Source organism: Marinobacterium arenosum (assembly GCF_019795155.1).
In the GTDB taxonomy this organism is placed as follows: domain Bacteria; phylum Pseudomonadota; class Gammaproteobacteria; order Pseudomonadales; family Balneatricaceae; genus Marinobacterium_C; species Marinobacterium_C arenosum.
Window position 1 is genome coordinate 1 of record NZ_JAILYN010000028.1, and the last position, 55720, is coordinate 55720.

General features: G+C 62.2%; 55 protein-coding genes and 1 pseudogene. 35 read left to right on the forward strand and 21 right to left on the reverse strand.

Features of this window, described 5'->3' with window-relative positions:
- The first annotated feature begins 806 nt into the window (after positions 1–806).
- Both K6T12_RS13275 and K6T12_RS13280 read left to right on the forward strand, forming a co-directional pair.
- Positions 807–1274 carry a hypothetical protein gene (locus K6T12_RS13275; RefSeq protein ID WP_222223284.1) on the forward strand — a complete coding sequence of 156 codons (468 nt, stop codon included), beginning with the start codon at positions 807–809 and terminating at the stop codon, positions 1272–1274.
- Positions 1275–1394: 120 nt separating this feature from the next.
- Positions 1395–1850, forward strand: a complete 456-nt coding sequence (locus tag K6T12_RS13280) for a c-type cytochrome (RefSeq protein WP_222223286.1) — start codon at positions 1395–1397, stop codon at positions 1848–1850.
- Positions 1851–1902: 52 nt separating this feature from the next.
- On the opposite strand, the gene K6T12_RS13285 is transcribed toward K6T12_RS13280, so the two are convergent.
- The gene (locus tag K6T12_RS13285; RefSeq protein WP_222223288.1) at positions 1903–2103 is read right to left on the reverse strand and encodes a hypothetical protein; all 201 of its coding nucleotides are present in this window, start codon (positions 2101–2103) and stop codon (positions 1903–1905) included.
- A gap of 236 nt (positions 2104–2339) precedes the next feature.
- Here K6T12_RS13285 and K6T12_RS13290 point away from each other — a divergent pair, with 236 nt between their 5' ends.
- The 5 genes from K6T12_RS13290 to K6T12_RS13310 all read left to right on the forward strand — a co-directional run bounded on the left by K6T12_RS13290 (position 2340) and on the right by K6T12_RS13310 (position 5305).
- Positions 2340–2966 (forward strand): c-type cytochrome, encoded by a 627-nt coding sequence (locus tag K6T12_RS13290; RefSeq protein ID WP_222223290.1) that lies wholly within the window; start codon positions 2340–2342, stop codon positions 2964–2966.
- Positions 2967–2975: 9 nt separating this feature from the next.
- Positions 2976–3866: a c-type cytochrome gene (locus K6T12_RS13295; RefSeq protein ID WP_222223292.1), complete on the forward strand. Its 891-nt coding sequence runs from the start codon at positions 2976–2978 to the stop codon at positions 3864–3866.
- 189 nt (positions 3867–4055) lie between these two features.
- Positions 4056–4403: a hypothetical protein gene (locus tag K6T12_RS13300; RefSeq protein ID WP_222223295.1), complete on the forward strand. Its 348-nt coding sequence runs from the start codon at positions 4056–4058 to the stop codon at positions 4401–4403.
- 177 nt (positions 4404–4580) lie between these two features.
- Positions 4581–5000 carry a c-type cytochrome gene (locus K6T12_RS13305; protein ID WP_222223297.1) on the forward strand — a complete coding sequence of 140 codons (420 nt, stop codon included), beginning with the start codon at positions 4581–4583 and terminating at the stop codon, positions 4998–5000.
- A gap of 68 nt (positions 5001–5068) precedes the next feature.
- Entirely contained in the window at positions 5069–5305 is a 237-nt protein-coding gene (locus tag K6T12_RS13310) for an SHOCT domain-containing protein (RefSeq protein WP_222223299.1), read from the forward strand.
- A gap of 45 nt (positions 5306–5350) precedes the next feature.
- Here the strand turns inward: K6T12_RS13310 and K6T12_RS13315 are convergent, their stop codons facing one another.
- The 9 genes from K6T12_RS13315 to K6T12_RS13355 all read right to left on the reverse strand — a co-directional run bounded on the left by K6T12_RS13315 (position 5351) and on the right by K6T12_RS13355 (position 17000).
- Positions 5351–8470, reverse strand: a complete 3120-nt coding sequence (locus tag K6T12_RS13315) for an efflux RND transporter permease subunit (protein ID WP_222223301.1) — start codon at positions 8468–8470, stop codon at positions 5351–5353.
- On the reverse strand, positions 8467–10425 hold the full coding sequence (locus K6T12_RS13320) for an efflux RND transporter periplasmic adaptor subunit (protein WP_222223303.1): 1959 nt from the start codon (positions 10423–10425) through the stop codon (positions 8467–8469). The genes K6T12_RS13315 and K6T12_RS13320 overlap by 4 nt, the downstream gene beginning before the upstream one ends.
- Entirely contained in the window at positions 10422–11723 is a 1302-nt protein-coding gene (locus tag K6T12_RS13325) for a TolC family protein (RefSeq protein ID WP_222223305.1), read from the reverse strand. The genes K6T12_RS13320 and K6T12_RS13325 overlap by 4 nt, the downstream gene beginning before the upstream one ends.
- 78 nt (positions 11724–11801) lie before the next feature.
- A complete protein-coding gene (locus tag K6T12_RS13330; protein ID WP_222223307.1) occupies positions 11802–12203 on the reverse strand; it encodes a hypothetical protein in 402 nt (133 codons plus the stop codon).
- A 449-nt stretch (positions 12204–12652) separates the two neighbouring features.
- Positions 12653–13069, reverse strand: coding sequence for a hypothetical protein (locus tag K6T12_RS13335; RefSeq protein WP_222223308.1), 417 nt, complete (start codon positions 13067–13069; stop codon positions 12653–12655).
- A gap of 319 nt (positions 13070–13388) precedes the next feature.
- A complete protein-coding gene (locus K6T12_RS13340) occupies positions 13389–14096 on the reverse strand; it encodes a copper resistance protein B (RefSeq protein ID WP_222223310.1) in 708 nt (235 codons plus the stop codon).
- Positions 14097–14109: 13 nt separating this feature from the next.
- Positions 14110–15933: a copper resistance system multicopper oxidase gene (locus K6T12_RS13345; RefSeq protein WP_222223312.1), complete on the reverse strand. Its 1824-nt coding sequence runs from the start codon at positions 15931–15933 to the stop codon at positions 14110–14112.
- A 19-nt stretch (positions 15934–15952) separates the two neighbouring features.
- Positions 15953–16501: a cupredoxin domain-containing protein gene (locus tag K6T12_RS13350; RefSeq protein ID WP_222223314.1), complete on the reverse strand. Its 549-nt coding sequence runs from the start codon at positions 16499–16501 to the stop codon at positions 15953–15955.
- A 118-nt stretch (positions 16502–16619) separates the two neighbouring features.
- A complete protein-coding gene (locus K6T12_RS13355; protein WP_222223316.1) occupies positions 16620–17000 on the reverse strand; it encodes a hypothetical protein in 381 nt (126 codons plus the stop codon).
- 255 nt (positions 17001–17255) lie between these two features.
- Here K6T12_RS13355 and K6T12_RS13360 point away from each other — a divergent pair, with 255 nt between their 5' ends.
- The 15 genes from K6T12_RS13360 (at position 17256) to K6T12_RS13430 (ending at position 30133) form a co-directional block, all read left to right on the forward strand.
- Positions 17256–17594 carry a hypothetical protein gene (locus K6T12_RS13360; RefSeq protein WP_222223318.1) on the forward strand — a complete coding sequence of 113 codons (339 nt, stop codon included), beginning with the start codon at positions 17256–17258 and terminating at the stop codon, positions 17592–17594.
- Between the two features lie 91 nt (positions 17595–17685).
- Positions 17686–18087, forward strand: coding sequence for a Cu(I)-responsive transcriptional regulator (cueR, locus tag K6T12_RS13365; protein WP_222223320.1), 402 nt, complete (start codon positions 17686–17688; stop codon positions 18085–18087).
- A 276-nt stretch (positions 18088–18363) separates the two neighbouring features.
- Positions 18364–20652 carry a heavy metal translocating P-type ATPase gene (locus K6T12_RS13370; protein ID WP_222223322.1) on the forward strand — a complete coding sequence of 763 codons (2289 nt, stop codon included), beginning with the start codon at positions 18364–18366 and terminating at the stop codon, positions 20650–20652.
- A 13-nt stretch (positions 20653–20665) separates the two neighbouring features.
- The gene (locus tag K6T12_RS13375; protein ID WP_222223324.1) at positions 20666–21028 is read left to right on the forward strand and encodes a cupredoxin domain-containing protein; all 363 of its coding nucleotides are present in this window, start codon (positions 20666–20668) and stop codon (positions 21026–21028) included.
- A gap of 121 nt (positions 21029–21149) precedes the next feature.
- Positions 21150–21623 carry a hypothetical protein gene (locus tag K6T12_RS13380; protein ID WP_222223326.1) on the forward strand — a complete coding sequence of 158 codons (474 nt, stop codon included), beginning with the start codon at positions 21150–21152 and terminating at the stop codon, positions 21621–21623.
- 1 nt (position 21624) lies between these two features.
- Positions 21625–21933 carry a hypothetical protein gene (locus K6T12_RS13385; RefSeq protein WP_222223328.1) on the forward strand — a complete coding sequence of 103 codons (309 nt, stop codon included), beginning with the start codon at positions 21625–21627 and terminating at the stop codon, positions 21931–21933.
- Positions 21934–22119: 186 nt separating this feature from the next.
- Positions 22120–22872: an amino acid ABC transporter substrate-binding protein gene (locus K6T12_RS13390; RefSeq protein ID WP_222223330.1), complete on the forward strand. Its 753-nt coding sequence runs from the start codon at positions 22120–22122 to the stop codon at positions 22870–22872.
- 18 nt (positions 22873–22890) lie between these two features.
- The gene (locus tag K6T12_RS13395) at positions 22891–23562 is read left to right on the forward strand and encodes an amino acid ABC transporter permease (protein WP_222223332.1); all 672 of its coding nucleotides are present in this window, start codon (positions 22891–22893) and stop codon (positions 23560–23562) included.
- On the forward strand, positions 23559–24296 hold the full coding sequence (locus K6T12_RS13400; protein WP_222223334.1) for an amino acid ABC transporter ATP-binding protein: 738 nt from the start codon (positions 23559–23561) through the stop codon (positions 24294–24296). The genes K6T12_RS13395 and K6T12_RS13400 overlap by 4 nt, the downstream gene beginning before the upstream one ends.
- Positions 24297–25018: 722 nt before the next feature.
- A complete protein-coding gene (dnaX, locus tag K6T12_RS13405) occupies positions 25019–27067 on the forward strand; it encodes a DNA polymerase III subunit gamma/tau (RefSeq protein ID WP_222223335.1) in 2049 nt (682 codons plus the stop codon).
- Between the two features lie 221 nt (positions 27068–27288).
- Positions 27289–27615 carry a YbaB/EbfC family nucleoid-associated protein gene (locus tag K6T12_RS13410; RefSeq protein ID WP_222223337.1) on the forward strand — a complete coding sequence of 109 codons (327 nt, stop codon included), beginning with the start codon at positions 27289–27291 and terminating at the stop codon, positions 27613–27615.
- Between the two features lie 4 nt (positions 27616–27619).
- Positions 27620–28219 (forward strand): recombination mediator RecR, encoded by a 600-nt coding sequence (gene recR / locus K6T12_RS13415; RefSeq protein WP_222223339.1) that lies wholly within the window; start codon positions 27620–27622, stop codon positions 28217–28219.
- 8 nt (positions 28220–28227) lie between these two features.
- Positions 28228–29406, forward strand: coding sequence for a ribonuclease D (gene rnd / locus K6T12_RS13420; protein WP_222223341.1), 1179 nt, complete (start codon positions 28228–28230; stop codon positions 29404–29406).
- 1 nt (position 29407) lies between these two features.
- Positions 29408–29695 (forward strand): YcgL domain-containing protein, encoded by a 288-nt coding sequence (locus K6T12_RS13425; RefSeq protein ID WP_222223343.1) that lies wholly within the window; start codon positions 29408–29410, stop codon positions 29693–29695.
- Positions 29696–30133, forward strand: a complete 438-nt coding sequence (locus K6T12_RS13430; RefSeq protein WP_222223345.1) for a YcgN family cysteine cluster protein — start codon at positions 29696–29698, stop codon at positions 30131–30133.
- Between the two features lie 333 nt (positions 30134–30466).
- Here the strand turns inward: K6T12_RS13430 and K6T12_RS13435 are convergent, their stop codons facing one another.
- Both K6T12_RS13435 and K6T12_RS13440 read right to left on the reverse strand, forming a co-directional pair.
- A complete protein-coding gene (locus K6T12_RS13435; RefSeq protein WP_255611724.1) occupies positions 30467–30883 on the reverse strand; it encodes a bacteriohemerythrin in 417 nt (138 codons plus the stop codon).
- Positions 30884–31035: 152 nt separating this feature from the next.
- Positions 31036–31533, reverse strand: a complete 498-nt coding sequence (locus K6T12_RS13440) for an aminoacyl-tRNA deacylase (protein ID WP_222223347.1) — start codon at positions 31531–31533, stop codon at positions 31036–31038.
- Positions 31534–31764: 231 nt separating this feature from the next.
- Between K6T12_RS13440 and K6T12_RS13445 the strand changes: the two genes are divergently transcribed.
- Positions 31765–33186: an aspartate kinase gene (locus K6T12_RS13445; RefSeq protein WP_222223349.1), complete on the forward strand. Its 1422-nt coding sequence runs from the start codon at positions 31765–31767 to the stop codon at positions 33184–33186.
- A gap of 354 nt (positions 33187–33540) precedes the next feature.
- A complete protein-coding gene (locus tag K6T12_RS13450; protein WP_222223351.1) occupies positions 33541–34044 on the forward strand; it encodes a MarR family winged helix-turn-helix transcriptional regulator in 504 nt (167 codons plus the stop codon).
- 177 nt (positions 34045–34221) lie between these two features.
- Here the strand turns inward: K6T12_RS13450 and K6T12_RS13455 are convergent, their stop codons facing one another.
- The 4 genes from K6T12_RS13455 to K6T12_RS13470 form a co-directional block, all read right to left on the reverse strand.
- Positions 34222–35388 carry a quaternary amine ABC transporter ATP-binding protein gene (locus tag K6T12_RS13455; protein WP_222223353.1) on the reverse strand — a complete coding sequence of 389 codons (1167 nt, stop codon included), beginning with the start codon at positions 35386–35388 and terminating at the stop codon, positions 34222–34224.
- Entirely contained in the window at positions 35388–36248 is an 861-nt protein-coding gene (locus K6T12_RS13460) for an ABC transporter permease (protein ID WP_222223355.1), read from the reverse strand. The genes K6T12_RS13455 and K6T12_RS13460 overlap by 1 nt, the downstream gene beginning before the upstream one ends.
- 42 nt (positions 36249–36290) lie before the next feature.
- Positions 36291–37268, reverse strand: coding sequence for an ABC transporter substrate-binding protein (locus K6T12_RS13465; RefSeq protein WP_222223357.1), 978 nt, complete (start codon positions 37266–37268; stop codon positions 36291–36293).
- A gap of 370 nt (positions 37269–37638) precedes the next feature.
- Positions 37639–37944: a hypothetical protein gene (locus tag K6T12_RS13470; RefSeq protein ID WP_222223359.1), complete on the reverse strand. Its 306-nt coding sequence runs from the start codon at positions 37942–37944 to the stop codon at positions 37639–37641.
- A gap of 421 nt (positions 37945–38365) precedes the next feature.
- On the opposite strand from K6T12_RS13470, the gene K6T12_RS13475 reads away from it, so the two are divergent.
- Together K6T12_RS13475 and K6T12_RS13480 are read left to right on the forward strand one after the other, a co-directional pair.
- Positions 38366–39295 carry an AEC family transporter gene (locus K6T12_RS13475; protein WP_222223361.1) on the forward strand — a complete coding sequence of 310 codons (930 nt, stop codon included), beginning with the start codon at positions 38366–38368 and terminating at the stop codon, positions 39293–39295.
- A 152-nt stretch (positions 39296–39447) separates the two neighbouring features.
- Positions 39448–41571 (forward strand): tRNA(Met) cytidine acetyltransferase TmcA, encoded by a 2124-nt coding sequence (locus K6T12_RS13480; RefSeq protein ID WP_222223363.1) that lies wholly within the window; start codon positions 39448–39450, stop codon positions 41569–41571.
- Positions 41572–42641: 1070 nt separating this feature from the next.
- On the opposite strand, the gene K6T12_RS13485 is transcribed toward K6T12_RS13480, so the two are convergent.
- The 3 genes from K6T12_RS13485 to K6T12_RS13495 all read right to left on the reverse strand — a co-directional run bounded on the left by K6T12_RS13485 (position 42642) and on the right by K6T12_RS13495 (position 45223).
- Complete coding sequence (locus tag K6T12_RS13485) at positions 42642–43187, reverse strand: retropepsin-like aspartic protease family protein (RefSeq protein ID WP_222223365.1); 546 nt, start codon at positions 43185–43187, stop codon at positions 42642–42644.
- A gap of 98 nt (positions 43188–43285) precedes the next feature.
- Positions 43286–43852: an elongation factor P-like protein EfpL gene (gene efpL / locus K6T12_RS13490; protein ID WP_222223367.1), complete on the reverse strand. Its 567-nt coding sequence runs from the start codon at positions 43850–43852 to the stop codon at positions 43286–43288.
- Between the two features lie 153 nt (positions 43853–44005).
- Positions 44006–45223 carry an EAL domain-containing protein gene (locus K6T12_RS13495; protein WP_222223369.1) on the reverse strand — a complete coding sequence of 406 codons (1218 nt, stop codon included), beginning with the start codon at positions 45221–45223 and terminating at the stop codon, positions 44006–44008.
- Between the two features lie 203 nt (positions 45224–45426).
- On the opposite strand from K6T12_RS13495, the gene pqqA reads away from it, so the two are divergent.
- From pqqA to K6T12_RS13535, 8 genes and pseudogenes are all read left to right on the forward strand, one after another.
- Entirely contained in the window at positions 45427–45498 is a 72-nt protein-coding gene (pqqA, locus tag K6T12_RS13500; protein ID WP_222223414.1) for a pyrroloquinoline quinone precursor peptide PqqA, read from the forward strand.
- A 113-nt stretch (positions 45499–45611) separates the two neighbouring features.
- Positions 45612–46532, forward strand: coding sequence for a pyrroloquinoline quinone biosynthesis protein PqqB (gene pqqB / locus K6T12_RS13505; protein WP_222223371.1), 921 nt, complete (start codon positions 45612–45614; stop codon positions 46530–46532).
- Between the two features lie 25 nt (positions 46533–46557).
- Positions 46558–47313 (forward strand): pyrroloquinoline-quinone synthase PqqC, encoded by a 756-nt coding sequence (gene pqqC, locus K6T12_RS13510; RefSeq protein WP_222223373.1) that lies wholly within the window; start codon positions 46558–46560, stop codon positions 47311–47313.
- A complete protein-coding gene (gene pqqD / locus K6T12_RS13515; protein WP_222223375.1) occupies positions 47310–47579 on the forward strand; it encodes a pyrroloquinoline quinone biosynthesis peptide chaperone PqqD in 270 nt (89 codons plus the stop codon). The genes pqqC and pqqD overlap by 4 nt, the downstream gene beginning before the upstream one ends.
- A 102-nt stretch (positions 47580–47681) precedes the next feature.
- Entirely contained in the window at positions 47682–48842 is a 1161-nt protein-coding gene (gene pqqE, locus K6T12_RS13520; protein WP_222223377.1) for a pyrroloquinoline quinone biosynthesis protein PqqE, read from the forward strand.
- Between the two features lies 1 nt (position 48843).
- The gene (locus K6T12_RS13525) at positions 48844–50142 is read left to right on the forward strand and encodes a hypothetical protein (RefSeq protein ID WP_222223379.1); all 1299 of its coding nucleotides are present in this window, start codon (positions 48844–48846) and stop codon (positions 50140–50142) included.
- A gap of 15 nt (positions 50143–50157) precedes the next feature.
- Positions 50158–50754, forward strand: a pseudogene (locus tag K6T12_RS13530) (S9 family peptidase); the annotation flags it as partial.
- A gap of 140 nt (positions 50755–50894) precedes the next feature.
- Positions 50895–51269 (forward strand): hypothetical protein, encoded by a 375-nt coding sequence (locus K6T12_RS13535; RefSeq protein ID WP_222223383.1) that lies wholly within the window; start codon positions 50895–50897, stop codon positions 51267–51269.
- A gap of 887 nt (positions 51270–52156) precedes the next feature.
- Here K6T12_RS13535 and K6T12_RS13540 read toward each other — a convergent pair.
- Positions 52157–53335, reverse strand: coding sequence for an HD-GYP domain-containing protein (locus tag K6T12_RS13540; protein WP_222223384.1), 1179 nt, complete (start codon positions 53333–53335; stop codon positions 52157–52159).
- A gap of 238 nt (positions 53336–53573) precedes the next feature.
- On the opposite strand from K6T12_RS13540, the gene K6T12_RS13545 reads away from it, so the two are divergent.
- A complete protein-coding gene (locus K6T12_RS13545; protein ID WP_222223386.1) occupies positions 53574–54395 on the forward strand; it encodes a polyphosphate kinase 2 family protein in 822 nt (273 codons plus the stop codon).
- A 487-nt stretch (positions 54396–54882) separates the two neighbouring features.
- Here the strand turns inward: K6T12_RS13545 and K6T12_RS13550 are convergent, their stop codons facing one another.
- Entirely contained in the window at positions 54883–55563 is a 681-nt protein-coding gene (locus tag K6T12_RS13550; RefSeq protein ID WP_222223388.1) for a type 1 glutamine amidotransferase domain-containing protein, read from the reverse strand.
- Between the last annotated feature and the right edge of the window lie 157 nt (positions 55564–55720).

Below are 55720 nucleotides of genomic sequence, written 5' to 3' on the forward strand. Positions count from 1 at the left end.
CGGTTTTGATGGATTTTGCGGCTTCGCGAGCGAAGGCCTCCAGTTGCTTCTTGTCCATACTGCCTATCCTTAGCCATTGCTGGCTCCATGATAGGCAGTTACACAGTTTTATCTACAGTCTCTGGACAATGCCCATCAGGAGCTGGAAGGCTGCCCTGAACCGCTTTATGATCGAGTTTGAAGACCGCTTGGCGGACTATATTTAACCTTGGCAGTTACCAGAATTATTTACAGGGTCCTGGTGGGGTGCTTCCCATCTTATGCATATTGTTGTTTTTCTTGGCTTTTATGCTGATTCGCTCTGTTGTTTGCTTAAGTGCGACACAAGGTGCGACACATAGCCCGATCTTCTGCTTACCTAGAACTCTCTCGGCACTCCGTCTTTTACTTCCGTATCCGTGTGCCCAAGGCGTTACGCTCGCTGATTCCGCGTACCGGCATTAGGCTTCCTTCAGACCAAATGTCGGCCTAAGCAGTCATTCGAAGCGCTATCCTGCTAGAGTAAGTTCACGCTCTATTCACGTTAACTCAGGAGGGGATAAGGGGGGGATCTGACTGCAATTCATGAACTCTGCCAAAGGCCGCCCCTGCGCCTGTAATCGTTGCCTTGATCTCTGATCGCTCCGAAAGCCAGAGGCCCAAGGAACTTGTTCACAGGTTCCCTAGATGTGGGGGGACTGTGAGCATGACCAATCCGATATTGGAGTAAAGCTTTTTGGTGGTAATTGTTCTTATCCATATCTACTTTTTAGGAGCCTCCGAAAACGGTTGAGATCGAGAGCGCGCCCTGCTACGAGGAATTCGCTATGGAATTCATTACCAAAGGTGAATCGATTAATTGCATTCGAGTTATAAAGGATAAAGATCCAAGTAAGGAAACCCGTATCACTGTGGCCTCATTCAACGCTCGAGTTGATCGGGTCCCTCCTCATGTTGCAGCGGAACTATACACTGAGGAGATAAAGGAGCTTGTGTTATGGCTGGAGGATCGAGTGCACCTACAGTCTAGATTGGAGAGGCAGCCAATAGAAAATACTATCCTAGAGTCATTTCCGCTCTTAGTCCAACAGGCAACCCAGTCGCTTAAATCAATGGATCAGTTGGACTCTAAACTCCTTTATGAAATCAACGAAAGGTTGAAAGAACTATGTGAGGAGCTAACGAAAAAAAAGGGTTTTACTGCTGCTATCGAAGCCGGGTCGAAGCAGATGAAAAATAGTGAGATACAGAAAGAAAGGTTGGATAAGATCAAGAAAAATATAGAAGATAAGTGATGTCCGTCATCGGGTGATTATTTTGCCTGTGTTGATACTGGTGATTGCATGAATAACAATCGTTGTTATCGCTCCATAAGGATGGGTTATCGGGTTTGACGCTGGCTTAGGAGATGGCGGATGAGAAAAACGCTGTTCGCGCTGTCGCTGCTACTGTTGGTGGCCTGCAGTGCCGGGAATGATATTGAGTCGGCCTCGCTGGAGGCCAAACCGGGCACCGGGCGCTGGTATACCGTCGAGCAACGGGATGCCGGTTTGGCACTGTTTCGTCGTCACTGTGCGCAGTGTCATGGTGAAAATGCCGAAGGTACCGCCGACTGGAAGACGCCCGATGCCGATGGCAGTTACCCGCCGCCACCGCTGAATGGCTCCGCCCACGCCTGGCATCACCCACTGGCGATGTTACATAAGGTTATCGCCGAGGGTGGCGCACCCTATGGCGGCCGGATGCTCGCTTGGCAGGGGGAACTGACCGAAGCGGAGATGCTGAAGGTGATCGCCGGTTTCCAGAGCTTCTGGCCGGACGCTATCTATCAGCGATGGTTAGAGATTGAAAAGCGCAGCCGGGCTCCCTAATATCGGATTACCTTCTATCAGGTCGAACCCTATGAGACAGCGGATCAGGCTATTACTGGCGTTGGCGATGATGCTGCTTGGCAGCCTGCAGCCGTTGCAGGCGCACAGTCTTGCGGCAAGCGCCCAGCAGGCGGCGTTGCAGCATATGCTGCTGCATGCCGAGCACAGCGCCCACGGCCATGATCTTGATGGCACCGGGCCCGCCGGTCACGATGCCGCCGTTGTCGACCAGTTGCATCAGCAGTTGTGCCATGCCGGCTACAGCTTGTTCACCCCTGATCTGTATTGCGCCAGCAGTCGACGCCTGCCTGCGCAGCCTCTGATCGTGTATGCCTTGCAGCCGCGCGCGCCTGCGCAGCCGGTTGAGGTGCCGCCCCCGAAAGTCTGACTCCACCCCGTTGTTCTACGTAACTGCGCAGTTTATGCGTAATTTCTGAGTGATTACAGGCGGAAAGCGCCTGTGCGATAGAGATCGAATGGAGTTGGATGATGGAATTTAAAAATCTTCTGGGTGCTGTACTGGCATGTTCGCTGACCGTTACCTCCGTAGCTGCCGTAGCCCATGGTGGGGCGTCCGGTGTGGTAAAAGAGCGGATGGAAACGATGAAGGAGATGAAAACGTCGATGAAGTCGCTGTCCGCGATGTTCAGTGGCAAGGCTGCTTATGACCCGGACGAAGTGCGTGAGGCTGCCCTGGTATTGCAGCGCAATTCGGGGGACGCGTTAACCCGGCTGTTTCCCGAGGGCAGCCTGCACAAGCCGACCGAGGCCAAAGAGATAATCTGGCAGGAGTGGCGGCGTTTCGGACAGATGGCGGACGATCTTCAGCTGTTCAGCCAGGCCTTGGGCAAGGCCGCGGATCGACATGGTCAGGCTGGCTCACAAGGTGGTATGGGAAGCGGGCATATGATGGGCTCCGATTCAATGATGGGGGCCGGACATATGATGGGCTCCGACTCGATGATGGGAAGCGGGCATATGATGGGCGGCGGCATGATGGCCGGTACCCGGCCGTCCGAGGAGCATCTGGCGCAGATGCCGGCCGAGATGCTGTTCAAGATGGTCACCGACAGCTGTTCCAGCTGTCATACCCGTTACCGCCAGGAAGACGAGTGAGGGACCGCCATGAAGCGCTTGATTTTAGGCGTCGCCGGCGCGGCGGCGGCCGGTGCGCTGGTGTGGGGAGGGCTTGCGTTCTCCTCGATTGCCGAGCCGGTCTCGATTGCGGCCGACCAGGGGAATGTCGCACGTGGCGCCTATCTGGCCAGGGCGGGCGGCTGTATCGCCTGCCATACCGACATCGCCGGCGGCGGTAAGCCGCTGGCCGGCGGCGCGCCGCTGGATACGCCCTTTGGTACCTTTTATGCGCCCAACCTGACCCAAGACCCGCAACAGGGTATCGGCAACTGGACGCTGGAGGATTTCGCCCGCGCGCTGCGGCAGGGCGTTTCACCGGAAGGGGAGCCGTACTACCCGGCGTTTCCGTACAGCTTCTATACCCGTCTCAGCGACCAGGATATCGCCGACCTCTGGGCGGCCTTTCGGACGGTGCCCGCTGTTGCGCAACCGTCCAGGGAGCAGCAGCTGGAGTTTCCGTTCAATATCCGCAGCGGTCTGAGGCTCTGGCAGCAGCTGTACCTCGAACGGCAGCGCTTCCAGCCGTCCGCCGACGCTGATCAGCGCTTCAACCGGGGCGCTTATCTGGTGGAGGGAGCGGCGCATTGCGCTGCCTGCCATACGCCGCGCAACCTGCTGGGCGGGCTCGATCCTGATGCCGCCTTCCAGGGCGCATCGGGGCTGCCGGACGGCGGCTCCGCGCCGGCGATCACCGCTGCCGCGCTGCAAGCCAACGGCTGGACGGTCGAGGATCTGGCGTATGCCCTGAAATCCGGCATCACCCCCGATGGCGATGTGCTGGGCGGCACCATGGGGGAGGTGATTCGTGATGGCACCTCCTTCCTGAGCCAGGCCGACCGGGAAGCGATCGCCCACTACCTGCTGAATAACCGCAGCTGACCCGATTGAGGTGCCCAACCGGATACCCGAGGGTATCCGGTTTTTCAATGGCGACGCTGGTTGGCGGCATCGCCGCTGACCTGGGTCAAATGACGGAAAGCCTCACAGAACCCGGCTTTACAGCCAGTCGCCGGGCCTCAATAATAACAGGGCGTCCCAGCGCCGGATTGGCGATTAACTGCGGACCTTATGTCGATCTGCCGGATTAGCCTGCCCATGAAACATCTCTGTGCGCTGTTGGCGTTGCTGCTGACCCTGACCTCGCTTCAGGCGGCCGGTTTCGTATCGGGCGGCTCCGCCGGCTGTGCTCCTGAGCAGCATCTTATGTCCGGGCCGATGACGGATATGTCGTCGAATGTCGCTTGCGCGGACTTGCTGGATGATTGCGAGCGCAGCTGTTTCTCCAAGCAGCGCCCGCCGCTGAGCTATGCCGGTACACTTTTCTTGGCGCCTGACCGCGCTTTTATCGCCTCCAGGCTGTGCCCGCCGGTGCTGGCGGGGTTTGCCGCAGGCCCCGATCACCCTCCGAAGATTTAACGGCGCTTCCAGTCCGTACCTCTTGCCAGCCGGCGACCTCCGTTGTCACCCGGTGGCTGAAACGCGACTTGCCGCTACGCCGCGCTGGGCGCCGGCAATCTCTCGCGTCATCTAGCCCCCGATAGCCGGTATCCGCCGGCTGGCCGCACAACCATTCAACGATGTTGGGAGACCGTTATGAATTTACGGCGATCCATGCAGGCCAGCCTGGCGCTGGCGGCAATCACGATATTCAGCGTACAGCCGGTAGCGGCGGATCATTTCCAGGGGCATGTCTCTGTGCAGGTGGGCGCTCTGTCGGCGCAGGCGCAGCAAGGGCAGCGGGTATTCAACGACAACTGCGCCGGTTGCCACGGCGTCAATGGGGCGGGCACCCGCAAGGGACCGCCGTTGATCCATGCCATCTACAACCCGGGCCATCACGGCAATCGCTCATTCTATAACGCGGTCCGCAACGGGGTGCGTCAGCACCACTGGCCCTATGGCGATATGCCGGCGCAGCCGCAGGTTGGCTTCGCCGATATGGCGGCGCTGATCAAGTTCGTGCGCGAGCTGCAGCAACAAAACGGCATTGCCATCCGCAAGCATCAGATGTGACCCGCAGCCAGATGGCTGCCGTTCACGGACGCCGCTGTTCGGCAACGGGGTTAAAGGAGGGGAGAACCATGTTTCACGGTAACTACGAAGGTTGGATGTTCGGCCACGGCCTGTGGATGCTGTTCTGGCTGGTGGTGCTGCTGGTGATCGTCTGGCTGGTGGCGCGGGCCATTTTCCAGCGCAGCAGCGGCCTGAACGAGAAGCACCGATCGGCTTTGGAGATCCTGGACGAGCGCTTGGCTCGCGGCGATATCGACGAGGCCGAGTACCGCCGGCGTAAGTCGATGCTGGAGGATAACAAGTAGCAGCGAAGATGGGCCGGGGCGACAGACCGTCGCCCCGGCGGTTGCTCAGCTGAGCTGGCGTTTGCGCCAGAGATAGTACACCGCCGGAATCAGCAGCAGGGTCAGGATCACCGCGCTGACCATCCCGCCGATCATCGGGGCGGCGATACGCTGCATCACTTCCGATCCGGTACCCTGGCCGTACATGATCGGCAACAGGCCGGCGATAATGGCGGCGACGGTCATCATCACCGGCCGCACCCGCATGCCGGCCCCTTCGATCACCGCGGCGCGCAGATCATCCAGCTTGATCGGCTGCTCATGCTGCAGCTTGCGCTGCACCAGTTCGCCGTAGGCCTGGTTCAGGTAGACCAGCATGATCACCCCGATCTCGACCGCCACACCGGCCAGGGCGATAAAGCCGACCCCCACCGCTACCGAGAAGTTGAAACCGTTGAGGTAGATCATCCAGATGCCGCCGACCAGCGCCAGCGGCAGGGTGCCCATGATCATCGCCACTTCGGCAAAGCGGCGGAAGTTCATGTACAGCAGGATGACGATGATCGCCAGCGTCAGCGGCACCACGTAGCTGAGCCGCTCTTTGGCGCGCAGCATGTACTCATACTGGCCCGACCAGTTGATCGCGTAGCCCGGCGGCAGTTGAACCTCCTCGGCCACCACCCGCTGGGCGTCGACCACATAGGAGCCGATGTCGCGGCCATCGATATCGACAAAGGTCCAGCCGTTGGGGCGGGCGTTTTCGCTCTTGATCCCCGGCGGGCCGTCCTCGATGTAGATATCCGCCACGTCGGCCAGGCCGATCCGCTGTCCCAGCGGGGTGATCAGCGGCAGCGCACGCAGCTGCTCCAGCGAGTCGCGGTAGCCCTGCGGATAGCGCACGTTGATCGGATAGCGCTCCAGCCCCTCGATACTCTGCGATACGTTCATGCCGCCGATCGCCGTGGCCACCACCGCCTGGACGTCGGCGATATTGAGGTCGTAGCGGGAGGCTTTGTCACGCTTGATATCCACCTTGATGTAGCGCCCGCCGGCGACCCGCTCGGAGTAGACCGAGGCGGTGCCGGGCACCTTGGCCAGCACCTGCTCCAGCTGCTGGCCGACCTGCTGGATCACCGCCAGGTCGGGGCCGCTGACCTTGATGCCGACCGGGGTCTTGATGCCGGTGGCGAGCATATCGATACGGGTTTTGATCGGCATCACCCAGGCGTTGGTCAGGCCGGGGAAGCGTACCAGCTGGTCCAGCTCCTTCTTCAGCTTGTCGCTGGTCATGCCGTCGCGCCACTGTTCGCGCGGCTTGAGCTGGATAAAGGATTCGATCATGGTCAGCGGCGCCGGATCGGTCGCCGTATCGGCGCGGCCGATCTTGCCGAACACCGTTTGCACCTCCGGCACGGTGCGGATCAGCTTGTCGGTCTGCTGCAGCAGCTCGCGCGCCTTGCCGATCGAGATACCGGGGTAGGTGGTCGGCATGTACATCAGGTCGCCTTCATCCAGCGGCGGGATGAACTCGCTGCCGAGCTTGTCCACCGGCCAGAAACCGACCGCAGTGACCAGCAGCGCCAGGCTGATGGTGGCCTTGGGCCACTCCAGCACCCGTCGGATCACCGGCAGGTAAAGCGCGGTCAGCAGCCGGTTGAGCGGGTTCTTGTGCTCCGGCAGCACCTTGCCGCGCACGAAATAGCCCATCAGCACTGGTACCAGGGTGATCGCCAGGCCGGCCGCGGCGGCCATGGCGTAGGTCTTGGTGAACGCCAGCGGCGAGAACATCCGCCCCTCCTGGGCCTCCAGCGTGAACACCGGCAGGAAGCTCATGGTGATGATCAGCAGGCTGAAGAACAGTGCCGGGCCGACTTCGGCCGAGGCCTTGCCGATCACCTGCCAGCGGTTCTCGTCGGTCAGCGGGGTTCGCTCGATATGCTTGTGGACGTTCTCGATCATCACGATGGCGCCGTCCACCATCGCGCCGATGGCGATGGCGATCCCGCCCAGCGACATGATGTTGGCGTTGATGCCCTGGTAATACATGATGATAAACGCCGCCAGGATGCCGACCGGCAGGCTGAAGATCACCACCAGCGACGAGCGCAGGTGGAACAGGAACAGCGCGCAGACCACCACCACCACGATGAACTCTTCCACCAGCTTCTCGAACAGGTTGTCGACCGCCCGTTCGATCAGCCCGGAGCGGTCGTAGACGGTCACCACCTCGACCCCGTCCGGCAGGCTGCGTTGCAGCTCCGTCAGCTTGGCCTTGACGCCGTCGATGGTTTTCTGGGCGTTTTCGCCGAAGCGCATCACGATAACCCCGCCGACGGTCTCGCCTTCGCCGTTCAGTTCGGCGATACCGCGACGCATCTGCGGGCCGATCACCACCTCGGCCACATCGGACAGCAGGATCGGCGTGCCGTTGACGGTGGCGCCCAGCGGAATCTGGCGCAACGCCTCGGCGCTGTCGATATAGCCCGAGGTGCGCACCATGTACTCCGCCTCTGCCAGCTCCAGCACCGAGGCGCCGGTCTCCTGGTTGCCGCGCTGGATGGCGTTGCGCACATGGGCCAGCGGCATGTCGAAAGCACGCAGTTTCTCCGGATCGACCCGCACCTGGTACTGTTTCACCATGCCGCCGACGGTGGCCACTTCGGAGACGCCGGGCACCGTCTGCAGCTCATACTTCAGGAACCAGTCCTGCAGCGAGCGCAGCTGGGCCAGGTCCTGTTTGCCGCTGCGGTCGACTAGCGCGTACAGGTAAACCCAGCCCACCCCGGTGGCATCGGGCCCCAGCTGCGGCTTGGCGGTGGCCGGCAGGCTGGGCGCCACCTGGCTGAGGTACTCCAGCACCCGGCTGCGCGCCCAGTAGAGGTCGGTGTCCTCGTCGAAGATCACATAGACGTAGGAGTCGCCGAAGAAGGAGTAGCCGCGCACCGTCACCGCGCCGGGTACCGACAGCATCGCCGTGGTCAGCGGGTAGGTTACCTGGTCCTCCACCACCTGGGGCGCCTGGCCGGGGTAGCTGGTCTTGATGATCACCTGCACGTCGGACAGGTCGGGGATCGCGTCGATCGGGGTGTTCTTCACGGTGAAGGCGCCCCAGCCGATCAGAATCAACGTCGCCAGCAACACGAAGAAACGGTTGGCCAGCGACCAGTGGATGATTTTCTCGATCACTGCGCACCTCCGTTATCCATCCCCTGGTGCTGACTGTGATCCATCGCCGGCATTTCTTTCATCGCCGCCGGGCGCTGGCCCTGGCCCGCACTCTGGTCCATGCCGTGGTTCATCCCCTGGTGCTGGCTGTGGTCCATCGCCGGCGTTTCTTTCATTGCAGCCGGGCTCTGGACTTGGTCCGCACTCTGCTTCATACCGTGGTTCATCCCCTGGTGCTGGCTATGATCCATCGCCGGCATTTTTTCCGTCGTCTGACCTTGGCCGGCACCCTGGTCCATACCGTGGTTCATCCCCTGGTGCTGGCTGTGATCCATCGCCGGCATTTTTTCCATTGTCTGACCTTGGCCGGCACTCTGATCCATACCATGGTTCATCCCCTGGTGCTGGCTATGATCCATCGCCGGCATTTTTTCCGTCGTCTGACCTTGGCCGGCACTCTGGTCCATACCGTGGTTCATCCCCTGGTGCTGGCTGTGGTCCATCCCGCCGCTGGCTGCCGGGGCCAACTGATCGGGGATATGGATGGCGCTGACCAGGGCGCTGTTGCCGCTGCGGGTCATTTCGAAGTGGATCTCCTGACCGGTTTTGACGCCGTTCAGCGCTAGCCCCGGCTGGGTCTGGAAATCCATGGTCATCGCCGGCCATTGCCAGGCGTCGACGGGATCGTGGCTGATGGTCATCAGTTGACTATCCGGATTGACGCTCCGAACGATCCCTCGGGTCCAGACTGTTTCGGGCGGCAGCTCCCGCGGTGCCATGCGTTGAAAGTCGGAGCTGATGCTGGACTCCGAATCGAGCAGGAACTGGGCGGAGGTGACCACCTGGTCGTCCGGCAGCAGGCCTGCATTGATGGCGATCCGGTCGCCCGCCTGCGGGCCCAGCTCCACCGCCACCGATTTGAACTTGCCGTCGCCCAGTGCGACCACCACCCGCTGCTGGCTGCCGGTGCGGATCACCGCTTCGGCGGGCACGTGCAGGGTCGCGTCGGTCGCCTTGGCAGCAATATCCAGGCGCGCGAACATATTGGGTTTCAGGGCCTGGTCCGGGTTGTCGAAGCGCAGCCGGACCTTCACGGTGCGGGTCTTGGCGTCGAGCACCGGATAGATGTAGTCCACCGTGCCCTGCCACTCGCGGCCCGGTGCGTAATCCAGTTGCATGCTGGCGCGCTGGCCGACCTGCAGCCAGGCCGCCTGGCGTTCGAACACCTCGGCGGTCACCCAGACCTGGTCCAGCGGGCCGATACTCATCAGGGTCAGCGCGGGCTTGATGAACATCCCCTCGCGTACGTTCAGCTGACTGACGTAGCCGCCGCTTTCGGCGCGCACGACGATGGTTTGCCGGGCGCTGCCGCGCCGGGCCAGGGCTTTGATCTCCTCGTCGGAAACCCCCAGGGCCCGCAGCTTGTCGCGGGCGGAACGCTGCAGCAGGCGGTTGTTGCTGCGCCGGGCGGCCAGGTATTCCTCCTGGGCGTTCACCAGCGTCGGAGCATAGAGCTCGTAGACCGGCTGGCCCGCCGCCACGTACTCCCCTTCGCTCTTCACGTGCAGCACCTGTATCCAGCCCTCCACCCGGGAGTGGAGATGCTTGAGCAGGTCTTCGTCGAAGCCCACGTAGCCGACGCTGCGGATCTCCGCCTGCAGCGGACCGAATGCGATCGGTGCGGTGCGCACGCCGAGGTTGTTGATCACCTCCGGCGAGATGGCCACGGTGCCGGGGGCGTCGTCGCCGCCGTTGAGATCCTCCTCGTAGACCGGGATCAGCTCCATCCCCATCGGCGACAGGCCGGGCTTGTCGCGCTTGTAGTTCGGGTCCATCGGGGCGACCCAGTAGAGCGGTTCGGCTTTACCGCCGGCAGCGGAGGAGGGCGAGGGGGCATCGGCCAGGTAGCTAGTGGCGAGATAGCCGGCGCCGGCGCCGAGGCTCAGCATCAGCAGGCTGTTAATAACTAACTTCATGGTGTGCTCTCCGCAAGGTCGTCGGCGTTGGCCAGGATGTAGTTCAGGTTGAGGACGCTCTGCTGCCGGGCGCTGGTCAGCCGGATCCGTTCCAGCCGGCTGTCCAGCTCGGCGATGGCGGCGCGCATCACTTCGGCGAAATCGCTGCTGTCTGCCGCGTAGGCCCGCATCGCCGCTTCGGTCTGGTGGCCCATCTGCCGCAGCAGACGCTGGTCGAACAGCGCTTCCCGCGCCCGCAGCTGGCGCCAGTTGGCATGTTCGCGGTAGAGCTCGGCGCGCAGCTCGCGCAGCGCCAGCAGTCGCTGTTCGCGCAGACCCTCATGCTGCTTCACGGTCGCCCGCCGCAGCGGGTCCTGGCGTCGCTCCGGGAACAGCGGCAGGTCGAAGCTGACCGCCAGGGTGAACAGGTCGGCACGCTCGCGGCCGTCAGGGCTGTCCAGCCGATACCCGTAGTTCGCATCCACCTTGAACTGCGGGCTGTAGGCCTGCTCACTGAGACTGATATCCTGCTGTGCCACCTTGAGCTGCTGGTCGATGATCTGAATGCGCGGATGTCGCAACAGGCGCTGCTCGTCGGCCGGCGATAACTGCTCGGCCAGATCGATGGCCGGCCGCAGCTGCGGTCGCTTGTCGGCCAGCGGCTGCAAGGCGGCCTGTTCCGGCAGCCAGCGTGCCAGCTCGCCGTAGAAGCGGTCACGCTCCTGCTGCAGGCGGGTGATCCGGTCGTCCAGCCGGGTCAGTTCCAGCTCCGCGCGCACCAGGTCGTGGCTGCGGCTGCCGCCCAGCCGGTAGTTGGCGGTGGCGACGTCGACCAGTTGACGGAACAGGTGACGGTTGTCATTGATCAGCCGGATCTGGGCCTCGCGGCTGTAGATCTCCAGCCACAGCCGGCCCGCCATGCGGCGCAGCTGGGCGGCGCGTTCGGCACGCTGCCAGGGGTTGGCATCGGCCTGCAGCTGCAAGCGCTGCTCGCTCAGCGCCCGGCTGTCGCCGCGGGGAAAGGTTTGCGAGACACCGAACTGCAGCTGGGTCATGTTTTCCTGGTCCAGATCCAGCGTATCGGTGGGCAGATTGGCCATCGCCAGGCGGACCATCGGGTCGGGCAGGGCGCCGGCGGCGCTGGCCCGTTCGCGCAGCGCCTCCTCCTGCAGCCGGTTGTCGGTTTGCCAGGGGTCGTTTTGCAGCGCCAGCCTGATGGCTTCGTCAAAGGTCAGCTCTGCCTGGACCGGGCCGGACAGCAGGGCGGTGACCGCAGCGGCCAGCACGCCGGCGCGCTTTAAAGAAATATCTATCGACATATCGGGTTTCACTCGTAAGTAAACAGGTTTGGCTCCCGGGCGCGGACGCGAGGGAGTGACTGACGAGGAAACCGGGATTTAATCCAGCAGGACGCTCTGGGTCAGGTGCAGGCGGGGGAAGCCGGGCAGGTATTTGCGCCTGGCCCGGAAGGCGAAACTGCGTGCTATATGCTGCAGCGGCAACAGGCCGAACAGCAACGGCAAGCTGAGTACCCACAGCAGCGGGAAGAACGCGACATTGCTGACCGTGGCGGACAGCGGCGATTGAACCTGGACCTGGCAGTCGGCTTGCTCCGGCGAACAGGTGGCGTGCTGGGCGCTGTCCTGGTGGGGCGCCACCTGGTGGTGGTTGGTTTGTTGTTCGGCACTGGCGGAGAGGCTCTGCAGGTTGGCCATGCAGCTGCCGATCAGGCAAGACAGCAGCGCGGCTATCAGCAGGATAGCCGGCAGGCGCCGTGAGATCTGTCTTGTCTGAGTCATCGGAAAGGTCCGCTTCGGAAAAAGCCGCCAGAGTGTATAGTGGCGCCGTTTTTAGTACCAGCTTCGAGATGGGGATTGGCCAAAAAGTTCCCTGTCTTGTAGAAGATCGGCGTGCAAGCGCCAAGCTGGACGTCGTGGCTGCGACCGCTGCAGTTATCTTGGCGCGGTCTGAGGCCACCAAGTGGGCCGGCTGAATATCGGCCCTAAGCTCTGTTCTCTGGCAAGTATCAAGCGCCATGCACCGATTTTTCGGGTGGCGATATTTCAGGGCTTTTCAAGATTTTTCACGACCAGCCGATTGGCGATAAAGCGTTGAAAATTGTCTATGGCTAAGGTTTTTATGGTGAATATAAACTTGTATTGATTTTGTATTGAGTGAGTGCTTTGTGAGGTTAAAAATACTGGCTGTTGCTGATGCCAGCCGAGAACTCGGCTGGCATCGAAAAGCGTCAGGCGCTATCGTGTGACGCTCCGTCCATCCAATACCCCTGGGGACCGTCGCCGCCGCGCATCATATAATGCCGTTTTTCCGATCGATCGGCATGACCATACTGCTCGACATGACCGCTCGAAGCCCCTTCGGCGTGGCTCTGTCCGGACATCAGATGGCCCTGGGGGCCGTCGCCGGCGTGCATCATGTAGTGCCGCCCCTGAGGATGTGCCGGCTCACCGTGGGACAGCGTCTCCCGGTGAGCGGAGCTTTGTCCGGCGTCGTGGGCTTTGCCCTGCATCGCATGTCCCTGCGGTCCATTGCCGCCGTGCATCATATAGTGCTGCTGGTCTGCTGTTTTTGTCATACCGGCCTGTGCCGCGGTCGAGATAGCCAGGGCTGAAACAATGACGGCCATTGTGCTTTTGATATTCATGGTGGCTCCTTGTGTAACGATTAAATTGCTATCTATCTCTAACTTTTGTAGGCAGTCTAAAGGTTTCAGCAGCTGGAAGGTCAATGGTTTTATTTAAGGTTTTTGGTGTTTTTATTTCGCAGAGGGGAATCTTGGTATGCCTTGATAAGGCCGGATGAGATGGAATGAAAAAGGATCATCGCGTTTAAGCCTTGTAGGGCGGGCATGTTTTTTGTGCCCACGTGGCGCTCGCTCACCTGGCGTAGGTGTTTCCGACCCATGCGCGAAGCCTTCTAAAAAAGAAAAAAAAGGAGGGAGCGAGGCTCCCTCCCGGATCGCTCTAAAACCAGGCGCGAATGCCGATCACCGCCTGCAGGTCGTCGGTCGACTCCCCCTCCTCGCGGGCGAAGTCGGCGGTGTCGCCAAACTTGCGCTCCCAGTTCAGGCCGATATAGGGGGCGAACTCCCGGCGGATCTCGTAGCGCAGCCGCAGGCCCAGCTCCAGGTCCGACAGGCCTGAGCCGATGCCGCGGCTTGCGTCATCCTCGCCATACAGGTTGAGTTCGATCTCCGGTGACAGGATCAGCCGCTGGCTGAGCAGCAGCTCGTATTCCGCTTCCAGTCGCAGGGCGCTCTGGCCCCCCTCGCCGATAAACGCCGTAGCGTCCACTTCGAACTGATAGGGCGCCAGCCCCTGCAGGCCGAAGGCCAGCCACTGCTGCGGCTCGGCCGGCTTGAAATCGTGGCGCAGGCCGAGTTGCAGGTCCCAGAACGGCGCCACCGCTCTGCCGTACAGCAGCTGCAGTTCGGCGGATTCGGTGCGGCCCGCCAACCGCTCGCCTTCGGACTTCAGCCAGAGCTTGTCCAGGTCGTAACCGACCCAGCCCTGGACATCCCAGCTCAGCAGGCTGCCGTCATCGGCATCGCGCCACTCCAACTGGTCGATGTTCAGCATGCCCAGCAGCGGGTCGTCCTCCGTCGCGGCCAGGCCGTTGCCGCTGAACAGCAGGCCGGCGGCGAGCAGCGCGATCAGTGTCTGTGGTTGCATATGCATTCGCTCCTTAAATGACATGGACTTCACGGAACATGCCCGGCATGTGGTAGAGCAGGTGGCAGTGGAACGCCCACTTGCCCGGTGCGTCCGCGGTCACCTGATAGCTGATGCGGGTGCCCGGCTGGACCACCACGGTGTGTTTGCGGGGCAGGTGGCGGTCGTCGCCGCTCTCCAGTTCGCTCCACATGCCGTGCAGGTGCATCGGGTGGTTCATCATGGTGTCGTTGACGAAAGTGAACCGCAGCCGCTCGCCGTAGTTCAGCTTGATCGGCTCCGCGTCGGCGAACTTGACGCCGTTGATCGACCACATATAACGGCTCATGTTGCCGGTCAGGTGCAGTTCGATCTCGCGCTGCGGTTCGCGCCGGTCCCGGGTCTCGTTCAGGTTGCGCAGGTCGGCGTAGCTCAGTACCCGGCGGCCGTTGTTGCGCAGTCCCACGCCGGGGTCGTCCAGCCGGTATTGCGGATTCTCCGCCCGCATATCCACATGGGGGCCGTACTCGGTGGCCGCATGTTTGACCGGCTGAGGTGCGGTCGGCTGAGGTGTGGCCGGCGGTGACATCGCCGCCATATCGTGGCCGGCCTGTTCCGCCATCATCCCATGGCGGCTGTGATCTATCGGCATCTGGTGCCCGCTATGGTCCATCTGCATCGCCTTCATGTCATGGCCCTGGTGGCCGCCGCCCGCCATCACATGCCCGCCGTTGGCCATCCCCATATCGGCATGGCTCAGGATCGGCAGCGGGTCCATCGGCGGTACCGGGGCGGTCAGCCCGGCATCCGGTGTCAGGGTGCCGCGCGCATAGCCGCTGCGATCGATCGCCTGGGCGAAGACGCAGTAGGCCTGCTGATCGCTGGGCTCGACGATGACATCGTAGGTTTCGGCCACGCCGATGCGGAACTCGTCCACGCTGACCGGCTCGACATTCTGGCCGTCGGCCGCCACCACCGTCATCTTCAGGCCGGGAATCCGCACGTCGAAGAAGGTCATCGCGGCGCCGTTGATAAAGCGCAGGCGCACCCGTTCGCCCCGTTTGAACAGCCCTTGCCAGCCCTGCATGGGTGTCTGGCCGTTCATCAGGAAAGTGTAGGTATAGCCGGTCACGTCGGACAGGTCGCGATCGCTCATCCGCATCCGCTCCCACATCGAGCGGTCCCGCCAGGTGGCGGCCGCTCCCTGGCGGCGCAGATCGGCCAGCGTGTCGTCCAGCGTGCGCTCGTTGAAGTTGTAGTAGTGGCTCAGTTTCTTCAGCTTGGCGTAGATTGCGTGTGGGTTTTCATCGCTCCAGTCCGACAGCATCACCACGTAGTCGCGATCGTAGCTGAACGGCTCCGGCTCCAGCGGATCGATAATGATCGGACCGTACAGCCCGGTCTGCTCCTGAAAGCCGGAATGGCTGTGATACCAGTAGGTGCCGCTCTGCTGCACCTTGAAGTGGTAGATGAAGGTTTCACCGGGCGGGATGCCGTCAAAGGAGATGCCCGGCACCCCGTCCATGCCGGTGGGCAGGATCAGGCCGTGCCAGTGGATGGAGCTGGTCTCGCGCAGCCGGTTGGTGACCCGCAAGGTGACCTCTTCACCCTGTTTCAACCGCAGGGTGGGGGCCGGCAGGCTGTTGTTCACAGTGGTGGCGAAGCGCGAGCGACCGGTGAAGTCCACCCGCTGGGCGCCGATCGTCAGGTCGATCCGGTTACCGCTCAACAGCGGAGGCTGTTGGTTGGCGGCCGGGGCGGCGAGCAGCTTGCCGCCCGGCACGCCCAGGCCAGCCACCACGCCGCCCAGTGCCAGCCCTTGTACGAATTGCCGTCGGTTCAGATTGATGTTTTTCATTCACGTCTCCTCCGCTGGCTTAGCGCACGTCCAGTGTTGCTTTCATGCCGGCCTCGTAATGGCCGGGCAGGTTGCAGGCGGCTTCGAAAGTGCCGGGCCGGCTGAAGGTCCAGATGAGTTGTTGGGTTTCGCCGGGCGCCATGCTGACGGCATTGCCCTCGTCATGCGCCATATCCGGCATCTCGCGCATCATCTGTGCGTGCCGGCGCATCTCGTCTGAGTCGCCGATAGCGAATTCGTGGCGCAGGCGGCCGTTGTTGGTGACGATAAAGCGAATGGTTTCACCGGCGTTTATCCGCCAGCTGTCCGGCGAGAAGCGCATGCTGTCATCGGCACTGACCTGAAGGGTGCGGTCGATATCCGCCAGCCGGCCAGGATGGCCGGCGGCGGATCCGATATGGCCGCGCCCCGGATGTGCCCCGTCGGGCATTTCCGGGTGATGCGCCATGCTGCCGTGGCCGTTGTGGCCGTTGTGGCCGTTGTCCATGCCATGTCCGGCTGAGCTGCCGGCGACAGCCGGAGCGCCGAGAATCAGAGCAGCCAGGGCGAATGGAGTGACTTTGTTCATGGTTTGACCTCGTTAAAAAATCTGTCGGGTGATGTCGAGTGCAGCCGGGGCTGATCGGTGCCCGGCTGATGATCGCCTCCGAAAATGGCCCGCATCACGGAATGCCGGCCTGGGGGCGTCAGAACCGAGGTCGGGGAGGGCGTTTAAGCGGGAACTGGCGTATCGACGGCGGCATCGTGGTCGCGCCGGCCTGCAGGTAATGGATCGGAGCCGCGGGGGAAAACAGGTCGGCCGGACAGAGGTCGCAGCCTTGCAGGCAACAGCCGCAGTCCAGTATGCCGCCGCACTGCGCCGCGCAGTCGTTGGCGCATAGCGCCTGCATCACCGACATCTGATCGTGCTGCTGCCCATGACCGGTGGCGCCCTGTGTATGTTCCACAAGAGAGCCGGTGCCCTGTTCGCTTGGCGGCGGGTAGAAACCGGCACTGCTGGTTGCCGGCCCCGCTAGCAGCAGCAGGGCGAACAGGCAACTGATGAGGCTCTGTAGCCGGAAAGTCATGGGCAGGGAACAACTCCTGGATATTGGTTGGCGGTCGGTGGACTCGCGTTGGGCCAAGGTAAGGCTTCCAGCAAGGGAAAGGTCAAGCCCGTTTGCTATTTAGCATATTTAGCAATAGCGGCTTAGCCGCAGCCGCTCCTGATGATAAAAATAGGCCCAGCGGCTGAAACTTGCCTGAAAACGTGCATTCTCTATATCGATCGGGAACTTTTCTCTGTGACCGCATATCTCAGCCGTGCACCAAGATCTGATTGAATGGAATTCGTTATGCGCCAGGCGCTACGCACAGTCATGCTGCTCGTTCTGATTGCCGCCGGGGCGGTTGCGCCCGTGTCGATGGCAGGGGCTGGCCAGGCTGCCGTGATGAGCCATCTGGCGCTGTCGGACGATGGCTACCTGCCGCAGGCCGACTGTACCGACCGCGGGCTGTGCGAGGATGGCGTCAGCTGCGCCAGCCACTGCGTCATCGCTGTCGCTGCGTCTGCGTCGCTTGGTCCGGCAGCGGCGTCCTGGTTCGATCAGCCGGTAGGCGATCCGCCCTCATTTCTTGTATCCCTCCAAACCCCTCCGCCACGGCACGTGACGCCGCTCTGAACATGTCGGGCGAGCCTGCCCGAACTGACCCGCGTTCAGGCAGCCGGTTGCGGCTGCTTGTCACTATGATCGGTTCCAAGGGGGTACCACCGTGAACATCTCTCAGGCGGCCAGCCAGACTGGCCTTAGCAGCAAGACCATCCGTTTCTATGAGCAGCAGGGCATTATCCGCCCGGCGGCCCGGGCGGAGAACGGTTATCGCACCTACAACGCCGCGCAGATTGCGCAGTTGCGGTTTATCAAGCGGGCGCGCGATCTCGGCTTCAGCCTGCAGGAAAGCCATGAGTTGCTGCAGTTGGCGGAAGATCCGCAGCGGCGCAGTGCCGATGTGAAGCGGAAGTTTCTCGAGAAACTGGCCGCCCTCGAGGCGGAGATCGATCAGCTGCAACAGAAGCGGGCACTGATGCTGGGTACGGTGGATCGCTGTCCGGGTGATGAGGGGGCCCGCTGCCCGATTATCGACCAGTTGACGGCCGGGGAGTCGGCATCCTAAGCCGCTTTCTGCATGATGTGGTCCCGCATCGTCCCCGTGGGCGGTGCCCTAGTGTTCGGCGGAACTGATCCAGGTCATGAGGTGGCGGCGATTTCGGCCGTGCAGCTGTTGACCATCTAGCGACTGGAACCTTTAGTTTGATTATGGAGAAACGCTCTGTCGGCACCGGCGCCTTCTGTCTACGCTGCCAGGGCGCGCCATTTAACCAGCTGCGCGGTTAGCTTCTGCTGACAATCGAAGCGGGCGTCCGCGCATGCATTAACAGCGGTGAATACCATGGCGTCCGTACAAGACCAGGAGCAATGCCACAGTCACGCTCAACCAGGACAGTCCGCCGCCCGCCGGGAACTGCTGATCGAAGGCGCCGGCTGTGCCAGCTGCGTCGGCAAGATCGAAAAGGCCCTGAAACAGGTGCCGGGGGTGCAGGACGCGGTGATGAACTTCGCCCAGCGCACCGTCACCGTGACCGGCGACGCCGCCGAGGCGCAACTTATCAAGGCGGTCGAGGCGGCCGGCTACAACGCCCGGGGCACCGAAGCGGAAGCGGAAAGCGACCTGCTGGCGGAGAAGGAGCAGGCGGACTGGGCCTACTACAAGCGGCTGATGCGCGAGATGGCCATCGCGCTGGCGCTGGGCATTCCGCTGATGATCTACAGCATCGTCGTCGGCGAGATGACGGTCACCACCAACCTGGAGCGGCTGGCCTGGCTGCTGGTGGGCCTGCTGACCCTCGGCGTGATGCTGTTTTCCGGCCGCCATTTCTATGTCGGCGCCTGGAAGTCTTTTCTCAACCACAGCGCCAATATGGACACCCTGATCGCGCTCGGTACCGGTACCGCCTGGCTGTACTCGATGGTGGTGGTGTTCTTCCCGCAGGCGGTGCCGGAGATGGCGCGCCACGTCTACTTCGAAGCCACCGCGATGATCATCGGTCTGATCGACCTGGGGCTGGCACTGGAGGTCAAGGCACGCGGCCGCACCTCCGAGGCGATCAAGCGGCTGATCGGCCTGCAGGCGAAAACCGCCCGGGTGATCCGCGACGGCCAGGAGCTCGATATTCCCATCGAGCAGGTGTTGGCGGACGACCGGGTACGGGTGCGGCCCGGCGAAAAGATCCCGGTGGATGGGGTGGTGACCGACGGACATAGCGCGGTGGATGAGTCGATGCTGACCGGCGAGCCGATGCCGGTGGAGAAGGGCGTCGATGACGAGGTGGTCGGCGGCACCCTCAACAAGACCGGCTCGCTGGTGTTCCGGGCCACCCGCGTCGGCAAGGACACTGCGCTGGCGCGGATCATCCAGATGGTCAAGCGGGCGCAGAACTCCAAGCCGCCGATCGGCCGGCTGGCGGACCTGATCGCCGGCTATTTCGTGCCGGTGATCATGATCATCGCGGTGCTCAGTGCGCTGGCCTGGCTGAATTTCGGTCCCGAGCCGGCGATCGCCTTCGCCATCGTCTCGGCCACCACCGTGCTGATTATCGCCTGCCCCTGCGCGCTGGGGCTGGCCACGCCGATGTCGGTGATGGTCGGGGTCGGCAAGGCGGCGGAGGCCGGGGTGCTGATTCGCAACGGCGAGGCGCTGCAGACCGCCTCGAAAATCAGCGCGATGATCCTCGACAAGACCGGCACCATCACCGAAGGCACGCCCCGGGTGACCGAGATCCACCGCACCGCGCAGCGCAGCGAGGCTCAGCTGCTGCAACTGGCGGCCAGCCTGGAGGCGGGCTCGGAACACCCGCTGGCGGTGTCGATCGCCGAGTCCGCCCGCGCGCGTAGCCTCCCGCTGGATGCTGTCGAGCAGTTCCAGGCCCTGGCCGGCCAGGGGGTACGCGGCAGGGTGAATGGCCATGCCCTGCTGTTCGGTAACGAAAAGCTGATGCGTGGCGCAGGTGTCGAGATCGCCGGCCAGGTCGACCGGGCGCAACAGCTGGCGGCACAGGCGCAAACGCCGATGTACTTCGCCGTTGACGGTCAGCTGGAGGCGATCATCGCGGTGGCCGATCCGCTCAAGGAGGATTCCATCGCCGCCATCAAACGGTTGCAGGACGACGGTATCCGGGTGGTGATGCTGACCGGCGACAACCGTGCGACCGCCGAGGCGGTGGCCGCCAAGGCCGGTATCAGCGAGTTCTTTGCCGAGGTATTGCCGGAGGATAAGGCCGGCAAGGTGGTCGAACTGCAGCGCCAGGGCGAGGTCGTCGGCATGACCGGCGACGGCATCAACGACGCCCCGGCGCTGGCCCAGGCCGATGTCGGCTTCGCCATCGGCACCGGTACCGATGTGGCGATCGAGAGCGCCGACGTCACCCTGATGCGCGGCTCGCTGCACGGTCTGGCCGATGCGATCGCGGTCAGCAGGGCGACCCTGCGCAATATCAAGCAGAACCTGTTCGGCGCCTTCATCTACAACGTGGCCGGGGTGCCGTTCGCCGCCGGTGTGCTGTACCCGTTCTTCGGGCTGCTGCTCAGCCCGGTGATCGCCGGCGCGGCGATGGCGTTCTCATCGCTGACGGTGGTCAGCAACGCCAACCGGCTGCGGTTGTTCAAGGCGCAGCAACACTGAGGAGGAGCGACGGATGGTGCTGGTCAATATTCTGGGATTGCTGCTGATCGGGCTGATCGTCTGGTGGTTCTGGCTCTACAAGCCGGGCGAGGCCAGCGCCGGCGACGGCGCGATCACCGTGATCGTCGAGGACGGCGTCTATCAACCGGCCCGCATCCGGCTTCCCGCCGGCCAGCCGGCCACCCTGCGCTTCCTGCGCAGGGACGCCTCGCCCTGTGCCGGCACAGTGGTGTTCGCCGATCTGGATATCAGCGAAGAGCTGCCGGTCGACAAGGTTAAGGAGATCAGCCTGCCACCCCAGCCGCCCGGTACTTATGCCTTCACCTGCCAGATGCAGATGTATCGCGGCGAGCTGCTGGTGGAGGCGCAGTCATGAATATCTGGTGGGGACTGGCAATGCAGTGCGTTGGCTATAGGCTATGGTTTTGTAAGGCCTGGCCTGTGCGGTGTATTGGCGGGCTGGATCTATCCTCCGCTCTGTTACAAGGAGCAAGCCTATGCCGAATGAAATGATACTGATGCTGCACGCCTCCTTCGGTGTTCTTGCCATTCTTGCCTCGGTCTGGGTATTTGCCGAAACGCTCACCAATAGTGTCGCCAGCCAAGGGCGTATCCGGTGGGTTAGCCTGGCAGGGGCGGCTCTGATGTGGCTGAGTTATCTGATTGGTGGTTATTGGTACGTGGTTTATTACGGCGCGGACAAGGCTCTGATCAAGGAGGGGCCCTGGCCGTTCGCTCACAGCTTTTTCATGGAGGCGAAGGAGCATATCTTTTTCAGCCTGCTGTTACTGTCGACCTATTTACCGATGGTTGCATTACGATTAGCACCGGAGCGTCCCCAGGTAAGGGGACTGGTCCTTTGGTTGTCCGGTTGGATAGTGCTGTTGGGGCTAGCGATGGAGGGGGCAGGCGCGCTGATCGCTATGGGCGTCAAGGTTGCACTGCTGGCTAAAGGGGCGATGGGGGGCTGACATGAAAGAAACCGGAGTCGACAGTAAGACCGCTGCCTTTGGACTGGCGCTGGCTATCACCAGTTTGCTGAGTGCGATTCTAGTGGTCATTAAAGAGCTGAATCAGGATACGGTGCTGGCTCTGATGAAGTCGGCGACCGGCCACCACTGGGTGAGCCATGGCATTTTTGTGCTGATCGTCTTTCTGGTGCTTGGCTGGGTGCTGGCTCGGGGCGAGGTAGGCAGCCGCCTGAGTGGTAATGCGCTAAGCGCGATCATCTCCGCCAGCATAGTGCTGAGTGCTCTGATCATTGCAGGCTTTTTCATATAAAGCCCCGTCGGTACATTCCGTGCGGAACCTGTAGATGGTTCCTACAGGTTTCACCTGTTGCCCTGGCGGGTGATTCTCGAATTCTTCAGGTGTATGATGCGCCTCAATTATACCAAATGGCTATGTCTGGCTGTTTTTGGTATTTCTTTTTCTTATAAACAAATTCCTGAATGTTTGGAGAATTCCATGCTGAAAATGATGCGTAAGGCGGTCCTGGCGCTGGGTATCGCTCTGGCGGCGCAGGGCGCGCTGGCGGCGGAAGTGGTCAAGGTGGGCATGTCCGGTCAGTACTTCCCGTTCACCTTCGTCAAGAAGGACGTGCTGCAGGGCTTCGAGGTGGATATCTGGAACGAGATCGGCAAGCGCAACGACTACCAGGTCGAGTTCGTCACCTCCAACTTCTCCGGCCTGTTCGGTCTGCTGGAGAGCGGCCGTATCGACACCATCTCCAACCAGATCACCATCACCGACGAGCGTAAGGCCAAGTACCTGTTCTCCAACCCGTACGTGGTGGACGGCGCCCAGGTGGTCACCCGCAAGGGTAGCGACATCAAAGGCATCGAGGACCTGGCCGGCAAGACCGTAGCGGTCAACCTGGGTTCCAACTACGAGCAGCTGCTGCGCGCCTACGACAAGGACAACAAGATCAACATCAAGACCTACGACACCGGTATCGAGCAGGAGCTGATGCTGGGCCGGATCGATGCGTTCGTGATGGACCGTGTCTCCTCGATGGCGCTGATCAAGGAGCACAACCTGCCGTTCGTACACGCCGGTGCAGCCTTCGAAACTATCGAAAACGCCTGGCCGCTGCTGAACAACGAAAAAGGCAAGCGCCTGCAGACGGAGATCAACAAGGCGTTGGCGGCGATGAAAGCGGACGGTGCCCTGAAGGCGATCTCCGAGAAATGGTTCGACGGTGATATCACCTCCCACTAACGGGCGGTTCGCGCGACCATGAATTTTGATCTGAGCTACTTCATCGAGCTGATCCCGCTGCTGCTGCGCTATCTGGGCATCACCATGCAGATGGCGCTGCTGGGGCTGGTATTTGCCCTGCTGCTGGCGGTGGTGATGGCGGTGGTGCGGGTGTTCCGCGTGCCGCTGCTCGACTGGCTGGTCCAGCTCTATATCTCGTTCTTCCGGGGCACGCCGCTGCTGGTACAGCTGTTCCTGCTCTACTACGGGCTGCCGCAGATGTTCCCGCCGCTGGTCGGCATCGATGCCTTCACCGCCGCGGTGATCGGTCTGTCGCTGCACTTCTCAGCCTACATGGCGGAGAGCATCCGGGCGGCGATCATCGGTATCGACCGCAGCCAGATGGAAGCGGCGCTGTCGATCGGCCAGTCGCCGCTGATGGCGATGCGCCGGATCATCCTGCCGCAGGCGGCGCGGATCGCGCTGCCGTCGCTGATGAACCAGTTCGTCGACATGATCAAGTCCACCTCGCTGGCGTTCACCCTCGGCGTCGCCGAGCTGATGGCGCGGGCCCAGATGGAAGCCTCCTCCAGTTTCAAGTTCTTCGAAAGCTTCCTGGCGGTGGCGTTGATCTACTGGGTGGTGGTGGTACTGTTCACCCGGCTGCAGCTGCGACTGGAAACCAAACTGAACCGGGCCTACCAACGATGATCCGTATCCGTAATCTGGTAAAAACCTTCAATGGCACGCCAGTGCTGAACGGTATCGACCTGGATATCGCCGAAGGGGAGATCATCGTGGTGATCGGCCCGTCCGGTACCGGCAAGTCGACCCTGCTGCGCTGTATCAACCTGTTGGAGCAACCTGACCAGGGGGTGATCGAGATCGACGGTGACGCGGTTGATGTCGGCCACGCCAGCAAGAAGGATGTGCTGAAGCTGCGTCGCAATACCAGCTTCGTGTTCCAGAACTACGCGCTGTTCGCCAACAAGACCGCGTTGCAGAACATCGCCGAGGGGCTGATCACGGTCTGGAACAAGCCGCGTCGAGAGGCGCTGGCGGAGGCGCGGTCGATCCTGGCCGATATCGGTCTGGCCGACAAGGAAAACAGCTACCCGGCGGCGCTGTCCGGCGGTCAGCAGCAGCGGGTCGGTATCGGCCGGGCGATGGCCTCCCATTCCAAGGTGATGCTGTTCGACGAGCCGACCTCGGCGCTGGACCCGGAGTGGGTTGACGAGGTGCTGCAGCTGATGAAGCGGCTGGCCGAGCGCAAGCAGACCATGGTGGTGGTCACCCACGAGATGAGCTTTGCCCGCGACGTAGCCGACCGGGTGCTGTTCATGGAGGGCGGCCGGATCGTCGAGCAGGGCCCGCCGCAGAAGATCTTCGCCGAGCCGGACGACCCGCGCACCCAGGCGTTCCTGCGCAAGGTGCTGCGCCGCTGAGCGGTTTTTCTGTCATCCCCCACCAGCCGGCTGTCCTGATAGGCAGCCGGCTGTACTTTACCTCCCCCTCCAACATAGACCGGCTGTAGAGCCGAATCCCGCTTGATTCAAATTGTTATTAGATTCTCGCGCTAGACGCTGAGCCCGCCGCTGATGGGGGCTGTTCCTTGTGTCCGCTTATCGGTAGGCTCGAGAGCTAATTGGATGGTGTCATGGTGACCGCTCCCGGCGTCCGGATGGACTGGCGTGCGACCCTGCCGATGTCGGTGATTGGCTTAATATGTAAACCAATCTTTACAGTTTTGGCCGGCTCTTCGATTCCGGTTTCGAGTAACTTGCTGATATTTAACTTCTATTGAGGTGGTATATATGTTGCGTGGTCTTGTTCAGTCATCGCTGCCGAGGTTGTTCGTCATGAAGCGTCGCGTGCTGACCTACCTGATCGCGTTGTACGCCGTGCTCGCCGTGGCGATGTTCCTGTTCGGCTTTATCACCACCTTGCAGCTTTTCCTCTGAATAGATGAGGCGGTTGGCCGCTGTTCCCCGTTGAACTTTATTGTTGGCGCCGCTGTCGCAAGTTCCGAAGACCCGCTCTCTTTGCTTTGCTGCTGATTCCAAAGCGCTTTTCTGCCGTTGGCGAGGGCGCGAAACTGGCGCTGACGGCGCCTTACCGGTAGCATTAGCGCCTGTTCTTCCCAATTGAACCGCCGTGGATCTGTCCGATGAGTTATCAGGTGCTCGCCCGCAAGTGGCGACCGAAAACCTTCCAGGAGATGGTGGGGCAGGAGCATGTCCTGAAGGCGCTGGTCAACGCGCTGGATGACGACCGCCTGCACCACGCCTATCTGTTTACCGGTACCCGCGGGGTCGGTAAAACCTCCATCGCCCGGCTGTTCGCAAAATCCCTGAACTGTGAGCAGGGGGTGTCGTCACGGCCCTGTGGCCAGTGCAGCGCCTGTACCGAGATCGCCGAGGGCCGCTTCGTCGACCTGATCGAGGTGGATGCCGCCTCGCGCACCAAGGTCGAGGATACCCGCGACCTGCTGGAGAACGTCCAGTACGCGCCGACCCACGGCCGCTACAAGGTGTACCTGATCGACGAGGTGCACATGCTGTCGACCCACTCCTTCAACGCGCTGTTGAAGACGCTGGAGGAGCCGCCGCCGCACGTCAAGTTCCTGCTGGCGACCACCGATCCGCAGAAGCTGCCGGTCACCATCCTGTCGCGCTGCCTGCAGTTCAACCTGAAAAACATGATCCCGGAGCGGATCGTCGATCACCTGAAGACGGTGCTCGGCGCCGAGCAGATCCCGTTCGAAGAGCCGGCGCTCTGGCTGCTGGCCCGCTCGGCCGACGGCTCGATGCGCGATGCGATGAGCCTGACCGACCAGGCGATCGCTTTCGGCGCCGGCCAGGTCAACGAGGCCGATGCGCGAGCGATGCTCGGTACCATCGACCAACGGCTGGTTTACCGGATGCTGGAGCAGCTGGCCGACGGCGATTGCCGCGCGTTGCTGGAGACGGTGACCGAGCTGGCCCAGTTCTCGCCGGACTACGATACCGTGCTGGCCGATCTGATCAGTCTGCTGCACCGGATCGCCATCGCCCAGGCGGTGCCCGAAGCGGTCGACAACAGCCTCGGTGACAAGGCACAGGTGGAGGCACTGGCCGGCCGGCTGAGCGCCGAAGATGTGCAGTTGTACTACCAGGTGGCGTTGATGGGCCGCAAGGACCTGCCCTATGTGGCCGATGCCCGTGAGGGGCTGGAGATGGTGCTGCTGCGGATGGCCGCGTTCCGACCGGCCGGCGCAGCACCACGCGTCGACATGGGCGAGCGGACCGGCACCGCTGCACAGCAGCCGGCTGCCGCGCCGAATCCGGCGGCAACTCAGTCGGCAACCCAGGCGACGGCTCCGGCACAGCCCAGCGGCGTCGAACCGGTAGCCAATCAGCAGCGCGCAACGCCGGTACCGCAATCGACACCGCAGCCGGCCGCCGTGCAATCTGCGCAGCAGCCGCCACTGCATCAAGAGCGGCAACAGGCGCCGCAGCAAACGCCGCAACCGGTTGCCGCGCCGCAGCCGCTGGCCCAGCCGGCTCCGGTGTCGGCACCGACTGCGTCTGATGATCCGCCGCCCTGGGACGATTACGACCTGCCGCCGGCCGGCAGCTATGAGGATGCCGCGCCGGTAAAAAAGCCTGAAGCGCCGCCGCGCGCCGCTCCCGTAGCGGCGCCTGAAGCCGTGGCCGTTGCGGTCGAACCGGCGGTTGCGACAGCGCCGTCCGCTCCGACCGCTGAACCGATGGCCGCGGTTGCTGTTAACAGCGACAAGGTGCTGGCGCCGGATCAGGCGGACGAAGAGGTCAGTCTCGATCAGCTGCAACCGGCACATTGGGTGACCCTGGTGCACCGGATCGGCGTCAGCGGTATGACCGACAGTCTGGCGCGTACCCTGTCGCTGGAGGCGGTGGCCGGCAACCAGTTGCGGTTCCACTATACCGAGGCGCAGGAAGCGTTGCTCAGCGAAGTGCAGCGCGAACGGATCAGCACCGCGCTGAGCAACTATTTTGCCAGCCAGCTTCAGGTAGACTTTGAAAAAGGTGAGCAGACCCGCGAGACCCCGGCCGAGTACCAGGAGCGTAAGCGCCAGGAGCGGTTGGCCAGAGCGGTCAGCGATATCCAGAATGATGCCACGGTGCAGGCGATCATCGCGCAGTTCAACGGCCGGATCGAACTGGACACCGTGGTGCCGATCGATGAACCGGCATGAGCCGGGCCGATCTGAACCTAGCAGCCTGTCGGGCTTGACCGATCGTCGCGAGGGAAAACGGAATTGAGGCAGATTTTTCGAACGATTGAGGCGAATAGCGAGCTATTTAACGAAATCGTTCGATAAAGATGACCAATATCCGTTTTTCCGCAGTAGATTAGTGTTAAGTCCGGCAGGCTGCTAGCAGCAATTATCCGAATTGAGTTAACGAGGTAGATACCATGATGAAAGGTGGTATGGGCAACCTGATGAAGCAGGCCCAGAAGATGCAGGAGAACCTGCAGAAAGCCCAGGAAGAGATCGCCAATATGGAAGTCACCGGCGAGTCCGGCGCGGGCCTGGTCAAGGTGGTGATGACCGGTCGTCATGACGTCAAGCGTATCAACATCGATGATAGCCTGATGGAAGAGGACAAGGAGATCCTGGAAGACCTGATCGCCGCGGCGGTCAACGACGCCGTGCGTAAGGTGGAAACTACCTCCCAGGAGAAGATGGCCAAGGTGACCGGCGGGATGCAGATGCCGCCGGGCTTCAACATGCCGTTCTGATGCCATGGCTTTCAGTCCTCTGATCGAACAGTTGATCGGCAGCCTGCGTTGCCTGCCGGGCGTGGGGCCCAAGTCGGCCCAGCGGATGGCGTTCCATCTGCTGGAGCGTGACCGTCAGGGCGCGGGCGAGCTGGCCGATGCGTTGAACGAAGCGATCGACAAGGTCGGTCGCTGCAGCCGCTGCAATACGCTGTCGGAAAGCGAGCTGTGCGAGCTGTGCAGCAGCGAGTCGCGCGACGACAGCTTGTTGTGCGTGCTGGAAACGCCGCTCGACGTGCTGGCGATCGAGCAGACCGGCGGCTTTGGCGGTCGCTACTTCGTGCTGGGCGGCCATTTGTCGCCGATCGACGGAGTCGGACCGGAAGACCTGGGGATCGACAAGCTGCTGGCGCGGGTGCGGGAAGGGCAGGTCAAGGAGTTGATCCTGGCGACCAATCCGACCGTGGAAGGCGAGGCCACCGCGCATTACATCGCCGCCCAGCTCAATGACCTGGGTATCAAGCTCAGCCGCATCGCCCATGGCGTCCCGGTGGGTGGTGAACTGGAATATGTCGACGGCGGCACCCTGGCCCATGCCTTGGCCGGGCGTCGTTCACTGCTTTAGGAATCAGCATGTCAAACTCCGAGGCTTACGACTGGCGCCGGCTGGAAGCTGCCGCCGAGCACCCGGTTTGGGTGGAGAGCAACAGCCAACTGGTTGAGCTGGCAGCGCACTGGCGCAGCCTGCCGCTGGTGGCGCTGGATACCGAATTCCAGCGGGTCGACACCTTCTACCCGATACCCGGCCTGATCCAGCTGGCCGACGACCAGCGCTGCTACCTGATCGATCCGCTGTCGATCAGCGACTACACACCGCTGAAGGAACTGCTGGAGGATCGCTCGGTATTGAAGGTGCTGCACGCCGCCACCGAGGACCTGGAACTGTTCATGAACAGCGTCGGCGCCCTGCCGCAGCCGCTGTTCGACACCCAGATGGCGGCCGCCTATGCCGGCTGGGGTTTCTCGATGGGGCTGAGCCGGATGCTGGAAAGCTTCCTGGGGGTGACGTTGGACAAGGAGGAGACCACCTCCGACTGGCTGCAGCGACCGCTGACCCCGGCCCAGGAACGCTATGCCGCGCTGGATGTGGCCTACCTGCCGGCGGTGGCGACCGAGTTGCAGCGGCTGCTGGATGAACAGCAGCGCAGCGAGTGGGCCGCCCAGGAGTTCGAGACGCTGCTGGCGCAGATGCCGGACAGCGACCCCGACGGCGTGCACTACTACAAGCGTTTTTCGCAGATGTACCGGCGCAACGACGTTCAGCTGGCGGCATTGCGTGATCTTTCCGCCTGGCGCGAACAGACCAGCCGGCACGACGACCTGCCGCGTAACCGGGTGCTACGCAACCAGGCCCTGTTGCAGCTGATCGACCGTTGGCCGCAGAACAAACCGCAGCTGGGACGGCTCAGTGAGATGCGCCAGCGCTCGTTGCGGTTGTATGGCGATACTATTCTGCAGATCATGCAGAATGCCGAGCGCAGCGCGGCGGAAAATCCGCCGGAGCCGATTCCGCAGCCGTTGCATGTGCACTGGGCGCCGCATATGAAGGCGCTGAAGACCGCCGCCCGCCAGCTGGCCGAACAGTGGCAGGTGCCGCCGGAAGTGCTGTTGCGCAAGAAAGAGCTGGAAGCGATCATCCGTTCGCGCAGTGAACAGGGCCAGTACCAGCTGCCGGCGGAGATGTGTGAATGGCGTCAGCAGCGGGTCGGACCGGTGCTGCTCGAGGCGCTGCAAGCTTTAGAGAGCAAGTAACATGAAAATTGTAAGTATCTACAAGAGTCCGCGTAAGGATGAGATGTACCTATACGTGGACAAGCGCGATCAGCTCGGCAAGGTGCCCGAGCCACTGCTGCAGATGTTCGGTGAGCCGGTCCACGTGATGGATATGCCGCTGAAGGCCGACAAGAAGTTGGCGCGGGTGGAGACCGACAAGCTGTTGTCCGAGCTGGACGACAAGGGCTTCTACCTGCAGATGCCGCCGCCCAAGGACGACTACATGCTGGACCTGTACCGGGAACGCCCGGAAACAGGGGTACGCTAAGTGGCCCACGAAGTCTTCTGGCGCAGCACGCCGCTCGACAAGATGACCCCATCGCAGTGGGAATCGCTCTGCGACGGTTGTGCGCTCTGCTGCCTGCACAAGGTGGAGGACGAGGATACCGACGAGGTGTTCTACACCACCGTGGTTTGCCATCTGCTGGATTTCGAAACCTGCCGTTGCACCAAGTACGAGGAGCGTACCAACCTGGTACCCAGCTGCGTGAAGCTGCGGCCGCAGGATGTCAGTGCATTCCACTGGCTACCGCCCAGTTGCGCCTATCGGCTGGTACATGAAGGCAAGGAGCTGCCGGAGTGGCACCCGCTGGTCAGCGGCGACCCGGCTTCGGCGGTGGATGCCGGCGTGTCGGTGCTGAACGTCTATGAAGTGCGTGACGATGAGATCAGCGAAGAGGAATTGGTCGATTACGTGATCGACTGAGTTTCACGACAGCTAGTTACCAGCAGTAAGCCCCAAGCTCCAAGCTACTGGTCGAGGCTGGCAGTTCGGCGCGATGCGGATCGAATGTCGGCACTGCTAGCCAAACGCCAGTAGGCGTTTTCAGCCGCCTGCGGCGGTGGCGCCCCGGGTGGCGCCCTACAGGGGGGGCGCTTCATAGCAGCCCGCTCCGAGGGCGACCGGAATCAAGGTACGAATCCCGATACCTGTCGCGGTCAGTACCCAAAGGGGATGCCACGCCAGCTGCTACAGGGGCCCGGTCACGGCAAGCTTTTACCCTCCACCGCCAGGCTTTTTCTTCGGATAAAAATTCTTTCACCCCATCTGCCGGGCCACGAACATCGCCGTCATGGTATCCATGGTCGCCAGGTGGTTGTTGAACCAGGGCAGTACGGTTTCCGTCAGGTAGCGCTGCAGGTGGCCCCGGTCACGCCGGGTCAGCCAATAGTTGGCCATCTGATCCATCTCCGCCAGCACCCGCTCGTGTTCCCCTTTGTGTACCGGGTAGGCCGGGAAACCGTAGTCGCGCATATGCTGCTCTTCGCGGCCGAAGTGGCTGCGATTGTGGTCGAGGAAACTGGCCAGCAATTCATCGATCTGCTCATCTTCACCATCCTGCAGGGCTTCATTGAGCCCATTCATCAGTTCTACTGCTTCGTGGTGATCGTCGTTCATGAAGGCCAGTGCCACCTGCGGGATCTGATCGGTGGCCATCAGCAGGGTGTCGGTCATGGGTCGGCTCCGCTATCGATATCAAAGATGCGGAAAATATACATTAATAAGGCCGTGTACCCCAGACGCCGCCACCCCAAACTCAGCCCGGCCTGATCTGGATCAGCAAAAAACCGACCGATGGGCCGGGCGCGAGCGTTATGGGCGGGTAGCTAGTAGTTGCTCAGATCCGGCACATCTTCCGGCGCGCAGCTGATCTCGCCATGGGGTTTGTTCTTCAGCAGCTTCATGTAGTCCCTGCCGCTGACATGCACCAGGTGGCGGTGATCGCCGGCTTCGAAGTAGATCTCTTCATCGCCGCTCAGCCGGTCGTCCCAGATGATCGGCATGCCGAACGGCTCGCCGACCGGCGGCACGGCACCGATCTCGCAGTCGCCGAACAGTTTCGGCAGTTCGTTTTCTTCGGCCAGTTCCAGATGGCGCCCCATCAGTCGGCTGACTTCCGGCAACAGCAGCTTGTTCATCGCCGGGATCGCTGCCAGCAGATGGTAGTCGCCGTCACGCAGTACCACGGCCTTGACCACCTCCTTGACCGGCAGCTGGCTGGCATGGGCGGCTTCCAGCATATGCTCGCTGAAGCCGTGGCTGATCAGTTCGTAGGGGGTATGCTGCTCGGACAGGTATTGTTCCAGGGTGCTGGACATGCTCATGATGACCTCCTGTGCTGTCGTTTGCGGTTCGTTGTTCAGATTGTTAGCAGTATGGGCCCACCGTCGAGCGATTTCCTTTTCCGGGCGGCGTATTTCTCGTCAGCGGCTGCCAAATTGTTGTACAATTTCGCGCCATATTTTCAGACAATACCGCACGGCAGGCGCCGCGGGCGGGCCTGATCGGCCTTGATCCTGCGCCGGGCGGCACAGCAGTGAGCAACTGGAATCGCAATGCATACAGTCGAGAAGATCGGCGGCACTTCGATGAGCCGCTTCCGTGAGTTGATGGACAACATCCTGGTCGGCAAACGCACCGGGGATCAGCTGTATAACCGAATCTTCGTGGTATCGGCGTATGGCGGTATTACCAACATGCTGCTGGAGCACAAGAAGACCGGCGAGCCCGGTGTCTACGCCCGCTTCGCCAATGCCGAGAGCGAAGAGGCCTGGGTGGAGGCGCTGAACCAGGTTCAGGTGCGGATGCAGGAGATCAACGCCGAGCTGTTCGACACCGAGTTCGAGCTGCACGCCGCCGATCAGTTCGTCATCGCCCGGCTGAACGACGTGCGCGATTGCATGAAGAGCCTGCACAACCTCTGCTCCTACGGCCACTTCCAGCTGGACGAGCACCTGTTGAAGGTGCGCGAGATGCTGGCGTCGATCGGTGAAGCGCACAGCGCCCACAACTCGGTGCTGGCGCTACGGGCCGAGGGTATTAATGCCCGCCTGGTCGATCTGACCGGCTGGCACATGGAGCAGCCGCTGCCGTTCGAAGAGATGATCGCCAAGCAGTTCGAGGGGATCGAGCTGGACAAGGAGCTGGTGATCGCCACCGGCTACACCCACTGCCAAGAGGGGCTGATGAAGACCTTCGACCGCGGTTACAGCGAGATGACCTTCTCGATGATCGCCACCGTCACCGGTGCCGACGAGGCGATTATCCACAAGGAGTATCACCTGAGTTCGGCCGACCCGATGCTGGTCGGCTCCGAGAACGTGCGCACCATCGGCCGCACCAACTACGACGTGGCCGATCAGCTGTCCAACCTCGGCATGGAGGCGATCCATCCGAAAGCGGCCAAGGGGCTGCGCCGTAACGGTGTCAAGTTGCGCGTCAAGAACGCCTTCGAGCCGGAGCACGAAGGTACCCTGATCAGCCAGGACTACCACAGCGAAACGCCACGGGTGGAGATCATCGCCGGCCGTAAGGACGTGTTCGGCATCGAGATCTTCGACCAGGAGATGCTCGGCGACGCCGGTTACGATATCGAGATCTCGACGCTGCTGCGCCAGCTGCGGCTGTACGTGGTCAACAAGGACGCCGATGCCAACTCGATCACCTACTACGTGTCCGGCTCCCGCAAGATGGTCAATCGTGCTACCCGTCTGATCGAGGACAAGTATCCGGAAGGTTCGGTGCAGCTGCACAACCTGGCCATCGTTTCGGCGATCGGTTCCCATATGAAGGTCCAGGGGATTCTGGCGCGTACTGCGTCGGCGCTGGCCGAGGCGGGTATCAACGTGCAGGCGCTGCACCAGTCTATCCGCCAGGTGGAGATGCAGTGCGTGGTCAGTGAAGAGGACTACGAACAGGCGGTCATCGCCCTGCATCAGGCGCTGATCGAGCCGCGAGCCGACGAAGCCGCCGCCTGATGCTTGGGAACCTGCGAACAAGTCCCTTGGGCCTCTGGCTTTCGGAGCGGTCAGAGATCAATACCCACACGCAAGGGCATAAAGGCAACGATTACAGGCGTACTGGTTGTCCCCGGCGCGCCGGCCGGACGTAAATCGTTAACGCAGAGCTCTGATCGCCCGGGTGCCGGACCACCGAAAGCCCCGCAGAGAACATAAGGGACTTATTCACAGGTTCCCTTGCCAACAGCCAGCAGGACTGGCATCGTTGAAACAGAGGGGGGCGCGTCGAGTCCCCCGTTTTTTTTTGTTCGGTAGCCGGGCCAGCTGTGAAACTGCCGGTTGGCTGCCGTAGGAAATCGGATCTATCCCATCATGAGCAAATCCTCTGCCGAACTCTGTGATGATGTGCTGGTATCACTACGTCGGATTATCCGGGCGGTCGACCTGCATTCGCGGCGGCTGGCTACCCAGTACGGCCTGACCGGGCCGCAGACGATGCTGCTGAAAGCGATCATCGAATCACCGGGGATGCCGGCCGGTGAGCTGGCCCGCCGGGTCAGTCTCAGCCAGGCGACCATCACCGATATCCTGAAACGGCTGGAGCAGCGGGAGCTGGTCCGGCGCGAACGCAGTGACAGCGACCGTCGCAAGGTGTTCGTATTTGCCACCGACAAGGCGATGGCGGTGATCGAATCGGCACCACCGTTGCTGCAGGAGAAGTTTGTCGAGCGGTTCTCCCATCTGCGCGACTGGGAGCAGATGCAGCTGCTGGCCTCGCTGCAGCGCGTGGCCGAGCTGATGGATGCCGAAACCATCGATGCGGCGCCGCTGCTGGTGTCCGGCCAGTTGGGCGAGACTGCCGACGTTAAGAAGTAAGTTTGATTACGGCAGGTCTGGAAGCCGATCACTCCAGCTGCGGGGGCGATCGCTTGCGGCAGAGACGACCTGCCACCCGAAGGGCGCTCCGAGTACGCCCGGCAATGTGGGCCTTAAAGCCATAAATAAAACAAAACAGGCGCCGGATGGCGCCTGTTTTGTTTTGCGAGGAGGGTATCAGGCGACCAGTGAGATCAGCTTCTCGCAGCTGACCCAGCCTTTGAAGCCGCCATCCTTGCCGGTTACCGCGATCGGTGCGCCGTTGTTGCTGAGGATGTTCGGCAGGATCTGCTCCAGTTCGGTATCGCTGCGCACGCTTTCGACACTGGACAGGTAGTTGGCCAGGCTGTCGGCGTTGTCGTTCAGTGCCCGCTGGGCATCCAATACCGTGATAAGTCCTTTAAGCTGGGTGCCGTCCAGTACGCAGGCGTACTCGCTGCTGTGCTCCTTGAGCAGTTCCACCGCCTGTTGCGGCTTGCTCTTCAGGGTTACGGTCAGTTTGGCCGGTGCCAGTACATGGCTGGCGGTCAGTACGCGGGCGCGGTTGACGTCCTGCACGAACGCCTGCACGTAATCGTCGGCCGGTTTCAGCAGGATCTCTTCCGGGCTGCCCACCTGGACCAGTTCGCCGTCACGCAGGATGGCGATCCGGTCGCCGAGCCGCAGCGCTTCGTCCAGGTCGTGGGTGATGAACACGATGGTTTTGTGCAGCTTCTGCTGCAGCTCCAGCAGCTGGTCCTGCATCTCGCGGCGGATCAGCGGATCCAGCGCGCTAAACGCCTCGTCCATCAGCAGGATCTCCGGGTCGGTGGTCAGCGCCCGGGCCAGCCCGACCCGCTGCTGCATGCCGCCGGACAGCTGGTGCGGGTACTGCTCCTCGAAACCCTTCAGGCCGACCTGCTCCAGCCAGTAGCCGGCTTTCTCGGCCCGCTCGGCCTTGCCCACCCCCTGGATCTGCAGGCCGTAGGCGGTGTTGTCGAGTACCGACTTGTGCGGCAACAGGCCGAAACGCTGGAACACCATGCTGATCTTATGGCGGCGGAAATCCTCAAGCTCACGTTCCGGCAGTGCCATCACGTCCTGGCCGTTGATGATGATATGGCCGTCGGTCGGCTCGATCAGCCGGTTGAAGTGGCGGATCAGGGTCGATTTGCCGGAGCCGGACAACCCCATGATGACGAAGATCTGGCCCTCCTCGATATCCAGGCTGATGTCGTTCAGCCCGAGAGTGTGGCCGGTCTCGTCAAGCAGCGCCTCCTTGCCCATGCCCGCCTTTACTTTGCCCAGCTGGGCCTCCGGCTTGTTGCCGAAGATCTTGTAAATGTTTTTTACCTGAATCTTCATCACGAATCCTGCTGTGCTACGGACATGCGTTTACCCAGCGACTGGGTGATACGGTCGAACAGGATCGCCAGCGCGACGATCGCCAGGCCGGCCAGCAGGCCACGGCCCACTTCCAGCCGGTTGATGCCGATCAGCACCTCCTGGCCGAGGCCGCGGGCGCCGATCATCGACGCAATCACCACCATCGCCAGCGCCATCATGGTGGTCTGGTTGATGCCCGCCATGATATTGGGCAGTGCCAGCGGCAGCTGAATGCCGAACAGTTGCTGGCGGCGGTTGGCGCCGAACGCCCGTGAGGCTTCCAATACATCGGCATCGACCAGCCGGATGCCCAGGTCGGTCAGTCGGATCAGCGGCGGTACCGCATAGATGATGGTGGCGAAGATCGCCGGCACCTTACCGAGGCCGAACAGCATCACCACCGGGATCAGGTATACGAAGCTCGGCATGGTCTGCATGATATCCAGCACCGGCAGCATTATTTTGCGGAACCGGTCGTAGCTGGCCATCAGGATACCGACCGGGATGCCGATCACCACCGACAGGCCGGTTGCGACCAACATCAGCGCCAGGGTTTGCATCCCCTGGTCCCACAGGCCGATGGCGCCGATAAAGAACAGCAGTGCGCTCATACCCAGCGACAGCAGCCAGCTGCGGCTGGCGGCATAGCTGACCAGCGCCACGCCAAGGATTACCGCCCACCAGGGCGCGCCGCGCAGCAGCTGTTCAAGCCAGATCAGGATGGCCAGGAAGGGTTGGGTCAGCGCTTCGAAGCTGTCGGCGTAGTTGGTGACCAGCCAGTCGACGCTGCCGTCGATCGATTTGCGCAGTTCTCGGGTCGAGAAAAGTTCTGGGAACATAAAGACTCCAGTAGGGCGGCGCTCAGGCGCCGCCCCTTCGGGTTACAGCGAGGACTTGACCTTGTCGGCGACGTCGGCCGGCACCCACTGGGTCCACAGCTGCGGGTAGTTCTTCAGGAAGTGCTCGGCCACCTCGGCGGACTCTGCGCCGTTATCGTCGGCCCAGGCCAGCAATTTGGATACAGTGTCGGTCGGCACCTGCACTTTGTCGAGAAACGCAGTCAGCTGCGGTGCCTGTTCGGCGAAACCGGTGTTGACCGCGGTTTCGATACGGGCTGCAGGGTAGGCGCCCGGGTACGGCTTGGTGCAGTTCGGATCAGTGTTGCAGGTGTGGCCTTCCGCGTTATAGGCCGGCATCTCCAGCTTCACCAGATCGTACTTGCCGACCAGCGGGGTCGGCGTCCAGTAGTAGAACAGCACGTTGCGCTTGCGCTTGATGGCCGACGAGATCGCCGCCTTCAGTGCCGCGCCGGTACCCGGTGAGTACAGCACGTAGTCATCCTGCAGGTCGAATGCCTTGAACAGGTTGCTGTTGATCACCTCGCAGGCCCAGCCGGCCGGGCAGGTATAGAGACGGCCCTTGTTCGGTTCTTCCGGATCCTGGAACAGGTCCTTGTATTTCGGCAGGTCGGCCACCGATTTCAGGCCCGGGTTCTGGTCGGCCACGTATTTCGGAATCCACCAGGCTTCCACGCCGCCGGTATAGATATCACCCAGCGACTTGACCTTGCCGTCTGCCACGCCTTTGTTGAATACCTCTTCGATGCTGTTGATCCAGCCTTCGGTCATTACATCGACATCGCCGCGGATGATCGCCGTCAGCATCGGCAGGGTGCCGCCGGTTTCAACCGCGGTCTTGCAGCCATACCCCTTCTCGATAATGGTGCGCTCGACATCCACCATTACCATGTTGGACAGCCAGTTCATGCCGGCAAAGCGTACCTCGCGATCTAGTTCGCAAGCGGCCCAGCTGGAGCTGGCGCAGAGCAGCGCGGCGGCTGCCATCAAGTGCTTGATCATTGTTGTTGTCCTTATTGGTCAGATACTTGAAATTGGCTTGATCATTAGGGCTCAAATGATTTAATCCAAAATATTCTAACCTTATTCTTGCCGTAATGTCTTGTTTTTGGGCGAGTTTGCCAGGGGGGTAGGCGACTTTTGCTGGTGGTGTCCGGTGGGAAATCGATAGGGCACGCCATAAAAAAATCGCGCTACCAACGTTAAGTTTAGAGCTCTAATGGTATTGCTGCTTGGCTGGCGGCTTTGGGCCTGAGGGAGGGGCGGGGGTGGGGAACAGCGGCGGGTGGGATAAAAAAAACCTCGACGATCACTGACCGTCGAGGATTTTGCCGGGCTGACAAATAAGACCTTGGAGGTCTTACCGCTAACCTTACTTGGTGATGTTCTGCAGTTCAGCCATCGCCGCTTCGCGAGCATCGTTGGCGATAGTGGTGAACGCTTCACCCTGGTTTTTCAGCAGTTCGAACAGCGCTTTGTTGGCGTCGATGTTGAACTTGATCACCTCTTCCGGCGTCTTCAGCTGCTTGGCTTTCTCAGCTTCGCTCTGGAAGAAGGAGGTCAGTTGCTGGCCGGATTTCTGCTGCTGCTCAAACGCCTTGGTCATCGCCTCAGCCTGCAGGTTCATCAGTTTCTGTACGGTTTCGAACGGCTTCTGAAAATCAACGTTGGCATTCATGGTTAGCATCTCCCGAGCTATGTTTTGTTGCGGTGCACAATAGGGCTCATTCTAGGTGGTTTTTTAACCAAGTCAACACTTATTTGTGCGTTGCACAAAATCAGCATTTCCATTCCTGAGCCGGTAGCTTGATGAACACTGCCGATGGACGATCGCCCTGCTACCGGGCCGTCAGTCTACGGAACAAATATGAACGCTTTATTTAGCTGTATCGATCGGCGTGGCATCGACTTCGGCCGGGACATCAGCGTCGAAAGCATGGCTTTAACGGTGGTCGCATATCGATTGGGGGCACTTCTGCAGTGCGGGTATCTATAGTGGAATTCACTGTTGCAGCCCGATATTCCTGTTGCCGGCAGGGACGGCGGGCGCTAGTTTGATTGCCCCGCAAACCGTAGCCAACTTTAAGGGACATTAAAAGATGCTGGCCAGCCTTCAGGTAATCGTACCGTTGTTTCTGTTGATCGGACTGGGTTACCTGGCCCGTCGAATGGTATTGACCTCCGAGGGGCTGATCGGTCTGAACCAGCTGGTTTACTTTTTTGCGCTACCGGCAATGCTGTTCGATGCCGCCCGTCGGCAGCCGATCGATAAGCTGGTCGACCTGCCCTATATAGGCGCCTTCCTGCTGGCGGTCGCGTTGGTGGTCTTGGTCACCGTACTGGGCAGCCGCTGGCTGCTGGGCCGTCGCCAGGGTGAAGAACTGGTACTGCATGGCCTCAATGCGATGTTCGCCAATTACGCCTACATGGGGATTCCGCTGATCAGCGGGGTAATCGGCGAGGCCGCCTACGGGCCGATGCTGGCGATCATCCTGACCGGCAACCTGCTGATCTGTGGCGGCCAGGTGATCATGGAGGCGTTGCGCAGCGACAGCCTGGGCTGGCGGGCGATCAGCGGTATCCTGCAGCGCTCGCTACTGCAGAGCCCATTGTTCCTGTCGCTGGTCGGCGGGATTCTTGTGGCCGCCTGGCAACTGCCGATGCCATCGCTGGTGGCGGGAACGCTGGAACTGCTGGCGCCGGCAGCGGTGCCGGTGGCACTGTTCTGCCTGGGGGCCAGTCTGCAGTGGCGGGAAACGCCGATCGCCAAACTGGAGCTGGGCTGGTTGCTGCTGATGAAGTTGCTGATCCACCCGCTGCTGACCTACGGTGTGATGGTGATATTTGGCATTACGGATCCGGACCGATTGCTGGTGGCGGTGTTGTTGACCGCGTTGCCGACCGGTGCGCTGGTGCACGTGGTGGCGATGCGCTATCAGCACTATGTGCGCGAAACCGCGATGGTGGTGATGGTCAGCACGTTGCTGTCGATGGTCAGCGTTTCGCTCTGGATCGATCTGATGATTTGAGTCTTGAGTTAACAGTTCAGAGTTAACAGTTTCCGGCTGAGCGCTGGCAGGTGCCGGGTTTCGCTTGTCGCTTGTCGCTTACAGCTTCAAGCTTTCAGCTGCGTTACAATAGCGGCAGATAATCTTTGTCCTGTCTGCGATACGTTCTGCCTATGACCCTGAGCCAGCTGGCCAACTGCCTGCGCAATCACGCCCAACAATCCGATCATCGCCGCCTGCTGGTGCTTAGTGGCGAGCGCCGCTGGTGCCGTCAACAGCTGCTGGCCTGCGGCCTGCCGCATGGCAGCGTCTGGCTCGGCGAACAGCCGCCGCTGGAGATCGAATGCCTCAGTAGTAAGCAGGCCCAGCGGCTGCTGGGCCGTTCGATCAGCCAACTGGTGATCGACGCCTTCGATGGCCTCAACCCCAATGCGTTGGGCCAGGCCAGCGGTGCCTTGAGTGGTGGCGGCCTGCTGGTTCTGCTCTGCCCGCCGCTGGCGGATTGGCCTGCGTACGAAGACCCCGAGCACCGGGCGCTGGCGGTATCGCCCTATTGCAGCGCGCAGGTGGGGCGTCGGTTCGTCACCCGGCTGATCCGGCTGCTGCGGCAGGACAGCGCTACCTTGATCGTCGAGCAGCACCAGCCGCTGCCGGACTGGCCGACCGCCCCGCGCGCAGCTGCGCGCCGGCACAGCGACAGCGAAGTGCCGCAACCGACGCTGGATCAGCAGCGGGCGGTCTCGGCGATCCTCAATACCGCCCGTAACCGTCGCCAGCCGCTGGTCATCACCGCCGACCGTGGCCGCGGCAAATCGGCTGCGCTGGGGATGGCGGCGGCCCGGCTGATGGAACAGGGCCAGCAGGTGCTGCTGACCGCGCCGAACTACCAGGCGGTCAGCGAGGTGTTCGCCTTTGCCCGCCGGCTGTTGCCGCAGGCGGAGCAGGGCAGCGGCGAGCTGCGTATCGAGCAGGGCGCGTTGCGCTACCTGGAGCCCGAACAACTGCTGCTGCAGCCGTCCGATGGCCGGGTACTGCTGGTGGACGAGGCGGCGGCTATCCCGGCGCCGATGCTGGGCCGCTTGCTGGAGCAGTTCAACCGGATCGTTTTCTCCTCCACGGTGCATGGTTACGAGGGCACCGGGCGCGGTTTTGCGGTCCGCTTCCGGGCCCGGCTTGACCAGCGCACGCCGCGCTGGCGCGGTATAACCCTCAGCCAGCCGGTACGCTGGGCCAGCGGCGATCCGCTGGAAGCGCTGATCTTCGATCTCCTGTTGATGGACGCCGAAGCGGCGGACGACAGTGCGGTCGCCGCCCTGTTCCAAGGTGCGGCAAAACCTGTGTTGCAACTTGGCGAGCTGGATCGCGACCAACTGCTGCTGGATGAGGAACGGCTACGGGCGTTGTTCGGCTTGCTGGTGCTGGCCCACTACCGCACCACGCCGGGCGATCTGCGCATTCTGCTGGACAGCCCCAACCTGCGGATCTGGGCCGCCGAAGCCGACGGGCAGCTGCTCGGCTGCGTACTGCTGGCCGACGAGGGGCCACTGGAGCCAGCACTGGCGCAGGCGGTCTGGGCCGGAAACCGGCGTCCGCCCGGCCACCTGCTGCCGCAGACACTGATCGCCCAAGCCGGCGTGCTGGAGGCGGCGCCGCTGCGCTGCGCCCGGGTGATGCGGATTGCGGTGCATCCAGCGGCCCAGCGGCGCGGTATCGGCGGTCGGCTGTTGGCGGCGATCGCCGAGCAGGGCCATCAAAATGGTTTGGATTATCTGGGTTCCAGCTTTGCCGCCAGCGCCGATCTGCTACCGTTCTGGCAGCAGGCTGGCTTCGAGCCGGTACGGCTCGGTCTGAGTCGAGATGCGGTCAGCGGCAGCTATGCGGTGCTGGTGATGCAGGCGCTGTCGGAGCCGGGCCGGCAACTGCAACGGCAACTGCGCCAACGTTACGGCGAACAGTTGCCGGAATTGCTGTACGGCCTGTTGGCCGACCTGGAGCGGGAGCTGATTCCGCAACTGCTGCAAGGTGTGGTGCCGGCGATGCCACTGAACCAACAGGACCGGCGCGATCTGGAAGGCTTCGCCCACTACAACCGGACCCTGGACAGCAGCCGCTTCGCCTTGCGCAAGCTGGCGCTGCAACTGCTTGGTGAACGGGTGGCGTTAGAAGATGACCGGCTGCAGGCGTTGCTGATTGAGCAGTTGCTGCCGCAGGGCCGAGAGGGCGGCGAGCCGAAATGGCGTCTGCAGCAGTTGCGCGAACTGGCGGCGCATTGTTTGGCGCTGTTGGATCAGGCTTAATTTCGAAGTCAGCGTTCACAAGCCACGAAACATGACGGTGATATTTGGCGACCAACTCTGTAGCAGCGGGCTCCGACCGCGACAGATTCACGCAGTCCACAGGTGTCGCCCTCAGAGCGGGCTGCGACGAAGCATGAAACCCTGTAGCTGCGGGCTCCGACCGCGACAGATTCACGCCGTCCACAGGTGTCGCCCTTAGAGCGGGCTGCGACGAAGCATGAAACCCTGTGGCAGCGGGCTCCGACCGCGACGGATTCACGCAGTCCACAGGTGTCGCCCTCGGAGCGGGCTGCTACGAAGCATGAAGCCCTGTAGCAGCGGGCTCCGACCGCGACGGATTCACGCAGTCCATAGGTGTCGCCCTCAGAGCGGGCTGCGACGAAGCATGAAACCCCGTAGCAGCGGGCTCCGACCGCGACAGACTCACGCAGTCTACAGGTGTCGCCCTCAGAGCGGGCTGCGACGAAACATGAAACCCTGTAGCAGCGGGCTCCGACCGCGACAAGATGGCCGTAGTTCGTGGATGTCGCCCTCGGAGCGGGCTGCGACGAAGCATGAAACCCTGTAGCAGCGGGCTCCGACCGCGACAGATTCACGCAGTCCACAGGTGTCGCCCTCGGAGCGGGCTGCGACGAAGCATGAAACCCTGTGGCAGCGGGCTCCGACCGCGACAGATTTACGCAGTCCACAGGTGTCGCCCTCAGAGCGGGCTGCGACGAAGCATGAAACCCTGTAGCAGCGGGCTTCGACCGCGACGGATTCACGCCGTCCACAGGTGTCGCCCTCAGAGCGGGCTGCGACGAAACATGAAACCCGGTAGCAGAGGGCTCCGACCGCGATAGGCTCACGCAGTCCACAGGTGTCGCCCTCAGAGCGGGCTGTGACGAAGCATGAAACCCTGTAGCAGCGGGCTCCGACCGCGACAGACTCACGCAGTCTACAGGTGTCGCCCTCAGAGCGGGCTGCGACGAAGCATGATACCCTGTAGCAGCGGGCTCCGACCGCGACCAACGTCGTTCAGGCAAAGCCACGGCGCTTCTTCTTTCATTCCCCTTCTTGGTTTGATCAACCTAGAGCGGTAGCCGCAGGGTCAGGGTGCCGTCGCGCTGTTCCAGCTCCAGGTGTTTCATAAAGCTCATGCCCAGCAGAATGGTGTCGCCGGTCATATGCGGGTTGATGCTGGCGGCGATACTGTGCAGCAGCAGGCCGCCCAGTTCGATACTCTCCAACCGGGTGGCATAGACCTTCACCGTGCCGTTGGCGGTGTGCGCCAGCATTGGGGTGCCCCGGTGCAGCATCAGCCGGTTGGCGACCGGCCCGGGAATGCTGACATGGGTGGCGCCGGTATCGATCAGGAAGGTGACCGGTTGACCGTTGATCCGGCCCGGTGCCACGTAGTGACCGGCGCGGTTGCGTTCCAGCACCACCTCGTTCAGTGGCTGGCCGGTCGGGCTGGTCTGGTTCAGGTGGCGGTTGGGATTCTGCTGTTGCTCCTGGCGGAAGTTGAAGAACAGCACCAGCAGGCCGAACAGCAGAATCCAGAACAGCACCGAGAACAGCCGGCCGAGGCGGATATGGATCGGTTTCAGGTCGTCGTCGTGTTGCGGATCATTCATGCCGGTTCTCAGTCCTTGCTATCCCTGCGGTAAGTCTGAGAGGTTGGAGTGGCGGCGACCGGCAGGGTTCCCGTCGCCTCTATTTCCGTTAGATTCCGTTAGACGCGGGAAACGAACTTGCCGGTTTCGGTGTTGATCTTCACCTTCTCGCCGGTCTTCATATATTCAGGTACCTGTACCTCCAGGCCGTTGTTCAGCTTGGCCGGCTTGGTGCGACCGGTGGCACTGGCCGCCTGCATGCCGGGTACGCATTCGACGATCTCGAACACCAGGGTGTTCGGCAGCTCGATGGTCAGGATCTGGCCGTCGACCAGCAGCGCGGTGATCCCTTCCATGCCGTCCTGCAGGTAGGGCAATTGCGTCTCGATGGCGTCGCCGTTGAGACTGTACTGGCTGTAGTCCTCGATATCCATGAAGGTGAACAGGTCGTCCTCGCGGTACAGGTAAGAGACCTGGCGCCGTACCAGCGATACCTCTTTCAACACCTGGTCGCCGGTGAAGGTCTCCTCGTACTTGCCGCCACCGGGCAGCAGGCTGAAGCGCACCTTGTAGAGGGTGTTGGCGCCGCGCGAGGTGGGACTGCGCACGTCGATATGCCGGACGATATAACGGTGGTCGTTGATTTCAACCACGTTGCCTTTTTTCAGTTCCGATGCCTTGGGCATGCCGTTCTCCAATGCAGACAATCGCAATGGCCGGCATTGTAGTGGATAGTGCCGGGGCTGGGTAAGCCCCCGGCAACGTGGCCGTATGCTGTTCGGTTAAGAGGGGGCCAGTGAACAGCTTTCGGCAATACTCGGCAATATGAAAAAACGCGATCAGGCGATCTCGGACAGCAGCTGGCCGTAGTTCAGCCGGTAGGGTGCGGCGGGATCGAGCAGTTCGTCGACATCGTGCAGGTCGGCCAGCAGGATGCGGTCGTCGTCCAGCGCCAGCGCCGAGGTCAGGCAGCGCTGACGGCTGTGGATATCCAGATAGGGGGAGGAGGTGACCAGTCGGCGTGACTGTTCCGGCTGGCCGAGCAGCTGGAAGAAGTAGGGCCGCCAGCTCCAGTTGTAGCCCAGGTGGCGGTTGTCGATCAGCCAGTGGCCGTTGTGATTCTCGTAGTTCGGCGAGATCTGCCGGCCGCGCCGGTCGCAGATATAGAAGCGCAACAGGTTGGGAGTGGCGATATAGTCGGTCAGGCTGACCTGCTTGTCACGGCTGAGCAGCAGCTCGCGCAATGCGATCAGCTCCGCCTGGATCCGTTCGCGCCGCCAGTGCAGCCGCGAGGTGCTCTCCAGCGCCAGGTCCAGGTGGTGGTCCAACAGCCGGGCCATCATCGCCCGTTTACTGTCGGCCGGGATCGGGTTCGGCAGTGCCCGTTCGAACAGGTAGCCCTGCAGGTAGGAGGCGTTGCAGCTGAGTGCGAAGAACAGCTCCTGCTCGGTTTCCACCCCTTCGCACAGCAGGCTGGCACCGAGCCGGTTGCCCAGTTCGCCGATCATCTGCACGATGGTGGTGCTGTCGCCCCCCGATGCACCATTTTTGAGCAGCTGCATATCCAGTTTGATGATATCCGGCTGCAGCGCCGCCACCCGATCCAGCTGAGAGAAACCACTGCCGAAATCGTCGATGGCGATCCGCATGCCGGCGCTGCGGTAGCGCTCGACCAGCCGCTGCAGCCGGTCGAGATCGGCCGCCAGTTCGGTGATCTCGATCACCACCTGCTCCGGCCTGCCGCCGCTCTGCAGGATCATCTCCAGCGTCGGCAGGTGATCGAGCGAATCCAGGTGATTCAGCCACTCCGGTGAGATATTGATGCTGATAAAGCTGTCGTCCGGCAGCTCGGGCAGGATCGCCAGCGCCTGGCGGCGGATCTGCCGGTCCAGCTCGCGGCGCTCTGTGGCGGCCAGGGTCGGGTCGGTGAACAGCCCGCCGGCCGACACCACCTTGCCGGTCATGTCGCGCATCCGTGCCAATGCTTCGTAGCCCCGGATCCGGCCGCTGGCGGTTTCGATGATCGGCTGGTAGTGGGGGATCAGCTTGAGGTCCATAGTCGCTCCTGAAATCGGTTGTCCCGAAACGGGGTTGTCAGGAGAAAGCAAAGCGCGGGCCAGCTCGGCGATTGAGCGAATTTGCTGCGTTATGCGACCAAATCAGCAGCCATTTCGTTCTAAAGTACCATATTGGCCCTACCGGCCGATTTCTATCATCGAAGTTCCACTCGATTCATCGACAACAACAAGAGGAATGCACTATGTGGACTAAGCCGGCTTATCAGAACCTGCGGATCGGTTTCGAAGTCACCATGTACTTCGCCAACCGCTAACACGGCCAGGCTGGCCCGGTCGGATCACGGCCGGACCGGCCCCGCCAGCAGCAACTTACGCCAGGACGGCGTGCAGTGCCGCAGGACGCGGCCCGCAAATGGCCAGAATAATAATGAAAATACAGGTTTTAGGCTCAGCCGCCGGCGGCGGTTTCCCGCAGTGGAACTGTAACTGCGCCAACTGCCGTGGTGTGCGTGAAGGCACCCTTAACGCCCAGCCCCGCACCCAATCCTCCATCGCCATCAGCGCCAACGGCGAGGACTGGATTCTGTTCAACGCCTCGCCCGATATCCGCGCCCAGCTGGAAAGCTTCGCGCCGATGCAGCCGGGCCGGGCGATCCGCGATACCGGTATCGCCGCCATCGTGCTGATGGATAGCCAGATCGACCATTGCACCGGTCTGCTGATGCTGCGCGAGGGCTGTCCGCATCAGGTCTGGTGTACCGAGATGGTTCATCAGGACTTGAGCTCCGGCTTCCCGGTGTTCAACATGCTCGAGCACTGGAACGGCGGCCTGCAGTGGAACCGCATCCCGATCGAGCCGGGTGCCAACCGCTTCAGCATCCCGCAGGCGCCCGAGTTGAGCCTGACCGCGGTACCGCTGCGCTCCAGCGCACCGCCGTACTCGCCGCACCGCAACGACCCCCATCCGGGCGACAATATCGGCCTGCTGGTGGCGGACCGGCGCAGCGGCAAAACCCTGTTCTATGCACCCGGTCTTGGCCGGATCGAACCCCACCTGCGGCCGCTGATGGAGTCCGCCGACCTGCTGCTGGTCGACGGCACCATCTGGCGCGAGGACGAGTTGATCCACAGTGGTGTCGGCGACAAACTCGGCACCGCGATGGGGCATCTGCCGCAGTCCGGCGAGGGTGGCATGATCGAGTACCTGGATACGCTGGCCAAGCCGCGCAAGGTGCTGATCCATATCAACAACACCAACCCGATTCTCGATGAGGACTCCGCCGAGCGCGCCGAATTGCACGCGCACGGCATCGAGGTGGCCTACGACGGTATGTCGATCGAGCTTTGACGGGCAGATGAGCAGGAGAGAGCCGATGAGCACCGCACAACCGATGAGCCGCGAGCAGTTCGAAGCCGCACTGCGCGCCAAGGGCGAGCTGTACCATATCCACCACCCCTACCATGTGGCGATGTATCAGGGGCATTCGACCCGCCAGCAGATCCAGGGCTGGGTCGCCAACCGCTTCTACTATCAGGTGATGATCCCGGTGAAGGATGCCGCCATCATGGCCAACTGTCCGGACCGCGATGTGCGCCGCCACTGGGTGCAGCGGGTGCTGGACCACGACGGCTACGACGGTGCCGAGGGCGGCATCGAAGCCTGGCTGCGGCTCGGCGAGGCGGTCGGCCTGAACCGCGACGAGATGCTCTCCCAGGAGCACGTATTGCCGGGGGTGCGCTTCGCGGTCGATGCCTATGTCAACTTTGCCCGCCGTGCCACCTGGCAGGAGGCGGCCAGCTCCTCGCTGACCGAACTGTTCGCGCCGACCATCCACCAGTCGCGGCTGGATACATGGCCGGGCCACTATCCCTGGATTGACGCCGAGGGCTACCAGTACTTCCGCAACCGGCTGACCGAGGCGCGCCGAGACGTGGTGCACGGCCTGCAGATCACCCTGGACCACTACCAGACCCGCGAGCAGCAGGAGCGGATGCTGGAGATCCTGCAGTTCAAGCTGGATGTGCTCTGGAGCATGCTCGATGCGATGTCGATGGCCTACGAGCTGGAACGGCCGCCATACCATACCGTGACCCGCGAGCGGGTCTACCATAAGGGGCTGTTACGATGATCGATCAAGCGAGCGTACCGAGCCTGAACCCGATGTTCCGGCTGCAATGGGAGCCGGCCCAGCAGGCCCATGTACTGCTCTATCCGGAGGGGATGGTGCGGCTGAACGGTCCGGCCGGTGAGATCCTGGCGCGGGTCGACGGCCAGCGCCCGGTGGAGCGGATCATCGCCGAGCTGGCGCTGAAATTTCCCGAGGCCGAAGGGATCGATGGCGATATCCTCGAGTTCCTGGCCGAGGCGGCGCAGCAGAACTGGGTTCAACTGTAGGTCTGGCTCCGTTGGCGCCCCAGATGGCGCCCTGCCTTTCCCGTAGGGCGGAACCTGGCCTGCCAACAGATTAGAAAAGAAATTAAAAAAAGAGGTAGCGTGATGGCCGGATCATCCTGCAATGGCGCGCCGTCGCTCGAGGCGGTGCCGAGCCACGGTCAGCCGTTCTGGCTGCTGGCCGAGCTGACCTACAAATGTCCGCTGCAGTGCCCGTACTGCTCCAACCCGCTGGACTTCGCCGGCCATGACGGCGAGCTGAGCACCGCCGAGTGGATCGAGGTGTTCCGCCAGGGCCGCGAACTGGGCGCGGTGCAGCTGGGTTTCTCCGGCGGCGAACCGCTGGTACGGCAGGACCTGATCGAGCTGATCCGCGAGGCGCGTCAGCTGGGCTACTACTCCAACCTGATCACCTCCGGCGTCGGCCTCAACGAGCGCAAGGTGGCCGAGTTCCGTGAAGCCGGGCTGGACCATATCCAGGTCAGCTTCCAGGCCGCCGACGACGAGGTCAACGCGATGCTGTCCGGCTCCAAGAAGGCGTTCGAGCAGAAACTGCGTATCGCCCGCGAAGTGAAGGCGCAGGGCTACCCGATGGTGCTGAACTTTGTCACCCACCGCCACAATATCGACCGGATCGACCGGATCATCGAACTCTGCGTGGAACTGCAGGCCGACTATGTCGAGCTGGCCACCTGCCAGTACTACGGCTGGGCGTACGAGAACCGCCAGCAGCTGTTGCCGACCCGCGCCCAGCTGGAACGGGCCGAGCGGATCACCAACGAGTACCGCGACAAGCTGGCCGCCGAGGGCAACCCGATCCAGCTGATCTTCGTCACCCCCGACTATTACGAGGAGCGCCCCAAGGGCTGCATGAACGGCTGGGGCCAGGTGTTCCTGACCGTGACACCGGACGGCACCGCGCTGCCGTGCCACAGTGCGCGGATGCTGCCGATCGAGTTTCCCAATGTCCGTGAGCAGAGTCTCGAACAGATCTGGCACCGTTCCACCGGCTTCAACCATTTCCGCGGCGACGACTGGATGCAGGAGCCCTGCCGCTCCTGCGATGAGAAGGAGAAGGATTTCGGCGGCTGCCGCTGCCAGGCCTTCATGATGACCGGCGATGCCGCCGCCACCGACCCGGTCTGCAGCAAGTCGCCGCACCATGACCAGATTGTCTCTGCTCGCCGTCAGGCTGAACTAGGCTCAATAGAGAGTGAGTTCATCTACCGCAACGAGCGTAATTCCCGTGTCTTCTACAAGGGCTGATTTGCCCGAAGCGCGCCATGGCTTCTGGCCCACCGATTTCTCCGCCGCCGACGCGGTGCAGGGGCTGAAGGAGTACGGCCAGCTGGAGCTGGCCGCCGATGGCAGCCTGTACTGGCTGGAGTACCGACCGGCTGAAGGCGGCCGTAATGTGCTCTGCCGTTACCTGCCCGAAACACAGCATATCCAGAGCCTGACGCCGGAGGATTTCAGTGTCTGCAGCCGGGTGCATGAGTATGGCGGGCTGAGCTGGTGCCTGGCCGGCGAACAGCTGTACTTCGTCAACAGCCGCGATCAGCAGCTCTGGCGCCAGTCACGGCTGGGCGGCACACCCCATCCGGCCAGTCACGAAACCCAGAGCCGCTTTGCCGCACCCTGCTGGGATCGGCAGCGGAGCCGTCTGTTGGCGGTCGAGGAACTGCATCGGGACAGCGGGGTGGTCAATCGACTGGTGGCGGTCAGCGGCCACAGTGGCGCGGTCGAGGTGCTGCACCAGCAGCATGATTTCTACGGCGCGCCGGTGCTGTCCGATGACGGTCGTCAGTTGGCCTGGGTCAGCTGGGATCATCCCGACCAGCCCTGGACCCGCACACTGCTTTATCGCGCGCGAATCGACCAGGCCGGTCGCCTGTTCGATATTCAGCTGGTGGCCGGTCAGCAGCAACCGCAGGCGCTGACCCAACCGATGTTCGACCGGACCGGACAGCTCTACGCGATTAGTGATCGCGACAACTGGTGGGCGCTTTATCGTTATCCCGAAGGCGCTTCGGCCGGTTCCTCCACCGTCGAAGTTCAACGGTTGCTCGAAGGCGATGCGGCCGAAGATATTGAGTACGCCGCCGCGCCCTGGCAGCTGGGCCAGCGCACGGTCTGCCTGGGCGATGCTGAGGACTGGATCGGCTGCGGCCAGGCCGACGGGCGGGGGCTCTTGCTGCACCATAACTCCGGCCAATGCCGTCGGTTGGCCGAAGACTACAGCCATTTCCGCTGGCCGGTGGCGGCGGCGGGCAAGCTCTATTGCGTGGCCGGTTCGGAAACCCGTTTACCGGCGATCCTGCAGGTCTCGCTCGACGACGGTCGCTGCCGGGTGATCAGCGGTGGCGGCAGGCTGCTGCCGGCCGATGGCGTGTCTCGGCCGGAACATCTCAGCTTTCCGGTTGGTCCACGGGAGCGGGCCTACGCCTTTTTCTACCCGCCAGGCAACGGCCGGATTAATGGTTCCGACAGTCTGCCGCCGCTGTTGATCGTATTGCATGGCGGACCGACCGCCGCCAGCTATCCGGTGCTGAGCCCGATGATCTAGTACTGGACCCAGCGCGGCTTTGCGGTGGCCGACCTCAACTACCGCGGCAGCACCGGCTATGGTCGGGCCTACCGGTTACGTCTGAAGCACAACTGGGGGGTGACCGACGTGGCCGATGCGGCGGCGCTGATCGACCATCTGGCCGAGCAGCGGCTGATCGACCCGCAGCAGGTGTTTATCCGTGGTCACAGTGCCGGCGGCTTTACCACCCTGGCGGCGCTGGCCGGCCACGACCGCTTCCGCGCCGGCGCCAGCCTTTACGGCGTGTCCGATCTGCTGAAATTGCGCGAGCACACACATAAGTTTGAATCGCGCTACCTGGACTGGCTGATCGGTACGCCGCAGCAACAGGCCGAGCATTACAGCCAGCGTTCGCCGCTCAACAGCGCCGACCGGATCCGCTGCCCGGTGATCTTCTTCCAGGGGATGGATGACCCGGTGGTGCCGCTGCAGCAGACCGAGGCGATGGTGGCTGCATTGAAGGCCAATGGCGTAGAGGTCAGCTACCATCTTTTCGTCGGTGAGCAGCACGGTTTCCGTAAGCCGCAGAACCAGCAGCTGGTGCTGGAGGAGGAGCTGGCGTTCTATCGTCGGGCGCTGGACAACGGCTGACAGCGCCTGTCAGGCCGCCGATTGATCTGTGACAACCGGATTACATTTGCCGAACTTGAATGGTTGTTTGGGCCGCAACGGGTTGGGAAGCTGTGCACTTCGCACAGGTCTGTGTTGCAGCGCATATTGAGGAGGCAATCATGAAGGGATTTTCAATCGGCATTATCGGCGGTGGTCACGCGGCGATCGAACTGTTGCATCAACTGATGTCGGCTGAGTTCGTCGAGATCGTCGGCATTGCCGACCTGAAGACGGACGCGCCGGGCATCGAGCTGGCCCGCGCCCACAATATCCGCACCACCAGCCGGATGGCCGATCTGCTGGAGTTGGGCGAACAGGTCGATATCCTGATCGACGTGACCGGCGTGCCGGCGGTGCGTGAGCAGCTGCGCCAGCATATGCAGCAGAGCGACAACCGGCACACGGTGATCATGCACGAGCGGATCTCGGCGCTGATGGTGTCGTTGGCCAAGGGCCAGCTGATCTCGACCCATGATAGCGACTATCGTTACTGAAACCCGCCCGATACCGGGGTGCATCATGCCCCGGTGTTTCTTTTTCGAATGACCCCGTCACCTGAGCCGGCTCAGCCGTAGCCGCTCCCATCAGCGTAGGTTGCCGAACGATCCGTCGCAGCTCGCTTTGTTATGCCCGTGGCTGCCGCGAGCGACCGAATACGGTAGTGGTTTTAAGGTCTGATTGGTCGCGGCTGAAGCCCCTCCTACAAGGGGGGATTTTGGGTGATCCGCAGCAGCCGGCTCCGAGGGCGACATCCGCCGACTACGGCAACCTTGTCGCGGTCAGGGCCCGCTGCTACATGAGGAAGCGGCAAGCGGCAATCTTCAAGCGGCAAGCAGCTGGCCGAACCGGATAGACCGGCACGGTGCCGGTTGATTCGGGGTGCCCCGCTGCTATAGGGGAGGGGACCTGGTGATCCGTAGCAGCCCGCTCCGAGAGCGACCGAATACGGTAGTGGTTTTAAGGTCTGACTGGTCGCGGCTGAAGCCCCTCCTACAAGGGGGGATTTTGGGTGATCCGTAGCAGCCGGCTCCGAGGGCGACATCCACGGACTACGGCAACCTTGTCGCGGTCAGAGCCCGCTGCTACATGAGGAAGTTGCAAGCGGCAAGCAGCTGGCCGAACCGGATAGCCCGGCACGGTGCCGGTTTATTCGGAGTGTCCCGCTGCTATAGGGGAGGGGGACCTGGTGATCCGCAGCAGCCCGCTCCGAGAGCGACCGAATACGGTAGTGGTTTTAAGGTCTGATTGGTCGCGGCTGAAGCCCCTCCTACAAGGGGTGCTTTTGGGTGATCCGTAGCAGCTCGCTCCGAGAGCGACCGAAGTTGGCACTGACTCGCGGATATGGCTGCTTACGACTGAATCCGCCCGGCTGCAGCCTCGGTTACAGATCGGCGATTGGTGACATCGGCGGCCAGATCTTGTCCAGGTTGGCCATCAGGTCACGGTTCTGCTGCGGGCAGACCACGCCCTTGATACTGCAGCCGGGGCTGCCGGCAAGGATCTGCTTGGGGCGGTTCAGGTATTGACCCTCCGGGGTGGTCAGCAGCGTCAGCTCCGGATGGGTGAGGTCGCGGGTGCGGCCGGACACCACCCCCAGTGCGCCGCTGTCCAGCAGCACCATGCTGCCGGGCGAGAAGATGCCGAGCTCCTTGATGAACAGCTGGGCCAACTCTGCGTCGATGGTGTTGCCGCGCTGCTGGAACAGCTCCCGCAACGCCTCCTTGGGCAGCACCCGGTTGCGGTAGGCGCGCGGCCGGATCATCGCCGAGTAGCAGTCGGCGATCGACATCAACCGGCATTCGTAGCTGATCTGGTCGCCGCTCAGTTGGTCCGGGTAGCCACTGCCGTCGATCCGTTCATGATGATGCAGCACCGGCTCCAGCCAGCGCTCCTCGGTGACGCCCTGCTTTTTCAGCAGCTCGTAGGCGCGGCGCGGATGGGCCTTGATGATGTGCTCCTGTTCCGGCGTCAGCGGGCTCTGCTGCGTGTGCAGCTGCTCCTGTATCTGGAACATGCCGATATCGTGGGTCAGTGCCGCGGCGATGATCGGAAAACGGTCCAGCGGACCACGGCCGAGCCGTTTGCTGGCCACTTCGCAGAGGATCGCCGCATGCAGCGGGTGGGCCAGACCGTGCGGCGCGTCTAGGCTCAGTTGCATGGTACCGAGCATGGCGTCGGCATTTTCTTCGCAGACACCCTGGATATCGAACACTAATTGCATGATGCGGCGGGTGAAGGAGCGGTCGTTAGCATCCTCCACCACCTCGTAGGCCGCCTGCAGACGGTTCAGCAGAATCCGCACCAGTTCAACGGTGGTCAGTAGCGGGTTATCCTCTTCGGCGGGTGTTTCGATCGCGGGGATCATCTCGGCGCGCTGCACCAGCCGGTGGGCCCGGTTGGCCAGCAACCGGTCGACTTGTTGCGGGTTCTTGATCACGCTGCCCTGGCGCAACAGCAGGCTGCCGTTGCGGTCATAGACCGGCCAGGGCAGGGGCGCGCCGACCCGCAGATCGCTGCGCTTGAGGAGTTCTTCAACGTGCGAGAGCGGGGCCGGGTTCATGGTGATCGCCTGCCTTGGCAATTTAAGGAAGGGCAACAGGCTACCTAATTACATGTTAGGTAAATTTGACCTATGTCACGAAGTGATCGTTCATTAACCAATTTGCCGATGGGGCGCCTTGATCATGCTCAAGTTGGATCGGTGCCTGGAACGCAGTAATCGATAATGTTCGATATTGTTGCGAGTTTCTGAGGGCGTTAAGCTGGGCGCCGGTGCCGTAATGTCAGGGAGTTGAACAATGTACCAGCCCAGTGAGATTGTCCGTGAGCCGAATCCGCCCCGCCTGGCAGAGCTGGATCTGACCGCCACGATCGCCGACCGTGAACAGTATCTGCGTCGGTTGAAAAAGTGGCAGAAGCGGATGCAGCGGGTACAGCAGGCCTACTACCACCAGAACCGGCGGGCGATCATCGTCTTCGAGGGCTGGGACGCCAGCGGCAAAGGCGGCGCCATCCGCCGGCTGGGTGAGCGGCTCGATCCGCGTGGCTACAAGGTCCATCCGGTCGGCGCGCCCACCGAAGAGGAGCAGGGCCGTCACTACCTGTACCGGTTCCAGAACCGATTGCCGATCCCCGGCACCCTGTCGATCTTCGATCGCTCCTGGTACGGCCGGGTGCTGGTCGAGCGGATCGAGGGCTACGCCAACAAACGGCAATGGCAGCGCGCCTATCAGGAGATCAACGAGTTCGAGCGGATGCTGGTGGATGACGGTGTGCGGATCATCAAACTGTTTTTGCATATCGATTCGCAGGAGCAGCTGCGCCGCTTCCAGGAGCGGCTGAACAACCCCTACAAGCGCTGGAAGCTGACCCACGAGGATATCCGCAACCGTGCCCGTTGGGCCGACTACGAAACGGCGACCGATCAGATGTTCGCCCAGACCAGCACCGAGCAGGCTCCCTGGCGGCTGATATCGGCCAACCACAAGTGGTATGCCCGGGTGGCGGTGCTGAAGACCGTGACCAAGGCACTGGAGAAAGGGGTGGATGTGGTACCGCCGCCGATCGATCCGAAGATGGTGGAAGCCGCCTGGCGCGAACTGGGCCTGAGCGTCGACTGAGTGTTGTTTTCAGCCTGGTAGGGTGGGCACGCTTTATGTGTCCACGCGGCGCTGGTTCCCCTGGTGTAGATGTTCCCTCAAACCCGCGAATTTCAGGACTGCCGTAGCAATGCCTTGGCCACCGGGGCTCGACAAGACTGTGGTTGACCGTCGATTGGCGTTACCGCTCAGTCCTGCAATTGCAGTAGCAATGCTTCGGCCGCCGGGTCCGACAAGACTGCGGTTGACCGTCGATTGGCGTTACCGCTCAGTCCTGCAATTGCAGTAGCAGTGCTTCGGCCGTCGGGTCCGACAAGACTGCGGTTGACCGTCGCTTGGCGTTACCGCTCAATCCTGCAATTGCAGTAGCAATGCTTCGGCCGCCGGGTCCGACAAGACTGCGGTTGACCGTCGATTGGCGTTACCGCTCAGTCCTGCAATTGCAGTAGCAGTGCTTCGGCCACCGGGTCCGACAAGACTGCGGTTGACCGTCGATTGGCGTTACCGCTCAGTCCTGCAATTGCAGTAGCAATGCTTCGGCCACCAGTTCCGACGAGGCCGGGTTCTGGCCGGTGATCAACCGGCCGTCCTGTACCATGAAAGACTGCCAGTCCGGCGCCTTCTCGTAGAGTGCGCCGCGCGCTTTCAGTTCATCCTCCAACAGATAGGGCACCACCGCATCCAGCCCGACCGCGCGCTCCTCGCTGTTGCTGAAGCCGGTCACCTTGAGGCCGCGTAGCAGCGGCTCGCCGTTCTCCTTGCGGGCCTCGAGCAGCACCGCCGGCGCATGACAGACCGCCGCCACCGGCTTGTGCCGGGCCAGGAAGTTTTCGATCAGTGCGATAGAGTGGCTATCCGACTTTAGGTCCCAGAGCGGGCCGTGGCCGCCCGGATAAAACAGCCCGTCGAACCGGTCGGCGCTGACCTGATCCAGCGGCAGTGTTTCGGCCAGTAGCTGCTTGGCTGCCGGGTCCGCCGCCAGGCGGCGGGTCGCCTCGGTCTGGGCGTCGGCTTGCTCGCTTTTCGGATCGACCGGTGCCGGGCCGCCAGCCGGCGAGGCCAGCGTAATGTCGGCGCCGGCTTCCTTCAGCAGGTAGTAGGGCGCGGCAAACTCCTCGGCCCAGAAGCCGGTTTTCTCGCCGCTGTCACCCAGTTGGTCGTGCGAGGTCAGTACCATCAGGATCTTCATGGTGGACACCTTCAAGTTGGCAATTCGGGCCGGTTGCCTGCCCCCACTGGCCTGAAAACGATATGAGCGTAGGGGCATCGGCTGCTCTGTCCTACACTGTAGAAGATCGACTGCCCTCCGACGCGACAGGCAGGTAAATCCGAACGGCCATCGAGCT

What these genes read in the sequence shown, in the direction of transcription:
- K6T12_RS13275 (WP_222223284.1), top strand. Translation starts at nt 807, where the DNA reads ATGGAATTCATTACCAAAGGTGAATCGATTAATTGCATTCGAGTTATA.
- K6T12_RS13380 (WP_222223326.1), top strand. Translation starts at nt 21,150, where the DNA reads ATGCCGAATGAAATGATACTGATGCTGCACGCCTCCTTCGGTGTTCTT.
- K6T12_RS13370 (WP_222223322.1), top strand. Translation starts at nt 18,364, where the DNA reads ATGGCGTCCGTACAAGACCAGGAGCAATGCCACAGTCACGCTCAACCA.
- K6T12_RS13295 (WP_222223292.1), top strand. Translation starts at nt 2,976, where the DNA reads ATGAAGCGCTTGATTTTAGGCGTCGCCGGCGCGGCGGCGGCCGGTGCG.
- K6T12_RS13495 (WP_222223369.1), bottom strand. Translation starts at nt 45,223, where the DNA reads ATGGACCTCAAGCTGATCCCCCACTACCAGCCGATCATCGAAACCGCC.
- K6T12_RS13475 (WP_222223361.1), top strand. Translation starts at nt 38,366, where the DNA reads ATGCTGGCCAGCCTTCAGGTAATCGTACCGTTGTTTCTGTTGATCGGA.
- K6T12_RS13300 (WP_222223295.1), top strand. Translation starts at nt 4,056, where the DNA reads ATGTCGATCTGCCGGATTAGCCTGCCCATGAAACATCTCTGTGCGCTG.
- K6T12_RS13335 (WP_222223308.1), bottom strand. Translation starts at nt 13,069, where the DNA reads ATGAATATCAAAAGCACAATGGCCGTCATTGTTTCAGCCCTGGCTATC.
- K6T12_RS13310 (WP_222223299.1), top strand. Translation starts at nt 5,069, where the DNA reads ATGTTTCACGGTAACTACGAAGGTTGGATGTTCGGCCACGGCCTGTGG.
- K6T12_RS13460 (WP_222223355.1), bottom strand. Translation starts at nt 36,248, where the DNA reads ATGTTCCCAGAACTTTTCTCGACCCGAGAACTGCGCAAATCGATCGAC.
- recR (WP_222223339.1), top strand. Translation starts at nt 27,620, where the DNA reads ATGGCTTTCAGTCCTCTGATCGAACAGTTGATCGGCAGCCTGCGTTGC.
- K6T12_RS13285 (WP_222223288.1), bottom strand. Translation starts at nt 2,103, where the DNA reads ATGGCACAACTGCTGATGCAACTGGTCGACAACGGCGGCATCGTGACC.
- K6T12_RS13340 (WP_222223310.1), bottom strand. Translation starts at nt 14,096, where the DNA reads ATGCAACCACAGACACTGATCGCGCTGCTCGCCGCCGGCCTGCTGTTC.
- K6T12_RS13395 (WP_222223332.1), top strand. Translation starts at nt 22,891, where the DNA reads ATGAATTTTGATCTGAGCTACTTCATCGAGCTGATCCCGCTGCTGCTG.
- K6T12_RS13320 (WP_222223303.1), bottom strand. Translation starts at nt 10,425, where the DNA reads ATGAAGTTAGTTATTAACAGCCTGCTGATGCTGAGCCTCGGCGCCGGC.
- K6T12_RS13345 (WP_222223312.1), bottom strand. Translation starts at nt 15,933, where the DNA reads ATGAAAAACATCAATCTGAACCGACGGCAATTCGTACAAGGGCTGGCA.
- K6T12_RS13470 (WP_222223359.1), bottom strand. Translation starts at nt 37,944, where the DNA reads ATGAATGCCAACGTTGATTTTCAGAAGCCGTTCGAAACCGTACAGAAA.
- pqqB (WP_222223371.1), top strand. Translation starts at nt 45,612, where the DNA reads ATGAAAATACAGGTTTTAGGCTCAGCCGCCGGCGGCGGTTTCCCGCAG.
- K6T12_RS13535 (WP_222223383.1), top strand. Translation starts at nt 50,895, where the DNA reads ATGAAGGGATTTTCAATCGGCATTATCGGCGGTGGTCACGCGGCGATC.
- K6T12_RS13450 (WP_222223351.1), top strand. Translation starts at nt 33,541, where the DNA reads ATGAGCAAATCCTCTGCCGAACTCTGTGATGATGTGCTGGTATCACTA.
- K6T12_RS13550 (WP_222223388.1), bottom strand. Translation starts at nt 55,563, where the DNA reads ATGAAGATCCTGATGGTACTGACCTCGCACGACCAACTGGGTGACAGC.
- pqqD (WP_222223375.1), top strand. Translation starts at nt 47,310, where the DNA reads ATGATCGATCAAGCGAGCGTACCGAGCCTGAACCCGATGTTCCGGCTG.
- K6T12_RS13445 (WP_222223349.1), top strand. Translation starts at nt 31,765, where the DNA reads ATGCATACAGTCGAGAAGATCGGCGGCACTTCGATGAGCCGCTTCCGT.
- K6T12_RS13400 (WP_222223334.1), top strand. Translation starts at nt 23,559, where the DNA reads ATGATCCGTATCCGTAATCTGGTAAAAACCTTCAATGGCACGCCAGTG.
- K6T12_RS13480 (WP_222223363.1), top strand. Translation starts at nt 39,448, where the DNA reads ATGACCCTGAGCCAGCTGGCCAACTGCCTGCGCAATCACGCCCAACAA.
- K6T12_RS13350 (WP_222223314.1), bottom strand. Translation starts at nt 16,501, where the DNA reads ATGAACAAAGTCACTCCATTCGCCCTGGCTGCTCTGATTCTCGGCGCT.
- rnd (WP_222223341.1), top strand. Translation starts at nt 28,228, where the DNA reads ATGTCAAACTCCGAGGCTTACGACTGGCGCCGGCTGGAAGCTGCCGCC.
- K6T12_RS13410 (WP_222223337.1), top strand. Translation starts at nt 27,289, where the DNA reads ATGATGAAAGGTGGTATGGGCAACCTGATGAAGCAGGCCCAGAAGATG.
- K6T12_RS13435 (WP_255611724.1), bottom strand. Translation starts at nt 30,883, where the DNA reads ATGACCGACACCCTGCTGATGGCCACCGATCAGATCCCGCAGGTGGCA.
- K6T12_RS13325 (WP_222223305.1), bottom strand. Translation starts at nt 11,723, where the DNA reads ATGTCGATAGATATTTCTTTAAAGCGCGCCGGCGTGCTGGCCGCTGCG.
- K6T12_RS13465 (WP_222223357.1), bottom strand. Translation starts at nt 37,268, where the DNA reads ATGATCAAGCACTTGATGGCAGCCGCCGCGCTGCTCTGCGCCAGCTCC.
- K6T12_RS13425 (WP_222223343.1), top strand. Translation starts at nt 29,408, where the DNA reads ATGAAAATTGTAAGTATCTACAAGAGTCCGCGTAAGGATGAGATGTAC.
- dnaX (WP_222223335.1), top strand. Translation starts at nt 25,019, where the DNA reads ATGAGTTATCAGGTGCTCGCCCGCAAGTGGCGACCGAAAACCTTCCAG.
- efpL (WP_222223367.1), bottom strand. Translation starts at nt 43,852, where the DNA reads ATGCCCAAGGCATCGGAACTGAAAAAAGGCAACGTGGTTGAAATCAAC.
- K6T12_RS13540 (WP_222223384.1), bottom strand. Translation starts at nt 53,335, where the DNA reads ATGAACCCGGCCCCGCTCTCGCACGTTGAAGAACTCCTCAAGCGCAGC.
- K6T12_RS13305 (WP_222223297.1), top strand. Translation starts at nt 4,581, where the DNA reads ATGAATTTACGGCGATCCATGCAGGCCAGCCTGGCGCTGGCGGCAATC.
- K6T12_RS13455 (WP_222223353.1), bottom strand. Translation starts at nt 35,388, where the DNA reads ATGAAGATTCAGGTAAAAAACATTTACAAGATCTTCGGCAACAAGCCG.
- K6T12_RS13330 (WP_222223307.1), bottom strand. Translation starts at nt 12,203, where the DNA reads ATGACTCAGACAAGACAGATCTCACGGCGCCTGCCGGCTATCCTGCTG.
- K6T12_RS13385 (WP_222223328.1), top strand. Translation starts at nt 21,625, where the DNA reads ATGAAAGAAACCGGAGTCGACAGTAAGACCGCTGCCTTTGGACTGGCG.
- pqqE (WP_222223377.1), top strand. Translation starts at nt 47,682, where the DNA reads ATGGCCGGATCATCCTGCAATGGCGCGCCGTCGCTCGAGGCGGTGCCG.
- K6T12_RS13390 (WP_222223330.1), top strand. Translation starts at nt 22,120, where the DNA reads ATGCTGAAAATGATGCGTAAGGCGGTCCTGGCGCTGGGTATCGCTCTG.
- K6T12_RS13545 (WP_222223386.1), top strand. Translation starts at nt 53,574, where the DNA reads ATGTACCAGCCCAGTGAGATTGTCCGTGAGCCGAATCCGCCCCGCCTG.
- K6T12_RS13485 (WP_222223365.1), bottom strand. Translation starts at nt 43,187, where the DNA reads ATGAATGATCCGCAACACGACGACGACCTGAAACCGATCCATATCCGC.
- K6T12_RS13375 (WP_222223324.1), top strand. Translation starts at nt 20,666, where the DNA reads ATGGTGCTGGTCAATATTCTGGGATTGCTGCTGATCGGGCTGATCGTC.
- K6T12_RS13290 (WP_222223290.1), top strand. Translation starts at nt 2,340, where the DNA reads ATGGAATTTAAAAATCTTCTGGGTGCTGTACTGGCATGTTCGCTGACC.
- K6T12_RS13280 (WP_222223286.1), top strand. Translation starts at nt 1,395, where the DNA reads ATGAGAAAAACGCTGTTCGCGCTGTCGCTGCTACTGTTGGTGGCCTGC.
- K6T12_RS13440 (WP_222223347.1), bottom strand. Translation starts at nt 31,533, where the DNA reads ATGAGCATGTCCAGCACCCTGGAACAATACCTGTCCGAGCAGCATACC.
- K6T12_RS13355 (WP_222223316.1), bottom strand. Translation starts at nt 17,000, where the DNA reads ATGACTTTCCGGCTACAGAGCCTCATCAGTTGCCTGTTCGCCCTGCTG.
- pqqC (WP_222223373.1), top strand. Translation starts at nt 46,558, where the DNA reads ATGAGCACCGCACAACCGATGAGCCGCGAGCAGTTCGAAGCCGCACTG.
- K6T12_RS13360 (WP_222223318.1), top strand. Translation starts at nt 17,256, where the DNA reads ATGGAATTCGTTATGCGCCAGGCGCTACGCACAGTCATGCTGCTCGTT.